A 52551-nucleotide genomic window follows, 5' to 3' on the forward strand; every position below is an offset into this window, starting at 1 on the left:
CCCTCAGGTCCGCGATCATTGAATCGAACTCCTGACCGTTTGGGAATCCCCTATGAGTCAGGACTCACGAGATTTGGTATTATCGCTTCTTGGGGCCTCTCATGCACGACGCCACCAGCCCACGCCCACAGCTCAGGCTCGCCATAGCGCCTGGTGTGGCCTCTTCGAACCTAGCTGCATTGCTTGCCCTGCAGCGCGCGGAGGAGCCCGAAGTTTTTATGGAATTTAATGAGGTTACGACGAGCGATCTCATTACAGGCCTCTACAAACGGCGCTTCGACGTCGGCCTTTCTCTGAAGCAGGTGAGCGATTCTTCGCTGAAGAGTCTTTCTCTTTGGTTTGAGGCGACAGCTCTTGCCACGCCGCTGGGATACCCACTGCTCCGGCAGCAGTCAATCAGAATAGACGAACTTAAGGAGCACTCCGTGTTTCGATGGAAGGCCGAATATTCTCCTTCGCTGGACCAGTACCTGTCCTCCATGTCATCAACGGAAAGGCCGAATGTCCAGCATGTCAGTTCTTTTGAGATGTTGTTGCTCTGGGTCGCAGCTGGATATGGCGTAGGGATTTCTTCGCGATCACGCATCGAAACCGCTAGCCAGTGCGGAATCTGCACGCGTCCAATAGCCGATGGCCCCTACGAGGTCATTACGCACCTGCAGCGACTCTCGGGACAGACGAATCTTGTAGCTGATCGATTTGAGCTTAGAGCCTTGCGAGTTGCCGAGGCGCGTAAAGCATGACAGCCACGTGCGGTGCCCGCCCTTGCCGGTGGATTTGCAGTGGATGCCGGTTCGGGCCAAGGCGCCGTCCAGACGCATCAATTCATCCTGGAAACTGACCTTGATCAATTCAACTCCCCACAACTTCCAATAGTATGTCCACATGATCGGCTTAAGGCGCCTTCTCGCAAGATGGAGCCGCTGGATTACCAGCGGCCTAGTCGTAACCTTGCTTTTCTCGCAGGTTGCGATGGCGATGTACGTCTGTCCCAAGCCAGACCCGAGGGCATCTGTGGAAACCACGCAAATGCGTGCCACGATCTCGATGCAGCAGGCTGACAAGTTGCCAATGTCGGATTGCACCGGCATGCCTGATTCCATGGACAGCGAAGCGCCACAGTTGTGCCACGCTCATTGCAGTGGCGATCGGGAGTCGGCGCTTTCATGGCAGGGGCTGGACATTCAGTTTCTCGCGGCGCACGTGATGTGGCTCGCCAACTCGCTGCCCGGGTTGGTTCTCGACCGGGTAGCCCTCAGGCGGCACGTTACCTACATTCCTCCCAATCCCCGCGCGGGCTTTCCGCCGATCTACCTCACGTTCCAAGTCCTGCGGAATTGATTTATGTGTCCGTGCTCGCCGCGCACCGATGCGGCAGACCACGTGATTTCGTGAACACCAATTCCGAGGACAACCATGTTTACTCCCTTTTTTGGCGCCCCCGAGGGATGCTCTGAACAATTCCTCGGCGACAATAGCGCAAGGTTCGACGGATGACGACGATGCAGCTGAGCTTCGGGGACGCGGAACACACGGGCAAGCGGAAGAAGACGCGACGCGAGATCTTCCTGGCGGAGATGGAGCAGGTTGTGCCGTGGAACGCATTGCTGGCGCTGATCGCACCGCACTACCCGAAGATGGGCCAGCGTGGCCGGCAGCCGTACGCGCTGGCGACGATGCTGCGCATCCACTTCCTGCAGCAGTGGTACGCGCTCAGTGACCCGGCCATGGAAGAGGCGCTGTACGACACGGCGGTGATGCGCCGCTTCGCCCGCCTCAGCGGGCTGGACAACATTCCGGACGAGACCACGATCTTCAGCTTCCGCCGGCTGCTGGAGACGCATGATCTGGCGCCGCAGCTCCTGGAGCGCGTGAACGCGCACCTGGCGCGCAAGGGCCAGAGCTTGAAGGCCGGCACGATCGTGGACGCCACGATCATCGCGGCGCCGAGTTCGACCAAGAACAGGGACGGCAAGCGCGATCCGGAGATGCACCAGACGAAGAAGGGCAACCAGTGGCACTTCGGGATGAAGGCGCACATTGGCGTGGACGAGGAGTCGGGCCTGGTGCACCACGTGGAGTGCACGGCGGCGAACGTCAACGACGTGACGCAGGTGCACAAGCTGCTGCACGGCAAGGAAGACACAATCTGCGGCGACAGCGGCTACACGGGCGCGGACAAGCGCGAGGAGCTGCAAGGCGTGGAGGCTGCGTTCTGGATCGCGGAGAAGCCGTCGAAGCTTCGTGCGATGAAGAACAAGCGTGATCGCAAATACGCCGAACGCTGGGAGCACTTCAAGGCCAGCCTGCGGGCGAAGGTGGAGCATCCGTTCCGAGTGGTGAAGCGGCAGTTCGGTTACACCAAGGTGCGCTATCGCGGGTTGGCGAAGAACACGGCGCAGGTGTTGACGCTGTTCGCGCTGTCGAATCTGTGGATGGCGCGGCGACGTCTGTTGCTGCCGACGGGGTAAATCCGTCTGTTGGACGGGGAAAGCCGTCGAAAAGCGTCAGAAACGGCGCAAAATCCATCATATCGAGGTCGACTTGGCGCCTTGACGCTGAAATCCAAGCATCAGAGCGCTTTGATCAGACCTTCCCGAGGGGCGCCCGTCAGCGTACGGCCGAGGCACAACGCCGGCCTCGATGCGATTGCATCGTCTGAAAGCTATCAGCATCGCGTTGGCAGGCAGTGCGCTTGTTTCGCCTGTGGCCTACGCCCTCGATTTTGCTGAGGCACGCCTTATCGCGGAGCAGCAGAGCCCGCGCATAAGCGCGCAGCAGTTGCAGGTCAACGTCGCCGAATCCGTGCAGAAGGCAGCAGGCTCGCTGCCCGACCCCAAGCTCTCGCTCGGCATCGAAAACTATCCCATCAGCGGCATGGATCGCTGGAGCATGACGCGCGAATCCATGACGATGCAGCGCCTGGCGCTCATGCAGGAAGTGCCCAACAGGGCCAAGCGCGACGCCCAGGTCGCCAGTGCGCAGGCGCGTGTGGATCGAGAGCGCGCGGCGCTGGTTTTGCAGCGATTGCAGATCCGCCAGGAACTCAGCCTGGCGTGGATCGCCGCGCAGGCGGTGGAGCAACGGGAGATACTGCTGACGGAACTGCTCGCGGAGAACCAGCGCCTGCAAGACAGTCTCCCCGCTCGCGTCGCCGGCGGCACGGCCCAGACTGGCGACCTGTTGGTCGCGCAACAGGAGGCGCTGACACTCACGGACCGCCGTGACGATCTACAGCGGGACCGGGCCAAGGCCAGGGCCGCATTGCGGCGCTGGGTGGGCTCCAGGGCCGACGAAGCACTGCAAGGCGATCCAGGCCCGCTCACTCACCCCGTCGCGCAACTGCGCACAGAACTGGCGAATCACGCGGAGCTTGAACTCTATCCGGCGATGCAAAGCATGGCCCGGGCCGAGTCCCGCGAAGCCCAATCAGAGACCCGCGGCGATTGGGCCTGGGAGATTGCCTATAGCCGGCGGGATCGCCGATGGGGCGACATGGTGTCATTCCAGGTGACATTCGATCTGCCATGGCAGAAGGATCGACGCCAAGTGCCCATGATCGAGGCAAAACGGCACGAGTTGGAGCGTCTGGACGCCGAACGCGAAGACGTGGCGCGGCGTCATTTGCAGGAGCTGGACGACAGCGCCGCCGAACTCCAAGCGTTGAACAGCCAGATCGACCGCCTGCAGACCGCAGGCTTGCAGCTGGTACGGAACCGAGCGGCGCTTGCGTTGAGCAACTACCGATCCGCCAAGGGGGACCTGAGCGCTGTGCTCAGTGCACGCGCCCAGGTACTGGAGACGCGCATGCGTCTGATCGACCTCGGAGCGCAGCGCGACAGCCTCGTCGCCCGACTGAACAGCCTGATCGCGGACTGAGTGGAGACCCTCGCCATGAACACCTCTTCGAGAAACATCCTTGCCGGCTTGACGCTGATTGCTGCCGGTATTGCCGTTGGATGGAGCGTCGCCCAATGGCGCGCCGGCCACCTCAGCGGCTCCCCCGCTGCCACCATTGCAAGTGCTCCGACCGAGCGCAAGGTGCTGTATTGGTACGACCCGATGGTGCCGGCCCAGAAGTTCGACAAGCCCGGCAAATCGCCCTACATGGACATGGCGTTGATGCCGAAGTACGCAGATGAAGACACTCAGGACAGCACGGGCCTGAGCGTGTCGGCGCAAGCGGTGCAAGCCCTGGGCCTGCGTACAACCGAAGTCGTGCAAGGCAAGATCGGCGCAGATGTGAACGTCGTGGGCACCGTGCTGCTCAACGACCGCGACGTCAGCATCGTGCAGGCGCGGACCGCTGGCTTCGTCGAGCGTGTCTACGCACGGGCTGCGGGCGACGTGATCGCAGCAGGGGCACCGCTGCCTGACCTATTGCTGCCGGAGTGGATCGCCGCACAGCGCGAGTTTCTCTCGGTTCGCGCGATGGGCGACGCACCGTTGACCGCAGCTGCCCGCCAACGGCTGCTGCTGCTCGGCATGCCGCAAGCCCTGATCGCCCAGGTGGAGCGCACAGGCGAGCCCAAGGGGCTGTACACGGTCACAACACCTCAAGGCGGCTTGGTGGCCGAACTGATGGTGCGTCAGGGCATGACGGTTTCCGCCGGGGAAAGCCTGGCCCGGGTGAATGGCTTGGCCACGGTGTGGATCGAAGCGGCTGTCCCCGAAGCACAAAGCGGGCCATTGCAGGTCGGCCAAACGGCGCAGGTCCGGCTGGCGGCGTTTCCCGGTGAAGTGCTCCAGGCGCGCATCGTGAGCATCCTGCCCGAAGCCAACCGCGACACCCGTACGGTGCGAGTGCGGCTTGAAATGGCCAATCCCGGCCAGCGCCTGAAGGCCGGCATGTCCGGCCAGATCGCGCTCAAAGGCAACGAACAGCCCGCGCTGCTTGTTCCCAGCGAGGCGGTCATCCGCACCGGCAAGCGCGCACTGGCCTATGTGGTCGATGGACCCGGCAAGTTCCATCCCGTGGAGGTCCAGGTGGGCGCGGAGGTAGGCGATCAACTGGTGGTCAACGGCGGGCTCGCGGCGGGACAGCAGGTGGTGGCCTCGGCGCAGTTCCTGATCGATTCGGAAGCCAGCCTGCGGGGCGTGCTGCCTGCAGGTGCCGCGGCGTCCGCGCCTGCATCGCCGCACAACGGGCACGGCACCTCGTCGCCACCGGCCGCGGCCACCAACGCTTTCGTGGTGCGCGGCGTGATCGAGGAGATGTCGCCCACCGAGCTGACGCTGGCGCACGAGGCCGTGCCAGCCCTCCAATGGCCGGCCATGACCATGGGCTTCAAGCTGAGCAGCCCGCAGCTCGCCGCGGGTCTTTCGGTTCGGCAGCAGGTGCGATTCACCTTCTCCAAGCAAGGTGAGGACTACGTGATCACCGCCATCGAAAAGGTGCAGCCATGATCGCCAAACTGATTCGATGGTCGGTGGCCAATCGCTTCCTGGTGCTGCTGGCCACCGCCATGCTCACGGCATGGGGCGTGTGGGGCGTTCGCAGCACGCCCGTGGATGCGCTGCCGGACTTGTCAGACGTGCAGGTCATCATTCGCACCAACTACCCAGGACAGGCGCCGCAGATCGTCGAGAACCAGGTCACCTACCCGTTGGCCACCACCATGCTGTCGGTGCCAGGGGCCAAGACCGTGCGCGGCTTCTCGTTCTTTGGCGACTCGTTCGTCTATGTCTTGTTCGAGGACGGAACCGACCTGTACTGGGCCCGCTCACGGGTACTGGAATACCTGAACCAGGTCCAGGGCCGATTGCCCGCCACGGCGAAGCCGGCCCTGGGTCCGGACGCCACAGGCGTCGGCTGGATCTTCCAGTACGCGCTCGTGGATCGCACGGGCAAGAACGATCTGGCGCAACTGCGTGCGTTGCAGGACTGGTTCCTGAAGTTCGAACTCAAGAGCCTGCCCAACGTGGCCGAAGTGGCATCGGTGGGGGGCATGGTCAAGCAGTACCAGGTCGTGCTCGACCCGATCAAGTTGGCGTCCTATGGCCTCAGTCAGGCTCAAGTCCGCGATGCCCTGATGGGGGCCAACCAGGAGACCGGCGGCTCCGTCCTGGAATTGTCAGGCGCGGAGTACATGGTCCGCGCGAGCGGATACCTCAAGACCCTGGACGAGTTCCGGGAGATCCCCTTGACGGCACGCGGCGGTGTGCCGGTGCGGCTGGGGGATGTGGCGACGCTCCAGATAGGCCCGGAGATGCGGCGTGGCATTGCCGAACTCGACGGAGAAGGCGAGGTCGCCGGCGGCGTGGTGGTGCTGCGCTCCGGCAAGAATGCCCAGGAGACGATCGCTGCCGTCAAGGCCAAGCTCGCGGAGCTGCAGGGCAGCCTGCCGCCGGGCGTCGAGATCGTCACCAGCTACGACCGCAGCGCGCTGATCGAGCGGGCCATTCGCAATCTCACGACCAAGCTGGGCGAAGAGTTTCTGGTGGTGGCGCTGGTCTGCGCACTGTTCCTTTGGCATCTTCGTTCTGCGCTGGTGGCCATCATCTCGCTACCTCTGGGCGTGATGACGGCGTTCCTGGTCATGCGCTACCAGGGCATCAACGCCAACATCATGTCGCTGGGGGGGATTGCCATCGCCGTGGGGGCGATGGTGGATGCAGCGGTGGTGATGATCGAGAACGCCCACAAGAAGCTGGAGGCTTGGCAGCACGCGCACCCGGATCAACGACTGCAGGGCAAGGAACGGTGGGACGTGATCACACAGGCCGCAGAGGAAGTCGGTCCTGCGCTCTTCTTCTCGCTGCTCATCATCACGCTCTCGTTCATCCCGGTCTTCACCCTAGAAGCGCAGGAAGGCCGGCTGTTCGGCCCGCTGGCGTTCACCAAGACCTACGCGATGGCCGCGGCCGCAGGGCTGTCAGTGACGCTGATTCCCGTACTCATGGGCTACTGGATTCGCGGGCGTATCCCGGATGAGCAGAAGAACCCCATCACCCGCATCCTGATTGCAGCCTACCGGCCAGCACTGGAGTGGGTACTGCGCCGGCCTAAGGCGACGCTGCTGATCGCCGTGCTGGCCTTGGCGACCACGGCCTGGCCCTTGGCGCGGCTCGGCGGTGAGTTTCTGCCGAGGTTGGACGAAGGGGACCTGCTCTACATGCCCTCGGCCCTGCCGGGACTCTCGGCGCAGCGCGCCACGGAGTTGCTGCAGCTGAGCAACCGCATGATCAAGACCGTACCTGAAGTGGACAAGGTGTTCGGCAAGGCAGGACGGGCCGAAACTGCGACCGATCCGGCGCCCCTTGAGATGTTCGAGACCACGGTGAAGCTCAAGCCCAGGGAACAATGGCGTCCAGGCATGACGCCCGAGAAGCTCGTGGAAGAGCTGGATCGTGCCGTGAAGATCCCGGGCCTGTCCAATATCTGGATTCCCCCTATCCGCAATCGCATCGACATGCTGGCTACCGGCATCAAGAGCCCGATCGGGGTGAAGGTGACCGGCAACGACCTGGGCGTGATCGATCGCATCGCTGCAGAGGTCGAGCAGGTCGCCAAGGGCATTCCCGGCGTGACGTCATCCCTCGCGGAGCGCTTGACGGGCGGGCGCTACGTGGATGTTCAGATCGACCGCGTAGCCGCCGGTCGCTACGGCCTGAACATCGCCGATGTCCAGGCCGTCATCGCCGGCGCGGTGGGTGGCGAAAACGTCTCGGAAACGGTCGAGGGGCTTGCCCGCTTTCCGATCAATCTGCGCTACGCGCGAGAATGGCGTGATTCACCACAACGGCTGGCAGAACTACCCATCTTCACGCCGATGGGTCAGCAGATCACGTTGGGGACCGTGGCACGCATCGCGATCACCGATGGGCCGCCCATGCTCAAGAGCGAGAACGCACGGCCCTCCGGTTGGGTCTATGTCGATGTGCGCGGCCGTGATCTAGCCTCGGTGGCCAACGAACTGCGCGATGCCATCGGGCAGCAGGTCAAGCTGGAGCCGGGTGTGAGCATCACCTACTCCGGGCAGTTCGAATACATGGAGCGGGCCAATGCACGCCTGAAGGTTGTGGTGCCTGCCACCCTGTTGATCATCTTCGTTCTGTTGTACCTGACCTTCGCGCGTGTGGACGAAGCGGGCTTGATCATGGCGACCTTGCCCTTCGCGCTCACGGGGGGCATCTGGTTCCTGTACCTGCTGAACTACAACCTGTCCATCGCCACCGGCGTGGGATTCATCGCGCTGGCAGGTGTGGCGGCGGAGTTCGGCGTGGTGATGCTCATCTATCTGAAGCAGGCCTTGGCGGAACGTTGCCCCGATGGACGCGACCCGACGCGAGAAGAACTGCTCGATGCGATCCGGGAGGGTGCCGTGCTGCGCGTGCGGCCCAAGGCGATGACCGTCGCCGTCATCCTGGCGGGCCTGGTACCCATTGTCTGGAGCAGCGGTACGGGCTCGGAGGTCATGAGCCGCATCGCAGCCCCGATGCTTGGAGGGATGGTGACCGCTCCGTTGCTGTCGCTCTTCGTGATTCCGGCTGCCTACATGCTGATGCGTAAGCCGCGCTAACGTTGCAACGCGGCAGGGTCTCATAACCAAGGCCCTGCCGTTTCCGGTGCGGCCTATCGGCACCCGAGCGAATAACCATTCGACACATGCGCTTTAGCCGGCGTAAGAACTGGCCGAAGGCGCGGAGGCACGACTAACCGCTTGGCAGTGACGAGCCATATCAGGGAACAAAACCTGACCCCGGCCGTTCAGACAGAATCGTCAGCATTTCTATGACAGCCCGAACCTTGGGCTGCAGGTAACGCGATTGCGGCCACACTGCATGGATAGGCATCTCACCACCTGCCCAGTCCGGCAGCAAGGGGATCAAGCGCCCCTGCCGTATATCTTCGGCCACCAGCCATGTCGGCATCTGCATGATGCCGCAGCCGGCCAGACCCGCCGCCAACATTGCTTCACCATCACTGAATTCATGGCGCGGATAGATTTCCTGCCGACGTACGCGCTGGTCCGATACGCGGAGCAACCAAGTGGGTCTCTGCCGTCCCCGAGGACCAGTGATGCAGTCCCGATGCCTTACCCCATTACTTCTCGGTAATTACTGCGGCGCGCTCACTAATACGACCACTACATTCTGGGACGACGTAGGGGCTGACTCAGTCCGGTTGTAGGCGCTCAGAAGGCTATGGCCTTCAGGATGGCCGCACGCCTCATCGCGCCGCGCCGTATGCGCTGCGGACTGCAAAGGCCCGCATCCTGTAGCTCACTTCCGACGGCCAAAGCATCCATCTTTGGCCGTCGGCCAGCGTCAGGCACTTTCGAGCATTGCCGCATCATTTAGCAACCGTTGAATGCGCTGGCGAATCTCCTCTGGAATACCTTGCGCAGACGAATCAGGTCCGGGCCTGTTTGGCTGCTGCTGGGTGCCCGCGATGACCCGCACGACCATGCCCAAATTTCCGGGTGTCACGATGTCGATGGCCGCGCGATCACCCAGATCCGGGTGTACGCGGGTCAGCATCCGGTACAAGTCCCACGAATCCGCGTGCGGACACTGGTTCATGAGCACCTGGGCCAGTTTGTGGATACTTCCGGCGCCGGCGCCGGCGCACGCGTCGGGGGCGGTGGCACCTGCGACAGCCGCTGGAAGGTGATTCCCGCGTCGTTTGGCGTCACGACAATGGGGGTGACCACCACGGGCGGAGCCGAAGCCGCAGAAGTGCCTGCAACGATGGCGTCGGGGTTGTCCTCCCCTGCGATGGCTGGCACGCCCTCGATATGGATGGTGAGGTGGGCGCTGGCCGCTTCGACCTGGTCGGCCGCAAGCTTGACCGCGTGTCGCTTCTGTTTGCGATCGGTATGGGGGTTGATGCCCTTTGCCAGAAGCGCCCGGGCTTCGTCGCGCAAGGTGCGCGCTTCGCGCAAACCGATCTCGGGGTAGTTCCCCAGGGAGATGCGCTTTTGCTTGCCGAGCCAGTAATAGCGCAAATGCCACGACTTGCCGCCGGTGGGGGCGACCACCAGGCCGAGGCCATCGGTGTCGGGGATGCTGTACGTTTTCTCGGCGGCCTTGGCTTGCCGCACGGTCAGATCAGAGAGTGTCATCATCAAGCTCCTAAGTCTTGGACTTAGGCCCGATGCTGCTTGTCATCCCGATCCAACCCCAGCAACAACCCGGAACCGGCACCACCCGCATTCTTTGGCCTTGTTTTTGGCCTCAAAAACGCTGGCTGTCAGTGGGAAGGGATTCGAACCCTCGACCCCAACCTTGGCAAGGTTGTGCTCTACCCCTGAGCTACTCCCGCCCGCTCCATCCGGCAGCACCGCGCCGTCTGTGGGCGCGATAATATTCATCGCGACGCCGAGCGCAAGCGGTTTTTTTCATGAATGCGACAACACCGTGTCAGCCCCGCGCACCGCCACCGGATGCAGCGACGGGCGTGCGTTCAGGGCATCCTTGTCGAATCCCGCGATGTGCTTGTAATCGCCGATGATCCCGGTCAGTTCCGCCGCCGGCAGCACCGCATCGATCGCCGTGAACCCCTCCGGCGCCCGCTCTTCCACCAGTTGCATCACCTTCTCAGGCCCATTGGCGCGGTTGGCCAGCACGATGCGCGCGGTCGCCGGCCGCCGTTCCGCCTCATAGGCCGCCAGCACGGCATCGATATCGCCACCGCCGGCAGCAGCCCCCGCCAACCGCCAGACCAGCATGCGGGCGTCCAGGATCGCCTGCGAGGCGCCGTTCGAGCCGATCGGATACATCGGATGGGCGGCATCGCCCATCAGCGTCACCCGGCCATGGGTCCAGCCATTCAGCGGGTCGCGGTCGACCATCGGGAATTCGAACACCCGCACCGCCTGACGGATGATCGACGGCACGTCCAGCCAGCCGAAATCCCAGCCCGCGAACGCCGGCAGAAAATCGTCCAGCATGCCGGGGCGGTTCCAGTCCTCGCGTTCAAGCTTGCGGTCAGGCAGGTTCAACTCGGCGATCCAGTTGATCAGCGACCGCCCTTCCGCCGCCAGCGCCGGATCGATCGGATAGCAGACGAATTTCTGATCCTGATGGCCGGCCATCACCATGGTGCGGCCATCCAGATAAGGTGCTGCCTCGCTCACCCCCCGCCACAGGATGCGGCCGTTCCATTTCGGCAGGCCTTCATCCGGGTGGAACTGGGCGCGCACCGCCGAATGGATGCCATCGGCGGCGATGATCAGATCGGCGGTGTCGTGGCCGCGCGCAGCCCCCGTGGCGCGCGACACCAGATCGACCCGCGCCATGCCCTGCGCGTCGGTCGACACCCTGGCGGCCGCATGGTCGCACAGCACCCGGTCGGCCCCCAGCCGGGCACGGGCGACATCGAACAGCAGCATCTGCAGATGGCCGCGATGGATGGAATATTGCGGCCAGTGATAGCCGGCATCCAGGCCGCGGGCCTCGCGCCAGATCTCCTGGCCCAGCTTGTTGGTATAGATCAGCGCCGAGGTGGCAACGCCGATCCGGGCCATCTCGTCGGTCAGCCCCAACTCGGTCAACTCGCGCACCGCATGCGGCAGCAGGTTGATGCCCACCCCCAGCGGCCGCACCTCGGGCACAGCCTCGTACACCATGGTCTCGATGCCGGCCGCATGCAGGCTCAGCGCCGCGGTCAGGCCGCCGATTCCGGCGCCGATGATGATCACCTTCATGGCTGTCTTCGCTCCTTCCTCCCTCGGCTGCGATCGGGCCGTGCCGTCGCAGCATTCTCTCTGGCATTCGGGAACGGTATATCCAAAGATTGTCCGATATCATTACAATCCGCATTGACGACAATCATCGCTGCGCACTAATCTGACCGACGAGGGATGCAGAATGGGAGCAGACATGGCCGGTAGACGCCAGACCGCGTCACGGATTCTGCCACGTCCGGCGGGCCGCGGCGATGCCTTCGAGCAATGGCCGGCGGATGTCGAGTTCGGCGTCCTGCGCGAGTTGATGGGCTATGCGCTCAGGCGGGCGCAGATCGCCATCTATGAAGACTTCTTCGCCACGGTCGAGGATCTGGACATTACACCGCCGGTGTTTTCGTCGATGGTGCTGATCCGGAACAATCCCGGGCTGCGCCAGAGCCGCCTGGGGCGCATCGTCGGCATTGCCCGGTCGGGAACCATGACCCTGGTCGACCGGCTGGAACGTGCCGGGCTGGTCCAGCGGTTGAGCGTGCCGGGCGATCGCCGGGTCAATGAACTGGCACTGACCGGTCATGGCAACACCGTGCTGGATGAGTTGATCCGCCGCATCCGCGCCCATGACGACCGGGTGTCGGCCCGCCTGACCGACGACGAGAAGGTCACGCTGCGGGCATTGCTCGCCAAATTTTGACGCCGGAATCTGGTCTGACGCCAGCCACTGGCGATCGCGGACCAAAGCGGGAGACACATCCCGCATGTCCAGGCCCGCATGTCCAGGGAGGAGACCCGCCCCATGTCGAGGGCAAAGCCCTCGGCGCGCCAAGCGCGCGGCGAGGGGCGTGGTGTGCGGTCCGGCACGCCACCCACCATCCACCACAAGGGCATCCTGCCACCCGATCCGCTGGCATGGGGCAGACCGGCTGTTGCGGGCCACATGCCGTGGCTTGGCCCTGCTGGGTGGGGCGGTGCTGATCGCCATCGCCACCATGTCGGTGATCAGCATCATCGGCCGCTGGTTTCTGAACACCACCATCGCCGGCATCACCCTTGGCCCGGTGCCGGGCGATTTCGAACTGGTCGAGATGGGCACGGCCATGGCCGTGTTCTGCTTTCTGCCCCAGGCGCAACTGGCCCGCGCCCATGTCACGGTCGATCTGTTCACCATGCGCGCAGGCCCGGTCGCGCGGCGGATACTGGGTGTCGCCGCCGATCTGATCTTCGCCGCCACCGCCGCGTTGCTGTGCTGGCGGCTGAGCGTGGGGCTGGATGAACGCCTCACCTATGGCGAGACCACGATGATCCTGGCCCTGCCGCAATGGTGGGTCTATGTACCGGGTGTGGCCTTCATGGCGCTCACCACCCTCGCCTGCCTCTCGACCCTGGCCCATACAATGCTGGGCGCCGTGCCACAGACAGAAGCCGAGGTGGCCGAGGCGGAGGTCGCCGCGGCCGGGATCGGCGCCACCGATCACGCAGCGCTGCGGGGGGCCGGGCGATGAGCGATCTGGCCATCGGCCTGGTCGGCATCGCCGGCCTGCTTGTCGCCATGGCGCTGAGGGTGCCGGTGGGGCTGGCCATGCTGGTTGCCGGCATCCTGGGCAGCATCGCCATCGCCGGGCCGATCGGGATCATGGCCGGGCTGTCGACCCTGCCGGTCGAGCAGTTTTCCAACCACGCCTTGTCGATCGTGCCGCTGTTCCTGCTGATGGGCGCCTTCGCCGGCCGCGCCGGTCTGTCGCGGCTATTGTTCGGCGCCGCCCGCGACTTATCGTCGCGGCGGGCTGGCCATGGCCACCATCGGTGCCTGTGCGGCCTTCGGCTCGATCTGCGGCTCGTCGCTCGCCACCGCCGCCACCATGACCCGGGTGGCCCTGCCGGAAATGCGCCGCCATGATTATCACGACAGTCTGGCAACCGGTGCGCTCGCCGCCGGCGGCACGCTGGACATTCTGATCCCGCCCTCGGTGGTGCTGGTGATCTATGCCGTGCTGACCGGCCAGAACATCGACCGGATGTTCATCGCGGCCCTGGTGCCGGGCGTGCTGGCGGCGCTGGGCTATATGCTGGCGATCCGGGCGCATGTGGCGCTCAACCCCGCGAGCGCACCACCGGCCGCGCGGGTGCCCTGGCGGCAGCGGATCAGCGGGCTGATCCGGATCTGGCCGGTGGTGCTGATCTTCACCACGGTGATCGGCGGCATCTATGCCGGGGTGTTCACGCCAACGGAAGGGGCGGTGGTCGGCGCCGCCGCAACCGGCCTGCTCGCCTGGGCACGCGGCGGGCTGACGGGTGGCGCGCTGCGCGAGGCGATCTTCGAGACCGCATCGGGCACGGCGATGATCTTCATGATCGTGCTGGGTGCCGCCGCCTTCAATGGTTTCCTGGCCCTGACCGGCCTGCCGATGCAGGCGGCCGACGCCATCGGCGGCCTGGACCTGCCCCCGGTGATGATCCTGGCCGCTATCCTGCTGCTCTATCTGGTGCTGGGCTGCATCATGGACAGCCTGTCGATGATCCTGCTGACCGTGCCGATCTTCTATCCGCTGATCATGACGCTGGATTTCGGCATGAGCCCCGCCGACACCGCGATCTGGTTCGGCATCCTGGCCCTGGTGGTGGAAGTGGGGATGATCACTCCACCGGTGGGCCTGAACGTGTTCGTCATCAACGCCATGTCGGGGGGCACGCCGATGCGTGACGCCTTCGCCGGCGTCATCCCGTTCCTGGTCTCCGACATCCTGCGCATCATCCTGCTGGTCGCCTTCCCCGCGATCACGCTGGGGCTGATGCGCGCCCTGTACTGACAGGCACCCCATGACCGAAACCCGCTTTCCGCCCACGCCGCCGACGCTGACGCCCGTGGCACTGATCGAGGCCGTGATCGACCGGCCGCACGAGTTGGGCAGTTTTTCCGATGGCCTGCGCCGGGTGATCCCGATCATCGGCGGCACGGTGACCGGCGCCCGGCTGCACGGCCGGGTGCTGCCGGGTGGCGCCGACTGGCAGACCGTGCGCCCCGACGGCCTGGCCGAGATCGAGGCCCGCTACACCCTGGCGATCACCCATGTCGACGGCGTGGCGCTCGACATCGAGGCCCTGATCGATATCCGCAACCCCGGCATGCGCCACGGGCCCCCCGAGGTTCTGGCCCGGGTTGCCGCCGGCGAGGATGTCGACCCGGCACTTTATTATTTCCGCACCACGCCGCAGATGCGCAGCGGCGCCGAACCGCTCGCCTGGGTCAATCGGACGATGTTCATCGCCCGTGGCCGCCGTCTGGCGTCCAGGGTCGAGATCGAGGTCTTCGCGGTCGGCTGACCGTGCCATCACCGCCGGAGCGCGTTCCAGTGAACGAGGCCGCGCCCGACATGCACAAGAGGGAGGGATCCACCCATGACCAGCACGATCACCGCCTGGCGCCGCGGCGCGCGGGCGCTGAAAGCCGCCGTGGCCGGCATCGGCCTTGCCGCCATCACGGCCGGTTCCGCCGCCGCGGCCGATGTGACGCTGCGCCTGCACCACTTCTTTCCGCCGACATCGCCGGTCCATGTCCATTATTTCAGCGACTGGAAGAAGCGGGTCGAGGAACAGTCGCAGGGCCGGATCGAGGTGAAGATCTATCCGGCGATGCAATTGGGCGGCACGCCGCCGGCGCTGTTCGATCAGGCACGATCGGGTCAGGCCGACATCATCTGGACGGTGATGGGATATACCCCCGACCGCTTCCCTGAGGCCGAGGTCTTCGACCTGCCCTTCCTGCCGCGCTCGGCTGAAATCACCAGCCAGGCCGCGCATGACTTCGCGATGCGCCATCTGACCGAGCGTTTCGCCGGCGTGAAGGTGATCGCGGCCCATGTTCACAGCCCGGGCCTGATCCACACCCGCGACCGGGCGGTGCGCACGCCTGAGGATATGCAGGGCCTGAAACTGCGCGGGCCCTCACGCATGATCAACAGCTTCATTCAGGCGCTGGGTGCCGAGCCTGTGGGCATGCCGGTGCCGCAGACCCCTGAGGCGCTGTCACGCGGCGTGATCGACGGCACCGTGCTGCCGCTGGAAGCCATCGGCGCCCTGCGGCTTCAGGAACTGCTGCACAAGCATTCCTTCTTCGCCGGCGACAACGCGCTCTACACCACCATGATGCTGGTGGCGATGAACGAGGCCCGCTACACATCCCTGCCCGACGACCTGAAGGCGGTGATCGACGCCAATTCCGGCATCAAGGAAGCACGTGCCATCGGCCGGGTGATGGATCAGGCCGACGCGCCGGTTCTGGAGGCGGTCAGCGCCTCCGCCAGCAACGAGGTCATCCGCCTGACGCCTGAGGAAACCGCCCGCTTCAGGGCAGTCGGCGACGAGGTCGCCAGGGCCTGGGTCGCGCGCATGGCCGAACGCGGCATCGATGGCGAGGCGCTGCTCGCCGAGGCCCGCGATCTGGTGGCCAAATACGCGGCACAGCCCTGAGGCTCTCCGTCACCTCGTCACCGCCCCGCCGGCCGGCGCATCTCCGCGCCGGCCGGCCTGGTTTTACGGCCGGCAACCTTGCCCGCCGCCGGCGCAACCGGCATCATCTGCCGTCGCCCCTGCCAACTGCCCGGACCGCACCCACGCCATGCCCGCCAGCCGCGCCGATCTCATAGCCCACCTCGACCACCTGTCGATCGCCCATCAGACCTTCGACCATCCGCCGGTGTTCACGGTGGAGGAAGCCGATGCCGCGACCGGCCATGTGCCCGGCCTGCACGTCAAGAACCTGTTCCTGAAGGACAAGCGCGGTGACCTGTATCTCGCCACCGTCGCCGCCGATCGGCGGGTGGATCTGAAGCGGTTGCAGGCGCTGCTGGGTGCCGGGCGGCTATCCTTCGGCAAGCCCGACCTGCTGATGGAGGTTCTGGGCGTGACGCCGGGGTCGGTCACACCCTTCGCGCTGATCAACGACACCGAAGGCCGGGTGAGCTTCGCGCTCGACCGCGCCATTCTGGCCAGCCCCACCATGAACGCCCATCCGCTGTTCAACGATGCCTCCACCGTCATCGCCAGCGCCGATCTGCCGCGTTTCGCCGAAAGCACCGGCCATGCGGTTGCCATCGTCGATCTCGACACGGCGCCGGCGGCATAGCGCCCGCGCCGCGCCGGCCTGTCATTGATCTGGGCTGTCGACGGCCGGGGGGCTTGCTCGGGCCGCGCGTCGTGCCATCTTTCATGCTACAACCGGCAGGCCGTGGCCGGCGCCGAACCGGTCACGGGCAAAGTTTCGCCATGCCAGCCACGGGCCGCGATCTGTCCTCGACCCCCGATCGGCCCCGTATTGCAAAAGAACGGAACCTCAGCCATGCAGACGATCATCGGCGGCGCCAGCGCCGGCGCTCCGGCGGACGTGATCAAGGATACCGACACCGCGCACTTCATGGCCGACGTCATCGAAGCCTCGCGTGATCAGCCGGTCATCGTGGATTTCTGGGCCCCCTGGTGCGGCCCATGCAAGCAGCTGACCCCGATCATCGAAAAGGTGGTGCTCGCGGCCAAGGGCAAGGTCCGGCTCGTCAAGATGAACATCGACGAGAACCCGGAACTGGCCCAGCAGATGCGCATCCAGTCGATCCCGGCGGTCTATGCCTTCGTCGGCGGCCGGCCGGTCGACGGATTCATGGGTGCGCTGCCTGAAAGCCAGATCCGCCAGTTCGTCGACAACCTGCTGCGCGCCGGCGGCGACGACGAAACCCGGATGATCGACGAGGCGCTGGTCCAGGCGGCCGAGCAGTTGAAGACCGGCGATGTGCGCATGGCCGGCGGACTTTACACTCAGGTGCTGCAGGCCGATCCCAGCCGCACCGAGGCGCTGGGCGGGCTCGCCCAGGTCTATGTCCGGATGGGCGATCTGGAAAAGGCCCGCGAGGTTCTGGCCCATGCGCCCGACGAGGTGCAGAACGACCCGCATCTGGTTCAGGCCCGCACCGCCATCGATCTGGCCGAGAAGGCCGCCGGCGCCGGCGAGACCGCCGAGCTTGAGGCGAAGCTCGACGCCGATCCCGACGATCATGCCACCCGCCTGGAACTGGCCATGGCGCTGTATGCCGATGGCGACGCGAAGGCGGCGATCGATCAGCTGCTCATCATCGTGCGCCGCGACCGCGACTGGAACGAAGGCGCCGCCCGCACTCAGCTGTTCGAGATCTTCGAGGCCCTGGGCCCCAAGGATCCTGTCGCCCAGAGCGGCCGGCGCAAGCTGACCTCGATCCTGTTCGCCTGATCCGCCCCAGCCTCCCGCAGGCTCCGGCGGCGAGGTCCGCGTGGCGTTCGGCGCGCCGCGGACCCGTCCCGGGCCGGCCCCTGAAGGGGCCGGCCGCCTGCATCACCCGCCCACGCCGAGCCGGGACAGAGTGACGTGCCTCCCATGACCCGCGCCCATGCCGATACCCTGCCGCCGGTGCTGCCGATCTTCCCGCTGGGCGGGGTGATCCTGCTGCCGGGCGGACGGTTGCCGCTCAACATCTTCGAGCCGCGCTATCTGGCAATGATCGATGACGCACTGGGTGGCCACCGGCTGATCGGCATGGTGCAGCCGCAGCGCGCCGGCATCGGCACCAATCTGGGCACCGCCGCCGCCGCACAGGGCGCGCCCGACATCTATGGTGTCGGCTGCGCCGGGCGGATCAGCAGCTTCCAGGAAAGCGGCGATGGCCGCTATCTGATCACCCTGACCGGCGTCGCCCGTTTCCGGGTGGTCGAGGAATTGTCGGCCACCACCCCCTATCGTCAGGTCCGGACCGATTTCCAGAGCTTCGCCGCCGATCGCCGCGAGCAGCCGGCGGCCAGCATCGACCGTCGACGCCTGACCGCGCGCCTGAAGCTCTATTTCGACCAGCAGGGACTGTCGGCCGACTGGGACGCGATCGAAGCCGCCTCCGATCAGGCGCTGATCACGTCGCTGGCGATGATCTGCCCGTTCTCGGAAGCCGAGAAGCAGGCACTTCTGGAGGCCGCCGGCCTGACCGAGCGCGCCGACTTGATCCTCGACATGATCGAGATGGCGTTGCATACCGGCGACGAGGACGAAGACGCGCCCCGGCATTGAGATCCCCCCGTATCGAGGAGCCTTTCCATGAGCGAGAACACCACGCCGCAGCCGGCCGCGATCGACCCGCGCCTGCTGGAAATTCTGGTCTGCCCGATGACGCGGGAGCCGCTGCGCTATGATGCCGCGCATCAGGAGCTGATCAGCGATGCCGCCAAGCTCGCCTACCCGATCCGCGACGGCATTCCGATCATGCTGATCGACGAAGCCCGCACCCTCGACGATGTCCCCGGAGCCTGATGCCATGACCGGGTCCCACACCCACGACCACGGCCACCATCACCACCCGCATCCGGCAACGTCCGCAGGATCGGCAACGCCCGCAGGACCGGGGGCCACGCCCTGGCCGGTCGAGATCCGGCTGAAGCGGTCGGAACGGGTGCTGGAGGTGACCTATGAGGGCGGCGACACCATCCGCCTGGGCGCCGAATATCTGCGCGTGGAAAGCCCCTCGGCCGAGGTTCAGGGCCATGGGCCGGGCCAGAAGCGCATTCCCGGCGGCAAGCGCCGGGTCGGCATCACCGACGTTCAGCCGGTGGGCAATTACGCGGTGCGGCTGGTGTTCGATGACGGCCATTCCACCGGCATCTATGGCTGGGGCTTTCTGGCCCAGCTGGCGCGCGAGCATGACCAGCGCTGGCAGGCCTATCTGGACGGCCTCACCGCCGCCGGGCTCAGCCGCGACTGAACCGCTGAACCGCTGCCCGGCCGCTGCGGTTCAGCGCGCGCGGTTGCGGCGCCGGGGAATGCGGGTGCCGGTGCCCGTGCCTGTGCCAGGGCCGCGAAAGGTGCGGCCGCGCCGGACGGGCACCGCGATATCGGCGGGGCCCGCCGGGCGTGATGGTGCCGGTCGTGACGGCGCCGGCCGTGCCGTTGTCGCGGGTCGTGCCGTCGCCGCCGGGCGCGATGTTGTCGCCGGGCGTGCTGCCGGAGCCGACTGCGAAGGGCTCCGCTGCGGCAGCGCCCGGGTCGTGGCGTGTGGGGTCATTGCGGGGGGCATCCTTCGTGCGGCGACCGCTGGTCGTGGGCCGCCGGGTGAGCCGTTCCAGTCGACGGCGCTTCATCACTAGCAGGAACCACCGGCCGCCGCCATCCCGGATACCGGGGACGGTCATGGCTGCCCGAGATCGCAATCAGAAGCGCGCCCCCGCTCAAGCCCGCCGCCGCCAGGAATGTGGCGGTGAAGGCATCGGCAATCCCGGCCGGCGTGCTGCCGGAGATCCCTTGTGGACCCAGGATGGCGATGAACAGGCCGGACATGACGGATGCCCCGGTCATGAAGCCCAGATTGCGCGACAACCCCAGCAACCCCGACAGCATGCCGCGCCGCGCGTCCGCAGCACCCAGCATGACGGCGGTGTTGTTGGCCGCCAGAAACAGCTGGAAGCCGGGCGTCAACAGCACCAGGGCCAGACCATATCCCACAACTCCCAGCAGCCGGGGAAGGCAGGCCAGGCAGATGAGGCCGATGGTGGTCTGGATCAGGCCCAGCATCAACGTGGCGGGCACGCCGATGCGGTCGGTCAGGCGCCCCGCCGGCACCCCTGAGACGGCGGCGGTCAGTGGCCCGATCGCCATAACGAGGCCGGTGGCGACCTCGCCCAGACCCAGGCCGAACGACAGATAGAATGGCCCGACCACCAGTGTCGCCATCATGACCGTGGCGATCAGCAGGTTCATCGTCAGCGATATGGCGGTTCTGCGGTCGCGCAGTTGAGCCAGGGGCACCAGGGGCGACACGGCGCGCGCCTCGATGCGCATGAAAACCGCCAGCGCCACACAGGCCAGTGCCAGCAGCGATCCCCGCGGCAGGGCAAGACCGGTCGTGCCCCCCATGGTTGCCAGCGCATACAGCATCAGCGTGACGGCAAGCACCGCCGCGCCGGGCCAGTCCAGCCGCCGGGGTGAGGCTGCGCTGCCGGTGGCGGCCGCCGGGACCGCCCGAAGGGTAAGCGCCAGCACACAGGCCCCCGATATCGCCAGCATCACAAAGGCCATCCGCCAGCCGGAGCCGGCGATGAGCATGCCCCCCAGCGATGGCCCCAGCGCGGTGCCGATGGCCGACATCGTTCCGAACAGGCCCATCGCCGATCCGATCCGATCCTTCGCAACCACCTCCCGCGCGATCGACAGCGGCATGGCCATGAGGACGGCACCGCCGATGCCCTGAAGCCCGCGGCCGGCAATCAGCACGCTCAGGGTCGGGGCCACGGCACACAGGATCGAGGCGCCGCAGAACACGACAAGGCCGATCACCAGACTGCGTCGGTGGCCGATCATGTCGCCAAGCTTTCCCGCCAGCACGATGGTTCACGATGGTTATCGTGATGGAGAGAAGATAGGCGAGCACCACCCACTGCACGGCGGCGGCCGATGTGGCGAATGCCCGCACCAGGGTCGGCAATGCCACCGCGGCGATACTGCTGCCAAGGGCCGCCAGCAACATGGCGCCGGCGAGCGCGATCATCACCGGTCTGCGCGCCGGGGGTTTGAGGGGAGCGGTCATGCGGCATCTCCTGGTCGGACCATCGATGCCAGTCACTGTGCAACTTCAAGTCAACTTGAGGTCAAGGGCATATCTTCGCAGGGGCGGCCGCGTGTGCCGGGCACGGATGGCCTCAGAGCGACCGGGATCAGACCGAGCGGGTCAGGCCGCCGTCGATCCGCAGGTTCTGACCCGTCATATAGCCGCCATCCTCCGATGCCAGCCAGCCGATCAGCGACGACACCTCGGCGGCGCGGCCATAGCGGCCCAGCGGGATGCGGTCGCGGCGGTCCTGCTTTTCCGGCAGGCTGTCGATGAAGCCGGGCAGAATGTTGTTCATGCGGATGTTGTCGGGGGCATAGCGGTCGGCGAACAGCTTGGTGAACGCGGCAAGCCCCGCCCGGAACACGCCGGAGGTTGGAAACAGCGGGTCGGGCTCGAAGGCGGCGAAGGTCGAGATGTTGATGATCGATCCACCGCCCTGAGCCTGCATCAGCGGCGTCACCAGCCGGGTCGGGCGCACCACGTTCAGCAGATACACCTCCATGCCCAGATGCCAGTCCTCGTCCGCGATCTCAAGCACCGCGCCCTTCGGGCCGTGACCGGCGGAATTGACCAGCACGTCCACCCGGCCCCAGCGGTCGACCGCACCCGCCACCAGCCGTTCCAGATCCGCGACCGCGCGGTTGGATCCGGTCACGCCGAAGCCGCCAAGCGTGGCGGCCAGCGCCTCCCCCTTGCCCGACGACGACAGAATGCCGATGCGGAACCCGTCCGCCGCCAGCCTGCGGGCGGCATCGGCCCCCATGCCGCTGCCGCCGGCGGTGATCAGGGCCACCTTCTCCACAGTCATGATCGCATCCTCATCTACGCATCATTGCGAATGGCCGGCATGCCGCCGCTCAGGGCATCCGCCCCTGCACCAGCGCCGGCAGCCGGCCCAGCTCTCCCATTGCGTGGCGCATCGCCAGCCGCTTCACCGGCCCCAGCCGGTTCACCGCCGCCAGCCCCAGATCACGCGCCAGCCGCAGCGGCGGCAGATCGTTGGAAAACAGCCGGTTCAGGCCGTCGGTCGCCACCACCAGCGCCATGGTGTCGGTGCGCCGCCAGCGTTCGTACCGTGCCAGAACCTCGGGGCTGCCGATATCGCCGCCCAGGCGGCGGGCATCGACCAGAACCTCGACCAGGGCCGCCACATCGCGGATGCCCAGATTGAAGCCCTGGCCGGCGATCGGGTGAATGGCATGGGCGGCATCGCCGATGAGCGCCAGCCGGTGATCGATGAACCGCCGTGCCAGCGTCAGCGCCAGGGGATAGGAGAACCGCGGCCCCACCAGCCGCAAACCGCCCAGGAAGCCGCCGAAGCGGGCAGCCAGCTCCTCGACGAACCGGTCATCGTCCAGCGCCATGATCTGTTCGGCCTCGGCCGTGCGTTCCGTCCACACGATCGACGACCGGTCGCCCGCCAGCGGCAGGATGGCGAATGGTCCGGGGGTGAGGAAGCGTTCATGGGCGATGCCCTGATGCGGCAGGTCATGCGCCACGGTGCACACCAGCCCCGCCTGATCATAGGCCCATTCAGTGACCGGAATGCCGGCATCGTCGCGCAGCCGCGACCGGCGGCCGTCGGCCGCGATCACCAGCGGCGCGCGCAGACGGCGCCCGTCCGCCAGCGTCACCGTCGCCCGCGCGCCCTGACGGTCGACGGAGGCCACCCGCGCCGGCGCGATCACCGTCAGCCGCGACCCCAGTTCCGCCGCCCGCACCGCAAGTGCCTGGCGCATATGCCGGTTCTCGACCATCCAGCCCAGCGGGTCGGCGCCGATCTGGCGATGGTCGAAATGCAGATGCAGCAGGCTGGGACCGTCTGTCACCCGGATCTGTTCGATGGCGCCGGCCTCTGGGCAATGGGACCACACCCCGATCGCCGTCAGAACCTGCATCGACCCATGGGCAATGGCGCTCGACCGGCCGTCGAAGCCGGCATCGCGCTGCACCACCGGGTCGTCGCGGTCGATCACGCAGACATCCAGCCCAGCCGCCGCCGCCGCCACGGCCAGGGTCATACCGGCCAGACCACCCCCGACGATGATCAACTCCGCCGCCGTTTCCATGGCCGCTCCGGTCCCGCTCATGCTGTGCGTCTCCCTGTCCTGGCATCCGGCGTCGCATCCGGCCTTCGCATCCGCGGCAGCGCCCGATGCCGGCGCCTGCCGGGGTGAAGATCGAACCTCACCGCCAAAAAGTCCAGCCGTGGCGGCGGTTGGCCACCGGCCGGATCGATGCCATGACCATGATTTGTCCAGAAGCGGCATTTCTGCACAAATTTTAGCCAGGGACTTCGCTGCAACGCAGGGTTATCTGCCTGGGATATGGTCATACCGGGCCTACCCTCGGGCTTGATCGGCGGAAACCCGCCAATGACACGATTTTGGCACGGGTCTTGAAGATGAGTGCCTCGGACCGCCGGCGCACCCGCGCCGGCCGTGGCAGACATCAAGGCTGCGGGGAAAGGAACAGGGCGCAATGAAGCTGATCTCTGCGATCATCAAGCCCTTCAAGCTGCAAGCCGTTCGCGAAGCCCTGACCGACCTGGGCATCCAGGGCCTGACCGTGACCGAGGTAAAGGGTTACGGGCGTCAGAAGGGCCAGACCGAGATCTATCGGGGCGCTGAGTACGAAGTGAATTTCGTGCCCAAGCTGAAGATCGAGGTCGCGCTGAACGACGATCTTCTCGATGCGGCGATCGAGGCGATTCAGACCAATGCCCAGACCGGCAAGATCGGCGACGGCAAGATCTTCGTGTTCGATCTGGAGCGCGTGGTGCGCATCCGCACGGGCGAAACCGACAAGGATGCTCTCTGAGCTAGATAGGAGAACCACCAGAGATGGCGCTGACGGTCACCAATCTCCGGCGTGCCGCATTCGCTGCGGTCGCGCTGGCACTTGTCGCCGCACCTGCTCGTGCTGAAGTGGACCCTGAGGTCCAGTACATTCTGAACACCTTCTCGTTCATCGTGAACGGCGCGCTGGTCATGTGGATGGCCGCCGGCTTCGCGATGCTGGAATCCGGTCTCGCCCGCACCAAGAACGTGGCGACGATCCTGCTGAAGAACATCTCGCTGTTCGCGATCGCCGGCATCACCTTCTATCTCGTCGGCTATAACCTGATGTACATGAACGTCGATGGCGGCTGGATCGGCAGCCTGGCGATCTGGTCGCAGAGCGACGCGGTCGGCGATGCCATCGTCTATGAAGCCGGCACCTATTCCTCGGCCTCCGACTGGTTCTTCCAGATGGTGTTCGTGGCCACGGCCGCCTCGATCGTGTCCGGCACGGTCGCCGAGCGCAGCAAGCTGTGGGCGTTTCTGCTCTTCGTCGTGCTGCTCACCACCATCAGCTATCCGATCACCGGCTCGTGGGTCTGGGGCGGCGGCTGGCTGACCGAGATGGGCTTCCTCGACTTCGCCGGCTCCACGCTCGTCCATTCGGTCGGCGGCTGGGCGGCTCTGGTCGGTGCCATCATCATCGGCCCGCGCATCGGCAAGTACTCCAAGGACGGCCGCGTCAACCCGATGCCCGGCTCCAATCTGGCGCTGGCCACCGTCGGCACCTTCATCCTGTGGCTGGGCTGGTTCGGCTTCAACGGCGGCTCGGTCCTGGCCCTCGGCACCGGCGCCGATGCCACCACGATGTCGAACGTGGTCGCCAACACCAGCATGGCGGCGGCCGGCGGCGTGGTCGCGTCGATGATCCTGTCGCAGCTGCTCTACAAGAAGGTCGATCTCACCCTGGCGCTGAACGGCGCGCTGGCCGGCCTGGTGTCGATCACCGCCGGTCCCGACACTCCGTCCATCGGTGGCGCCATCCTGATCGGCGCGGTCGGCGGCGTACTCGCCAGCCTGACGGTGCCGCTGCTCGACAAGCTGAAGATCGACGACGTCGTCGGTGCCATCCCGGTGCATCTGGTCGCCGGCATCTGGGGCACGCTGGCCGTGCCGATCACCAATGCCGATGCCAGCTTCGTCACCCAGTTCATCGGCATCGTCGCCATCGGCGCCTTCACCGCGATCTTCTCGGCCGTCGCCTGGCTGCTGATCAAGTTCACCATCGGCATCCGGGTCTCGGAAGAGGTCGAACATGGTGGCCTCGACAAGGCGGAACTCGGCCTGGAAGCCTACCCTGAGTTCGGGCGCGGCTCGCAGACCATGTAACATCAACCCCGCGACCGGTCCTGGCGACCGCTGACGGGATGACGCCCCGGCCTTCAATCGAAGGCCGGGGCGTCTGCTCTTGCGGCGTGGCACTTATGCGCCGTAAGGTGCCCCTCGCACGGTGAAATCAACCACCGCCTTGACAAGCCCCCGGTCAGCAACGGTCGCCCGCTCCATGCTCAATCCCCGGCTCGCAAGCCTCACCGACTATCCGTTCCGCCGGCTGGATGCGCTGCTTTCCGGGCTGACCCCGCCTGCCGGCCGTCCGCCGCTGATGATGTCGCTGGGCGAACCCCAGGCCGGTGCGCCGGATCTGATCAACCGGATCGTCGCCGCAGACCATGACGGGTTCGGCCGCTATCCGGCCGTGGCCGGCACAGTGGCGCTGCGCCGGTCGATGGCCGGCTGGGCCAGTCGGCGCTTCGGTCTGCCCGACGGCTTTCTCGACCCCGAAACCGGCATCCTGGCCGCCGCCGGCACGCGGGAGGCGCTGTTCGCCGCCATTCAGGCCGTGACGCCTGAGCGCAAGGACGGGGCACAGCCGGTAGTGCTGATGCCCAACCCGTTCTATCAGGTCTATGCCGGTGGTGCTGTGATGGCCGGGGCCGAACCGGTCTTCGTGCCCGCCACCGCGCAAAATGGCTTTCAGCCCGATCTGGCCGCGGTCGATACCGGGCTGTGGCGCCGGGCGAGTGCCGCCATCATCTGCTCGCCCGCCAATCCGCAGGGCACGGTGATGACGGAAGACCGCATGGCGGCGCTGATCGATCTGGCCCGCGCTCATGACGCGGTGCTGATCGCCGATGAATGCTATTCCGAAATCTGGACCGACACGCCGCCGGTGGGGTTGCTGGAGGTTGCGGCCCGCCGCGGGCTTGGCCTCGACAATCTGCTGGTGGTCAATTCGCTGTCCAAGCGATCGGGCGCGCCGGGTCTGCGCGCCGGCTTCATCGCCGGCGACCCGCGGCTGATCGCCGGGCTGCTCAGGATGCGGACCTATTCCACCGGCTTCCTGGCGCCACCGCTGATGGCCGCCGCCACAGCACTCTGGGACGACGAGGATCATGTCGCGGCCGGGCGCGCGCGCTATCGCCAGTGCATGGCTGCCGCCGGCCGCATCCTGGGGCCGGCCTTCGGCTGGCAGGTGCCGGCGGGCGGGTTCTTCGCCTGGGCCGATGTCGGCGATGGCGAGGCCGCCGCCCGCAGATTGTGGGCCGAGGCCGGCATCAAAGTGCTGCCCGGCGGCTATATCGCCCGCGACGGCAACCCTGCCCACGGCTTCCCCGCCGACAATCCCGGCGCCCGCTATATCCGCATCGCTCTGGTCCACACACCCGATGTCGTGGAGGATGGGTTGGCCCGTATCGCCCGCACCCTGGCTGGATGATCACCCGGCCGCCACCTGCCCCGCCCCCGTTCGCACGCATCACGCATCCCCCAGAAACGCCCGGAACCCCATGGCCGCACGCTTGACCGGAAACGCCCGGACCAACCGCTTCCTGCCCGCCGGCGCCGCGGGTGTGTTCGCACGTCTGGGCGGCGTGGCCGGCGGCCTGTGCGTCGCCGCGGCGGCGCTGTGCCTGATTCTGGCGCTCGCAAGCTATGACCCGACCGACCCGTCGCTGAACAACACCTCGGAATTCCCGCTGGTCAACAACCTGCTGGGGCTGTCGGGGGCCTATTTCGCCGACATGTCGCTGCAGGCCCTGGGGCTGGGGGCGCTGATGCTGCCGCTGGTGATGCTGGGCTGGTCGTGGCGGCTGATGCGCGGCCGCGGTCTGCCGATGCTGTGGCTGAACCTCACCATTCTGCCGGTGGCCCTGGTCACCACCGCCGGCCTTGCCGCCGCCTTCGGCCGGCCCGAGGGCTGGCCGCTGGAAAGCGGGCTGGGCGGTGTCGTCGGCATGCTGCTTTATGCGCGCCTGACCGCCATTATCGGCGTTGGCCCCTATCTGGTCGTCACCCTTGGCCTGACCCTTCTGGGCGGGTTTGCCGCATCGGGCATGGCGCTGGGCGACTGGCAGCGCATTGGCGGCGGCATCGCCGCCGGCGCCGGGCTGATTGCCCGTGGTGGTGGCGCGCTTGCCCGGTTGGGCCGGCGCGGCGATGACGACGGCGACCCGCGCGCGGCCGCCCGCGACCGCCGCCGCGCCGCCCGCCTCGCCCGCCAGGGCCAGCCCGAGGGCCGTCGCCAGTCGGAGCCGCGCTTCGACGACGATGCCCCGCCGCCTGTGGCGCGCCGCCGCGAGGCTGTCGCCGCCGAGGCGTCGAGCCCCGATGGCCCCGGCCGCGAGGGAGGCCCGCGCATCGGCGCGCCGCGCCGCAATATCGAGGCCGCCGCCGCCGAGGCCCGCCGCCGCAACCCGCTGGACCTGGATGATGGCGGCAATTATCGGCTGCCGGCGCTGGATCTGCTGGCGCTGGCGCCGCGCGGCAGCGGCCAGGGCCAGGATCCGGGCCTGCTGGCCGAACAGGCGCGCGGGCTTGAGAAGGTGCTGGAGGATTACGGCGTCAAAGGCCGGATCGTCGAGGTCCGCCCCGGCCCGGTGGTGACGCTGTTCGAACTGGAACCCGCGCCGGGGATCAAATCCTCACGCGTGATCAGCCTGGCCGACGACATCGCCCGCTCGATGAGCGCCATATCCGCGCGCGTGGCGGTGATCCCCGGCCGCAACGCCATCGGCATTGAGCTGCCCAATCCCCGGCGGGAGACGGTGTATCTGCGCGAACTGCTCGCCAGCGAAAGCTATGAGAACACCGCATCGCGGCTGGCGCTGGCGCTGGGCAAGGACATCGGCGGCGTGCCGGTGGTGGCCGATCTGGCGCGGATGCCGCATCTGCTGGTCGCCGGCACCACCGGATCGGGCAAGTCGGTCGCGATCAACACCATGATCCTGTCGCTGCTCTACCGACTGTCGCCCGATCAGTGCAAATTCATCATGATCGACCCCAAGATGCTGGAGTTGTCGGTCTATGAGGGCATTCCCCATCTGCTGGCACCGGTGGTGACCGAACCGGGCAAAGCGGTGGTGGCGCTGAAATGGGCGGTGCGCGAGATGGAGGGCCGCTATCGCGCCATGTCCAATCTGGGCGTGCGCAATATCGGCGGCTACAACAAGCGTGTCGCCGAGGCGCGCGATGCCGGCGAGGTGCTGACCCGCACGGTCCAGACCGGCTTCGACGCCGAGACCGGCAAACCGGTCTTCGAGGAACAGGGCCTCGAAACCGAGCCCATGCCCTATATCGTGGTCGTGGTCGACGAGATGGCCGATCTGATGCTGGTCGCGGGCAAGGATATCGAGGCCGCGATCCAGCGTCTGGCGCAGATGGCGCGCGCGGCCGGCATCCACCTGATCATGGCCACCCAGCGGCCGTCGGTCGACGTCATCACCGGCACGATCAAGGCCAATTTCCCCACCCGGATCTCGTTCCAGGTGACCAGCAAGATCGACAGCCGCACCATTCTGGGCGAACAGGGCGCCGAACAGCTGCTGGGCCAGGGCGACATGCTGCACATGGAAGGCGGCGGCCGCATCACCCGCGTGCACGGCCCCTTCGTGTCGGACGAAGAGGTCGAGAAGGTGGTGCGGGCCCTTAAAGAACAGGGCATGCCATCCTACATCGAAGCCGTGACCGACGATCCCGAGCTCGCCCAGTCGACCACCGCCGAGTTGATCGGCAGCGGATCCGGGGGCGGCGGTGGCGAGGATGACCTGTACGACCAGGCGCTCGCCGTCGTGCTCAGGGAACGCCGGGCCTCGACCAGCTTCATTCAGCGCCACCTCCAGATCGGCTATAACCGGGCGGCGCGGCTGATCGAGCGCATGGAGAATGAAGGTGTCGTCAGCCGGGCCGACCGCACCGGTCGCCGGGAGGTTCTGCTCGGCGAGCAGGGCGCCGACTGAGCGCGCAATCGAGGAGTATCCCCCTGATGTCCGTCCGCAGGCACGCTCACCGCAGCAGCCCCAGGGCCACCAGCCCCATGGCCGCGCGGGTCGCATCACGACTGGCAGTGCTTGTCATCGCGGCGGCCGCCGCGGCCATCCAGCCGGCAGCCGCCCAGCAGAAGCCGGCAGCGGCGGCAGCAGCCAAGGCGCCGCCACCGCCCGCCGCCGCCAGCGAAGCGCGCCGCGACATCGAACAGGCGGAACGCTATCTGAACAGCTTCCGCCGGCTTCAGTCGCATTTCGTGCAGGTCGCCCCCGACGGTGCCACCTCGGAAGGCACCTTCTATCTGTCGCGGCCCGGCCGGCTGCGGGTCGAATATGACCCGCCGGTCGATCAGCTGATCGTCGCCAACGGCTCGCAACTGGTCCATTACGACCGCAAGCTCGACCAGCCCTCCTATATCCCGCTCAGCCAGACCCCGGCCGGACTGCTGACCCGCGAGACCTTCGATTTCGACGATCCGCTGCTGGAATTCGGCGGCTACACCCGCGAGGCCGGCGCGTTCTCGATCACCGTGCGCGATGCCGAAAATCCCGATCTGGGATCGCTCAGCCTGATCTTCACCGACAATCCGGTGGCGCTGCGCCAATGGGTGGTGACCGATCCGCAGCGCGGCGTCACCCGCGTCACCCTCAGCAATGTCCGGCTCGATCCCACGCTCAGCCGTGACCTGTTCGTGTTCAACCGGTTCGACCGCTCGACCAAGTGACGATGACGTCCGGGCAGGCGGCCGCCACGGCCGGACCGGACATCACCAGCCGGGCGGTGTGGGCGATCGCCGGGCCGATGATCCTGTCGAACCTGTCGATCGCGGCCCTGGGCGCGGTCGACACCGGCGTTGCCGGACATCTGGGCAGTGCGACACCGCTGGCTGCCGCCGCCATCGGCAGCCAACTCGTCGCCTATCTGGCCTGGGGCGCCGGCTTCCTCAGGATGAGCACCACCGGCCTCGCCGCCGCCGCCAGCGGTCGCGGCGATCTGGCCGAAGAGGCGGCGGTGCTGTGGCGCGGGCTTGCCGCCGGGCTGATCGCCGCCATCGTGCTGTCGGCGCTGGCGGCTGGATTCCTGGGGCCGCTGGTCCGGGTCTTCGGGCCGCCGCCGGCGGTGGCGGCGCTGGCGGGCGATTATATCCTGATCCGTCTGGCCGGGCTGCCGGCGGCATTGGCGGTGCTGGTGCTGGTCGGCTGGTTCGTGGGCCGGGGCGATGCCCGGCTGCCGCTGGCCATGATCCTGGCCACCAACATCGTCAATGCCGGGCTGGATGTGGTGCTGGCGCTGTGGCTGGGCATGGGGCTTGCCGGTGTGGCGCTGGCCAGCGCCATCGCCGAATGGACCGGCTGCCTGATCGGGCTGGCCGCAGCCTTCCGCCATCTGGCGCGCCGCCACCGGCTGCGGCCCGATATGGCACGGCTGACCGACTGGCCGGCGCTGGCGCGCTTCGCGCGGGTCAATGGCGATATCTTCGTCCGCACGCTGCTGCTGATCGGCAGCTTCGCGCTGTTCATGAGTCTGGCCGGGCGGCTCGGCACCAACACGCTTGCCGCCACGGCCTTGCTGCTCACCTTCCTCACCATCGCCTCCTATGGCCTGGATGGCATGGCCTATGCGGCCGAAAGCCTGGCCGGCCGGGCGCTTGGGGCCGGCGACATGGCAGGCTTCGACCGGGCGGTGCGGGTCACCGGCCTGTGGACGCTGGGCCTGGGGCTGGTGGCGGCGCTGGCCTTCGCGGTCGGCGGGCCGTGGCTGATCCGGGCGCTGACCGATCTGGCGCCGGTGCGTGCGCTGGCCTTGTCGCTTCTGCCCTATGCGGTGGCGCTGCCGCTCGTCGCCTGGGCCTGTGTCTGGCTCGACGGCGTGTTCATCGGCGCCACCTGGTCGGGTGCCATGCGCGATGCCATGCTGCTGGCCTTCGCAATCCATCTTGGACCGGCGCTGCTTCTACCCGATATCATGGGGGCGGACGGGTTGTGGATCGCCTTCCTCGGCCTGTTCGCGGCGCGCGGTCTGGCCATGGCCGGCTGGTACACCATCCGCCGCCGGCGCCTGGGGGCCGCCCTGTCAATCACAGCCCCTGCGTCCGCCACCGCCACCGCCCGGTGATCACCGGCCTTCGCGCCCTCAACAGGTCAGCACCCGTGTCGCACCCGTCATCCATGCCCGCCCCCACTGTCGTCCGCACCGGCCGGCGCCCGGTGATCGCGGTCACCGCCTGCATCAAGCCGGTGGAAGGCAGCCCCTTCCATGCCGCCGGCATGAAATACGTCGAAGCCGCGGCCGAAGGGGCCGGCGGCATGCCGCTGATCGTGCCGGCGCTGGGCGACGGCATCGATATCGACCAGCTCCTTGGCATAGTCGACGGCATCCTGGTCACCGGCAGCACATCGAATGTCGATCCGGCGCTGTATGGCGGCCCGGCACCGCGGCCCGGCAACAAGGGCGATGCGGCGCGCGATGCCACCACCCTGCCGCTGATCCGCGCGGCGATCGACCGCGATCTGCCGCTGCTCGCCATCTGTCGGGGCCATCAGGAACTGAACGTGGCCCTGGGCGGCACGCTGCATCAGCATGTCCACGAGGTGCCGGGAATGATGGATCATCGCGACGACGGCACCCGGCCCTGGGAGGAACGCTTCGGTCATGCCCATCCGGTCACGGTGGTGACCGGCGGCATGCTTCAGCGCAGTCTGGGCGGCCGGACCACGATGATGGTCAATTCCCTGCACCATCAGGCGATCGACCGGCTGGCACCATCGCTGGTGGTTGAGGCCACTGCCGCCGATGGCGTGGTCGAGGCGGCAAGCCTTCCCGGGCGCCGCTTCGTACTGGGCGTGCAGTGGCATCCCGAGGCGCTCTGGCGCATCGATGGCGACCATGCCGCCATCCTTCAGGCCTTCGGCGAGGCCGCGGCCGCGCGCGCGGTGTCGCACAGCACGGCTGCCTGACCACACCCCCTCCCCATCTGCCCGCAAGGTATCATGCCCCGCATCCCTGACGATTTCGACGACGACGACGAGACCGGCTTCGACCCCGATCACCCCCTGGCCGACCATCCGGCCCTGGCGGCAGTTGCCCGCTTCGCGCGCATGCTGGAGGCGATCCCGTGGTTTCAGCGGGTCGGCGACAAGGTCGATGCCGACGATCGTGCCGCGGCCGAAGACTATCTGTCGGCGCTGGGCTTTCCCGGCACCGCTGTGGTGCCGGTCGGCAACTGGATCGAGGCGGCCGATGTCGCCGAAGCCCATGACATGCAGAGCCCGGCCTGGGAAGAGGAGGAACATCTCCGCGCCGTCGCCCATGAAACCGCGCTGGAGCTGACCGACGAGGAGGCGCTGGAGGTGGCGCTGGCCCATGTCGCCCATCAGGCGGCGTCGCTGGTCGGCCCGGCCGCCGTGCTGTCGATGCGGGTCGGCGGGCTGGACGATGAGGCGCTGGCCCGCGCCGCCGCCGGCCATGCGGTGCAGGCCTGCCATCTGGCCGCCCTGGTGCTGGCCGCCGGCTTCGACGAGGATCACCCCTTCGCGCTCAAATTCCGCCTTTATGAACGCGGCCGCTGGCCGGTCTCGATCACCGGCGACAGCTTCAACCTGTTCTGATCCACGCCACCGCTCATGGGATGCCAGCCGGCCGGCCGGCCGGCGTCTCATGACGCGCGCATGATGGTTATGTCTCATGACGCGCGCATGACGGTTATAATGCACGACACAGATGCCGCGACACTGGCAACCGCCTCGCTTCTGCGGTCAAATGATCGGGGCGGGCCAGAAGACCGCGTCAAGCTGAGCCAGAAGCCCGACCTCATGAAAGGTCCGGCCGCATGGACAGCCTTATCAATTTTCTGAACGACATCCTGTGGGGCTATCTGCTGATCTATGGGCTGCTGGCGGTGGGGGTGTTTTTCACCATCCGCCTCGGCTTCGTCCAGATCCGGCATTTCCCCGAAATGTTCCGCGCCGTGCTCGGCTCGGCCGAAGGCGACAAAGCCGGTATCTCGCCCTTTCAGGCATTGTGCACCAGCCTCGCCTCTCGCGTGGGGACCGGCAATCTGGCCGGGGTTGCGGTGGCGCTCTATCTGGGTGGTCCCGGCGCGATCTTCTGGATGTGGATGGTGGCGCTGGTCGGCATGGCCACGGCCTATGCCGAAAGCACGCTTGCCCAGCTCTACAAGACCCGCAATGCCCATGGCCAGTATCGCGGCGGCCCGGCCTTCTATATGGCCAAGGGCCTGCGTGCGCCCTGGGCCGGCCATATCTTCTCGATCTGCCTGATCCTGTCCTTCGGGCTGGTGTTCAACGCGGTTCAGGCCAACTCGATCGCCGAGGCCACCGAAACCGCCTTCGGCATCGACAAGATCTGGGTCGGCATCGCGGTCGCGGCGCTGGCCGGCGTGGTGATTTTCGGCGGCATCCGCCAGATCGCGCGCTGCGCCGAAATCGTCGTGCCGTTCATGGCCGTGGTCTATCTGGGCGTGGCGCTCTATGTCATCGCGGTCAACATCGCCGACCTGCCCGCCGCCATCGGCCTGATCCTGCGCAGCGCCTTCGGCCTTGAACCCGCTGTGGGTGGTGTCGCCGGCGGCGTCGCCGCCGCCATGCTCAACGGCGTCAAGCGCGGGCTGTTCTCGAACGAGGCCGGCATGGGCTCGGCCCCCAACATCGCCGCCGTCGCCACCCCCGATCCGCATCACCCCTCGGCGCAGGGATTCGTTCAGGCGCTGGGCGTGTTCATCGACACCCTGCTGATCTGCACCGCAACCGCGGTGATGATCCTGCTGTCCGACCGGCTGGTGCCGGGATCGGGTGTCACCGGCACCCAGCTCACCCAGGAAGCGCTGATCGTGCATATCGGCCCGTTCGGGGCCTATTTCATCGCGATCGCGATCTTCTTCTTCGCCTTCACCAGCATCGTCGGCAACTATGCCTATGCCGAAAACGCCCTGGTGTTCCTGAAGGCCGACAGCACCACCGGCATCAGCATTCTGCGCTGCGGCACGCTGGCCATGGTCGTCTGGGGCGCCTATGAAAGTGTCGGCACGGTGTTCAACGCCGCCGATACCTCGATGGGGCTGATGGCGGTGATCAATCTGGTGGCCATCTGCCTGTTGTCGGGCACGGTCGCCAAGCTGACCCGCGACTATGTCACCCAGCGCCGCACCGCGCCGCCGGTGTTCCACGCCGCCGACTATCCGGAACTCGCCGGCGAGATCGACGAGAAGATCTGGACCCGCTGATCCGATCCGGCACCCCTGATACGGACATGGCCGGCCCCATCGATGGGGCCGGCCATGTCATGTCACGCTGTGTGTGAGGCAGGGTATCAGTCGCGGGCGTGGGCACGCATGAACGAGGCGATGCGCGGCTTCACCTGTTCACGCCAGCGGCGGCCGTTGAAGATGCCGTAATGGCCGACACCGGCCTGCTCGTAATGGCCATGCATGGCCTCAGGCAGATTGTTGCACAGCAGATGGGTGGCCCGGGTCTGGCCGATGCCGGAGATGTCGTCCAGCTCGCCCTCAACCGTCATCACCGCGGTGCGGGTGATCGCGGCGGGGTCCGCCAGCCGGCCATGAACCATCATCTCCCGCTTGGGCAGCAGATGGCGCTGGAACACCCGGTCGATGGTCTCAAGATAGTATTCCGCCGGCAGATCCATGACCGAGAGATATTCGTCATAGAAGCTGCGATGGGCATCGGCGCTGTCGCCATCGCCCTCGACCAGATGCTCATACAGCTTCACATGGGCGCCGATATGGCGCTCAAGGTTCATGGTCATGAACCCGGTCAGCTGCAGAAAGCCCGGATAGACCCGGCGGCCGATGCCCGGATAGATCCCCGGCACCGAATGGATGACATTGTCCTCGAACCACTTCAGCGGCCGGGTCATCGCCAGTTGGTTGACCTGGGTCGGGCTTTCGCGGGTATCGATCGGCCCGCCCATCAGCGTCATGGTCGCCGGCGCACAGGGGTCCTCGTCGGCATTCATCAGCGCCACGGCGGCCAGCACCGGCACCGATGGCTGACACACCGCCATCACATGGGTGCCTTCGCCCAGGTGATGCAGGAAGGCGATGACATACTCGACATAGTCGTCCAGATGGAACGGGCCTTCGAACAGCGGCACGTTCCGGGCGTCGGTCCAGTCGGTGATGTAGACGTCGTGATCGGGCAGCAGCGCCTCGACCGTGCCGCGCAGCAGGGTGGCGTAATGCCCCGACAAAGGCGCCACCAGCAGCAGCTTCGGATCGTTCAGCCCGGGTGCCTCGCGCTTGAAGTGCAGCAGCTTGCAGAAGGTCAGATCGCTGACGATCTCTTCCACCACCGGCACGGTCCGGCCGTCGATCACGGTATGGTTCAGCCCGAAGGCCGGCTTCTCGTAACGGTCCGTCACCCGTTCCAGCACCTCGGCGGCCGCGGCGATCATGCGGCCATAGGGTGAATAGGACATCGGGTTGAACGGGGAACTGTGAATGCGCTGCGCCGCCCGCGCCATCAAACGGATCGGTGTCACGGTCGCTGCATGCAGTTCATGTAACTGATAGAGCATGACCCCTCGCACGCTGCCCGGCGATCATCATCGATCGTGCCGGTTGCGGCGGCGCCCGCACCTCCCTCGTGGACGGACGCCGTCTGTCACTGTTGAACCTGTCGTCAGTCGGTCCGGTCCATTCTCGGGACCGGGCCCGTCGCCAGGTGTCCACCGGCGCTCGCTGGCGGATTTCCGCCAGTTTCCGGGCTTTTCAGACCCGCAACGCCGCCCGGGCGGCGCCCGCCGCCAGAGACGTCGCTGGAACGCCACTGTTAAACATCTGTTTCAATTAGGCATTATCCGCCGAAAAAGTAAACGAGTTCCGAAGACGTTGCCGAAAATCCACGACATCGTCCCCGAACGGTCACCGTGGGCGTGCGATCCGGCCCGAAACGGGCGGATTTCGGCGGTTCCGTGTCGAATGTCGGTCCGGCGTCAGGGCCGGTATCACAGACCGGCGCGAATGGCCTCGACCATGGTTTCCGGCGTGTCGCCACGGCTGAAATGGGTCAGATAGCGGCCTTCGCGGTCCATCAGATAGATGAAGGCGCTGTGGTCGACCAGATAATCGCTGGCGCTGGCGTCGTCGCGGACCGCCTGATAATATACCCGATAGGCCTTGGCGGCGGCGGCGATCTGCTCAGGGGTTCCCGTCAGGCCGTTGATGCGGCTGTCGAACAGGGTCAGATGGCGCGCCATCTGGTCGACAGTGTCGCGCTCCGGATCGACGGTGATGAAGACTGGCGCCACCTTGTCGGCGTCGTCGCCCAGCATCTCCAGCGTCGCCGAGATCTTCTGAAGGTCGGTGGGGCACACATCCGGGCAATAGGTATAACCGAAATAGACCAGCATCAGCCGGCCGGCATAGGTCTGGTCGGTCACCGCCCGGCCCGACTGATCGGTCAGGGTGAAGGGGCCGCCGATCAGCGCTTCGCCCGATGCCACGCCGCGCGCGCGATCGGCCGACATCTCGGTCCAGCGCAATGCCAGCACGCCGCCGATCGCGATCACCGCGGCAATGGCGATGATCGTCAGCACCGACGGACGGCGAGGGGCCTTTTTCGACATCGGCTGCATCCAGACAAGGCCAGCAACCGCCCCGCCTCCCTTCAAGGGATCACCCTGTCGGGCGCCAGGGCGGCGGGGGGATGCGGCGGGTGGCACGGGATGCCATCGGGCCGGACACGGCGGCATGGGCATGGTGAGGGAGACCATGGCCCCATGCGGCCCGGCGGCGGCCGGGGTCATCGGGCCGCGCAGGGCTGCCGCCCGGACCCTGGTGAAGCCCGCGCAGGAAAAGCGCTCTGTCTTCCCATACCGCCCGGCGCGCGCCGATGCAACCGGCCGTATCTGCGACCGATCGTCGCCACCCCCCGGCGATCCGCCACATGCCCATGATTCCGGTGCCGACCATCCGGATCCGCGATTGACCGCGCGCCGGAGCCAGCCGCACACTCGCCACCAGAGCCCGTGCCCGCCGCTCGACCCACGCCCGCCACTCGACCCACGCCCGCCACTCGAACAGCCACTCCTGCGAATGACCATCCAGCCATGACCTTGCCGCAACCATGACCATATCCGCCCTTGCCGCCGATCCGGTGCTGCTTGCCGCCATCCTGGGGCCGATCCATGCGCCCGATCCAGGGCTGCTGCTGCTGATCGTGGCGGTGCTCGACGGGTTTCTGGGCGATCCGCCGGGCCTGTGGGCACGGTTGCCGCATCCGGTCGCCCTGATCGGCCGGACGATCGCGGCGCTGGACCAGCGGCTGAACCGGCCCGAACGCAGCGCCGCCGACCGGGTCCGGCGCGGCGGCCTGACGGTTCTGGTGGTGGTGGGCGGCACGGCGGCAATCGCCTTCGGGCTGCATCTGGTGCTGGCGGTCATCCCCTTCGGCTGGGTGGTCGAGGCCCTGATCGCCACCACCCTGATCGCCCAGAAAAGCCTGTACGAGCATGTCCGCGACGTCGCCGAGGCGCTGGCACAGGACGGGCTGGCCGCCGGCCGCCGCATGGTCGCCCGCATCGTCGGCCGCGACCCCGACAGCCTGGACGAGGCAGGCGTATCGCGGGCGGGGATCGAAAGTCTGGCCGAGAATTTCTCCGACGGGGTCGTCGCACCGCTGTTCTGGTTCGCGGTGGCAGGGCTGCCGGGCCTCGCTGCCTATAAGGCGATCAACACGCTCGACAGCATGATCGGCCATCTCACCCCGCGCCATGCCGATTTCGGCCGGGTGGCTGCACGGCTCGATGATGTCGTGAACTGGCCGGCCGCCAGGCTGGCCGGGCTGCTGATCGTTGCCGCCGCCATCATCCCGAGCCCGGGCCATGCAGCGGCCGGCGATGCCGGCCGGGCCTGGCGGGTGATGCGCCGCGATGCCCGCCGCCACCGCTCGCCCAATGCCGGCTGGCCGGAGGCGGCGATGGCAGGCGCGCTGGGCATCCGGCTGGCCGGCCCGCGCCGCTATGGCAACCGGGTGGTGGACGATGCCTGGATGGGCGGGCCGGCGCTGGATGGCAGCGGCGGGGGCCGAATGGATGCGGGCCCGGCCGATATCGACCGGGCCCTCACCCTCTATGTCCGTGCCTGCCTGATCGGTGCACCGGTTCTGGCGCTGCTGGCGACCCTGCTGGACTGATCGGCGCGGCGCTGCCCGACCGGACGGATCAACCGCCCGACAGACGGCTCTTCAGCGTCTCGGCCTTACCGTTCGAGGCATTGCCGCGCAGGATATTGTCGGCGGTCATCGACTGGCCGTAATAGGCGCGGTTCCAATCTTCTTCCGGCACCACCACCGTGCCGTCCAGCGAGGCGCCGCCGAACAGGCCCTTGGCGTTCGAGAACGCGACGATATCGGCATCCATATTGGTGGTGCTGCTGCCCGAGACACCGGCGCCGACAGAGGCGACCGCGATCGAGACGTCGCCGCCCAGCGTCACCTTGTCGGACAGCAGTTTCTCAAGCCCGCGCTCGGTGCGGACCACGAAAATCGTCTCCGACACCTGCACGCCGGCCTGAAGGCCGATGCCGCCCTTGGCGATGTCATAGAACGCCGGGCCGGTCCAGCCATTGCTGCTGCGGGCCAGCAACACGCCGACGCCACCCTCGCCGCCGATGATGAAGCCGGCCTTGACCAGGCTGGGGGCGATCATCACCGCGCGGGCATTGGCCAGCTGGGCATCGAAATCCTTGCCCTGGGGCGAATTGCGGATGGCGGTGACGGTGGCCGCCGCCTCATTGACGATCTGCTGCTGATCGCTCGCCTGCTGGGCCTGGGCCGGGGCCACGATCGCCAGCGGCGACATCGCCGCCATCGCAGCGACCGTAAAGACCAGGGAATGACGGCTGTTACGGGTGCGCATGCCGAACATGAATGAAAACTCCTGCGGTGGGTGCCCCGCATGTCGCGGGTCAAGCTCTTGTGTCGCGGTGCCGGGTCATGAAGATCTGAACGCCACGTGCTGCGGCGTCTCAGTTCTGTACATGGGGTGCCGGCCTCAGCCGTTGAGGGGCACCGCACCCGGCCCTGTCAGTCCTCACCGTTATGCCACGGCCCCCGTGACATGGATGCGATCAAGACGCGACCTCTTCGGCACCCAAAGCGGCGCCCTTCATCACAAGCGGCAGGCCGGCGGCCACGAACACCACCCGATCGGCCGCCGCCGCCACCTGCTGGTTCATGCGCCCGGCAACGTCGCGGAACCGGCGGGCGAGCGCGTTATCGGGCACGATTCCCAAACCCACCTCATTCGACACCATCACCACCGGCCGGCCGGCGTCACGGGCGGCCTCGACCAGACGTGCGGTTTCCTTGTCCGGATCGCGGTTCAGATGCATCAGCGTCGCCGCCCAGATGGTCAGGCAGTCGATCAGAACCGCCCCGCCAGCAGCCATGCCCGCCGCCGCAGTGATCGCGGCCGCCGGATCGTCCGGCGCCTCGATCGTGGTCCAGTCCGGGCCGCGATCGGCGACATGACGGGCGATCCGCTCGCGCATCTCGTCGTCGAAGGCCTGCGCCGTCGCCACATAGACCAGCGGCCCGCCCGCGGCCGCGGCCCGGGTCAGGCGTTCGGCCAGCGCGCTCTTGCCCGATCGCGCACCGCCCAGCACCAGGGTCAGGCGCGCCGTCATACGCCCGCCTGTCATACGCCCGTCTCCCCGTCGTCGCCCGCCGCGACCGCCAGTGGCCGGTTCACACACACCACCCGCCACAGCACCGCGCCATCGGCCATCACGATCCGGTCGATCCGGGTCAGCGACAGCGGGTCGATCACGAAGGCGATGCTTTGTTCAGGGGTCAGCCCCAATGCCTGCGACAGGGCGGCGCGGATCACGCCGGCATGGGCCACCACCACAATGCCGGGGGCCGCCGCCGGGGCATCGTGCGACCGTGCATCCACCGCCGCCGCCACCCGTGCCATCACCTCGGTGTAGCGTTCCCCGCCCGGCGGGCAGGCGCGGGCAGGCTGGCGCCAGAAGGCGGCATAGGCCTCGGGCTCGGCGGTTTCGATCTCGCCATGAACCCGGCCTTCCCAGGCGCCGAAATTCTGTTCGGTGAAGGCAGGCTCGATCAGCGCCGGGCGGTCGGGCAGCAGGGCCGCGGCCGTGTCGCGGGCGCGGGCCAGCGGGCTTGCGATCACCATGGCCTGCGGGGGCAGCAGCCGGCGCATGCCAGCCAGGGCCACAGGCGACGGCATATCCACCGCCGCCTCGCTGGCGCCATGAATGCGGCCATGGGCGGCTACGGCCAGGGCTGCGTGGCGTATCCAATACCAGCAGGTCACACCCACCACAGCACACCTCCGAAGGCCAGAACCAGACCGGCGATCTCGGCGGTCTGTTGAATGGCGCCATAAACATCGCCGGTGGCGCCGCCGATCTGGCGACGGGCGATCATCGCCATCGCCAGCCCGGCCAGCACGGTGCCCGCAATCAGACCAGCCAGCGCCGGCCAGCCGACCGGCCCCAACCCCAGCCGGACCAGTGCCATTGAGATCAGCAGCGTGGCGCCGGCACCGGTCAGCGCCGGCGCCAGCGGGCTGCGCCCGGCGGCATCGGCCAGGCCCGGCCGGCTGCGCCGGGCCATCGGCATCGCGGTCATGGCAATCGCGACCGCCACCCGCGACAACCCACCCGCGGCGGTGATCAGCGCCGCCGCCCCCCATCCCAGCGGCGCCAGTGCCGCCAGCACCGCCGCCCGGAGGCCGAATGACAGGATCAGCGCCGATGCGCCGAAGGTGCCGACCCTGCTGTCCTTCATGATCAGAAGCTTGCCCTCGCGGTCATGGCCGCCGCCAAAGCCGTCGGCGACATCGGCCAGCCCGTCTTCATGGATCAGCCCGCCGGCCAGCGCGGCCACGATCAGCGCCGCGAAGGCGGCGATCCAGCGATTGGCGATCAGCTCGGCCACCCCCGCCAGAGTCAGCCCGGTGATCGCCCCCATCACCAGCCCCGCCGGCCCCAGCCAGCCCACGAAGCGGGCGGCTGGTTGCAGGCCGTGCGGCGCCGGCACCGGCAGCCGCGACACCAGCCCCAGCGCCAGCCACAGCCCGTCCAGCGGCCGCGGTGGCGGCTCAGGCGGTGGCGCGGGTGCGGGCAACGGGTCGGAGGGTGACATGGCGGATCTTCCACAGGGGCGCCGCCTGTTCGGCAGCACCGGGCCCAATATCCTCGCAACGATAGCCGCGGCGGCGGCGGCGGGCCAGTTTTGCGGCCGGTGCCCTGGCATCATGATCGGCCGGGCTTGACCCGCGCGCCTGTCCGCCGCATCGTTCGGCGCACGCCTTTCTGTCCCGACCGTTCCGCCGGCGCTGCCCCGGGCACGCCCGCCATTGCAAGGATGATCCCGCCGTGGCCGCCGATCGTACCGCCCCCCAAGCCCCCGTTATTCCCTTCGCCGATCTGGCGGGTGTGGCCGATCTCGTCCGCGCCTTCCCCGGCCCCGATGACGAGGCGGCGGAACGGGCACGGGCACGGGACGCCGAGTTGACCAAGCCCGCCGGCGCGCTGGGCCGGCTTGAGGAACTGGCGGTGTGGGTGGCAGCGTGGCAGGCGGCCCATCCGCCCCGCGCCGCGCGGCCGCTGGCCTGCGTCTTTGCCGGCAATCACGGCATCGCCGCGCGCGGTGTCTCGGCCTATCCGGCGTCGGTCACCGAGCAGATGGTGGCGAATTTCGTCGAGGGCGGGGCGGCGGTGAACCAGCTCTGCCGCAATGTCGGCGCCGGGCTCAGCGTCTATGAGATGGGGCTTGAAACCCCCACCGCCGATTTCACCACCGCCCCGGCGCTGACCGATACCGAGGTGCTGCGCGCCATCGCCTTCGGCATGCGCGCGGTCGAACCCGGCATCGACATTCTGTGCCTGGGCGAAATGGGCATCGGCAACACCACCGCCGCGGCAGCCATGGCCGCCGCCCTGTTCGGCGGCACCGGCACCGACTGGGCGGGGCCCGGCACCGGCGTCGATGCCGATGGCCTCGCCACCAAGGCCGCGGTGATCGATCAGGCCCTGGCCTTTCACGGCGCGGCGCTTGCCGATCCGCTTGAGGTGCTGCGCCGGCTGGGTGGCCACGAGCTTGCCGCCATCGCCGGTGCCGTGATGGCGGCGCGCATGCTGCGGGTGCCGGTGCTGCTCGACGGCTTCGCCTGCACCGCAGCCGCCGCCGTGCTGTGGAAGGTCGACCCTGCCGCCCTCGATCACTGCAAGGTTGCCCATATGTCGCGGGAGCCGGGCCATCGCCGGCTGGTCGGCGCCATCGGCCAGCGGCCGCTGCTCGACCTGGACATGGCGCTGGGCGAGGCCTCGGGCGCGGTGTTGGCATCCGGGCTGGTCCAGGCGGCGGTCTCCGCCCATAACGGCATGGCGACCTTCGCCGAGGCCGGCGTGTCGACACGTGAGGCGTAAGGCGTGTTGCGTGACGAGCCATGTCGGCGCGTTAGAAACGCGCTTCGCGGTGCAGCACGTTAACCACTTTTCAATCATTGTTGCGATAAGCTTCAGGGTAATCTGAAAGAACCGGTCTGCGGCGGTGGTTGCCGCATGACCTGGTTTCAACGTGCTGCAGACGTCGGAGGGGCGCGTGGAATACGCGGAGCGGACTGAACGGTCGGAAACCCACGCTCAGGCCGCACTCAGACTACTCGAACAGCACAAAATTGCCCCAAATCCGATCAATTTCACTGTCGCCTATGTCCATGATTCGGGTCGCGATCCGGAATTGAGCCGCATGCTGAACGCGGTTCTGGCCGAGGGTGGCAGCCTGACGCCCGATATGGTGCGTGAAGCGTTCGAGCGTCATTTCGGACTGGCGCGCGAGGCACAGGTGGTCCGCGAGGGCGGCGCCCGGCTGGCGGCCGAGGCCGAGCGCGCGCTGGGTGCGGCTGAAAGCGCGCAGTCTGCGCTTGGTATCGCCGCCGACGAGGCCGCCAGGCTGGCCGAACGGCTGGACCGTGGTGAAGGCACCGATCCGCGCCGGCTGGCCGATGCCGCCCGCGCGCTGGCCATGCTTGCCCGCAAGACCGCCCAGCGCACCGATGCCGCCGCCCGCAGCCTGGATGCGGCTACCGACCAGATCGGCGGCGTGCGCCGCGACCTCGACCGGGTGCGGCGCGAACTGGCGACCGACGGGCTGACCGGCCTTGCCAACCGCCGGCATTTCGAACGCCGGCTGGCCGAAGAGGCGGCACTTGCCCGTGACACCGGCGATCCGTTGACCGTGATGCTGGTCGATGTCGAAGGCTTCGACGCCATCGCCGCCAGCCATGGCATCGGCATCGGCGATCAGGTGCTGCGGCTGGTGGGCAAGACCCTGGCCGATGGCGTGCGCGGCCGCGATGTCGCCGCCCGCTTCGGCCCCGAACGCTTCGCGGTCGCCCTGCCCCACACCACCGAGGCCGAGGCGGCGGCAATTGCCGACCAGATCCGCAACATCGTCGCCGGCCGCCGGATCGTGCGCCGCGACAATCGCGAGCCGATCGGCCGCATCGCCCTGAATGTCGGCCGCGCCACCCTGCAGCCGGGCGAGGAGATCGGCCACCTGATCGGCCGTGTCGAAACCATGCTCGAAAGCACCGCCCGCCGCGCGCGCCCCGGGCGCTGATCGTCCGCGCCTGCACCCGTCGAGGCCGGTTCGGCCCGTCCGCCGATATGTTCTTTATCTGTTCCCGAAAAACCGGCATGCTGGAGCCATCCAGGACAGCCCCCAGGCCGGGAGACGCGTTCATGCCAGACGAGAGCTTCATAACAGACAAGGGCCATGCCTTCCGGCTGCTGCATCAGCAGCCCGGCGCCTTCATCATTCCCAACCCCTGGGATGTCGGCACCGCGCGGATGCTGGCGGCGCTGGGCTTCCCGGCACTGGCCACCACCAGCGCCGGCATGGCGTTCCAGGCCGGTGTGGCCGAGGGGCGGACATCCCCCGACGCGGTTCTGCGCCATTGCCGCATGCTGGTCGATGCGACCCCGCTGCCGGTTTCGGCCGATCTTGAGAAAGGCTTCGGCGACAGCCCCGAAAGTGCCGCCGACACGATCCGGGCCGCGGCCGAAACCGGGCTCGCGGGGTGTTCGCTGGAAGACCATACCGGCGATCCCGACCGGCCGATCTATGACGCGGTGCTGGCGGTTGAACGGATCGCCGCCGCCGCCGAGGCCAGCCGGGCGCTCGATCATGATTTCGTGCTGACCGCGCGCTGCGAGAACTTCATGTGGGGCCGCCCGGATCTGGACGACACCATCCGGCGACTGCAGGCCTATGAGCAGGCCGGCGCCGATGTGCTCTATGCGCCGGGCCTGCGCGACCTCGACACCATCCGTCTGGTCTGTCAGGCGGTATCGGTGCCGGTCAATGTCGTCATGGGTCTGCCCGGCGCCACCTTCAGTGTCGAGCAGCTTGCCGCCGTCGGCGTCAAACGGATCAGCACCGGCTCGGCCCTGGCACGGCTGGCCTATGGTGCGGTCGCAGCTGCGGCGCGCGAGATGCGATCCACCGGCACATTCCGTTTTTCGGAACAGGCCATGGGTTTCGCCGAGCTGGAAGGCTTCTTCACCGGCCGGACCACCGCCTGACCAGCCGCGCGCGCCACCGGGTCAGTCGCCGATCCGCAGCACCCGTGTCGTATAGCGCGACAGCCGCTCGGCCTCAGGGACCGTGCCGATGCCGGGCGCATCCAGCGGCGCCACCATCCCCGGCGCCACCAGTTCGACCTCGGTCGCGGTGATGTCGGGGCGGAAATAGCGCGCGCTTTCCGCCACGTCGGAGGCATAGGTCATGCCCGGCAGGGTGGCGAGGGCGATATTGGTCCAGCGGCCGACGCCGGTCTCGAATTTGGCGCCGGTGAAGCAGCCGATGCCGGCCGCCATCAACCGGTCGTGCATCGCCCGCGCAGCGGTCAGCCCGCCGACCCGGCCGACCTTCAGGTTCACCGCCCGCGCGGCGCGGCGGTCGAGCAACTCGTCCACATCCTCCATGGTATGGATGCTCTCATCCAGGCAGATCGTGGTGTCCAGCCGCGCCTGAAGGCTGGCATAGGCTTTCCAGTTATGGGCCGCCAGCGGCTGTTCCAGCAGCATCAGCCCGAAGCGGTCGAAGGTCGACAGATGGTCCAGTGCCTCGGGGCCATAGGCGCCATTGGCATCGGCCAGCACCGGCATTTCGGGCAGGTCCGCCTTCAACGCCGCCAGGGGCACCGTGTCCCAGCCGGGCTTGATCTTCACCTTCACCCGGTGATAGCCGGCCTCCATCGCACGGCGTGCGGCGGCGACCAACTCGCCGGCGTCGCCGGTCACGCCAATCGTGGCGCTGGCCTTCACCGGCCGCAGGCTGCCGCCGATCGCCACCGCCAGCGGCAGCCGGTCGCGCCGCGCGATCAGGTCGTGCAGGGCCACTTCCAGCGCCGCGATGGTCTCGACATGGCCGCTGATATCGCGGAACCGGTCGAGCATGTCGGCCGGGCCGTCGACGTCGGTGCCGACCAGCATCGGCGCCAGATGGCGTTCGATGATCGTCCAGGCGGTCTCGATCGTCTCGTAATGATAGAAGGGCGCTTCCATCGCGGTGCACTCGCCCCAGCCCGACAGCCCCTCGGCGCGGATTTCCACCAGCAGCTTGGTCCAGCGCTCCATACGCTGCCAGCGATTGGCGAACGGCGCCGCCATCGGCGGCGAGACGAAGCGCAGGACGATGCCGTCGATCCGCATGGTGAACCACTCCTCAATCATTGATTGAGGGATGATAGCGGCTCACAACTTTCAATCCAATGTTGAATATCATCGATCCCACCCGCCCCGAGAGGGGATATGCCTAACGGGGCGGGTGGTCGTTGGAGTTCAGCGGGTCATGGCGCCATAGACACCATGGCGGATGATCGCCCGATAGGGTTCGCGCTGGGTGACGCTCTGCATCATGTACACCACCAGCAGCTTTTCGCGGGGATCGATCCAGAAATAGGTGCCGGCATAGCCGCCCCAATACAGATCGCCCGTGCTGCCCGGCCACGCGCCGTCATCGCCGCGCCGCACCGCGAAGCCCAGGCCGAAGCCATAGCCCAGATGGGCCAGCCCGCCGGTGTTGATGTCGGGGGTCAGGTGATCGGCGGTCATCAACTGCACGCTGTTGGGGCTCAGCACCCGTTTGCCATCCAGACTGCCGCCGTTCAGGATCATGCGCAGAAACCGCAGATAATCGGCGGTGGTGCCATACATGCCGCCGCCGCCCGACAGGAAGGCGTCGGGATGGGCGGGGTCCAGCAGCTCCGGCACCTTGTTGCCGAACGCGGCTTCAGGGTCGGCGCCGGCCACGCGGCCGCGCAGTTGTTCCGGAACGTGGAACATGGTCTCGGTCATGCCCAGCGGCTCCAGCACCCGCTCGCGGACGATCTGGTCCAGCGGCTGGCCGGCAGCCACCTCCATCACCCGGCCCAGCAGATCGGTCGACCGGCTGTATTCCCACAACGTCCCCGGTTCCGCCACCAGCGGCAGCCCGGCCAGCTTGGCCGCCAGCCCCTCATTGGTGTGGTCCCACAAATGGGTGCCGGCGGCCAGATACCGGCTCTTGATCGCCGATTTTCCGAACACGCCATAAGTCAGGCCGCTGGTGTGGCGCATCAGGTCGCGCACGGTCATCACCCGTTGGGCGGCAGTGGTTTCCACCGCGGGCTTGCCATCGGCGCCCGCGACCTCCCGGCCGACCTGCATCTGCGCGAAGTCGGGCAGATACAACGACACCGGCGCCGCCAGCGCCAGCTTGCCATCTTCCATCAGGCTCAACGCCGCCGCCGACACGATCGGCTTGGTCATCGAATACAGCCGGAAGATGGCGTCATCGGTCATTGCCGCGCCGGCGGCACGATCGCGCCAGCCCACCGCCCGCTGCTGCACCAGAATACCATCGCGCTCAACCGCCAGCACGGCGCCCGGAATGCGCCCGGCCTCGGCATCGGCGGCCAGCCGGTCGGCCAGGGCGTTCAGCCGCGCCGCATCGAACCCGGCCGCGGCCGCATCGCCGGTCTCGGCCGCGACGGCGGCCATGGTCAGGTGCATGGAATTGGGGGCAAGCCCCGCGATCAGGCCGGCTGTCAGCACGGCGAAGGCTGCGCGGCGCAACCTCTGGCCGGCGGGCCGGCGGATGTCTGTGGTCATGATCGGCATATCCGTCCCTGTGCCGCCCGGTCGGATGCCGGGCGATCGATGGTCTTTGGGCTGGGCGCCGATACCATGGCCAGCACGGGCCGAAGTTCGCGCGCCCCCATCGAATAGGACGTCAGTTGCTGCCCACGGTCAACGCGCGGGCGTGGCCGATCCGCGCTGCGGAACGCGCCGGTGGAAATCTCCGGATATGCATCGGCTGAACCGGCGCATCGACAGGATCGGCGTATCGACAGGATCGGCGTCAGGCACCGGGCCGCGTTGCGGCGATCAGCGCCGCCACGTCGCGGCACAGCGGATCGGGCAGCCGGTCGGGATCGGCCCACACCGCATCTGCGGCATCATCGCCAGCGCGCAGCACGCCCGACACGGCTTTCAGCATCACGGCGACCAGCACGAAATGATGCTCCGGCACGTCGCCGGCCCCCTCGGCCACCTCCAGCACCGCCACCGGCTGCGGGACCGGGCTCGCGGCCTGATCGGCCAGCAGACCGGTCTCCTCGGCCAGTTCGCGCGCCGCCGCCGCGACCAGACCTTCCCCCCAATGCACCCGGCCACCGGGAAAGCCCCAATGCCCGGCCTGCGGCGGATTGGCGCGCAGCACCAGCGCCACGCGGCCCCGCCGCCAGGCGATGGCAATCACGCCAACGCCCGGCATCCGTGGCTGCGCGGCAGGCGTGAGGAGGTCTTGCGGCGTGGTCCCGGTCACGTGCGGCGGTCAATCCGGCTGGAGCGCGCTGCGTCGCGGGTCTCAGGGCGCCAGGCGGGCCAGCAAGTCCTGAGTATAGCGTTCCAGCAGCGGTTCGGCGCTGCCGCCCAGTGCATTCAGCCGATGGGTGCAGTCGCAGATCAGCAGGCCCATCACATAGCTGAACGTCTGACAGATTTCCATACGCCGGGCCTCGGCGTCCAGCCCGCCATAAGCCGCGATGGCATCGCCGATCACGTCCAGCACCTGTGCCAGCCGCCGGTTCAGCTTGCGATCCAGTTCCGGCGTCAGGCCGGCGGGCTTCAGGCCGTGATACAGATACAGGCCCAGCGTCAGGTCATCGGGCCGGCTGCGGTAATACGCGAAATAGCTGCGGATAGCCGTGGCGACCCGGGCGCGCGGGTCGCCGGCGCGGCCGACCGCGTCCTCGATATGCAGGCGCAGCGAATTCAGGCTGTCGGACAGCACCGCCGCGTACAGCTCTTCCTTGTTGCGGAAATAGGGATAGATGGCGCCGGTCGTGCAGCCGGCGGCGGCGGCGATGCCACGCATCGACGTGCCTTCAAGGCCCGCCTCGGCGAACACGGTACGGGCGGCGTCGACGATGATCTGCCGCTTCAGGGCCCGGACGGCGGCATCGCGGGCCATGCGGGGGCGGACGGCAGGCGCCGGTCCGCGGACGGGCAGTTGTTGGGTGGGCGGTGTATGGCTGAGCATCATCTTCAGGATCCCCCCTGTGCCGGCCACCGCTCAAAAGGGTGTCCGGCAACCGGATCGCGATGTACCAGGCCCGGTTCATCCGGGCTCCGGTCGCGTCCATGGTGTCTTATGGTATGGTTACGGTTGGTATGGTTACGGTGCGGCAGGCCGCTCCGCCCGGTATGATCAGGCGGCGATGGCGGTCTGCGGCGGCGTCGGCAGCAGTGCCGGCCCCGGCTTCAGGGACATGTCGGTCATCAGCAGGCGCTCCTCGGCAGGCGGACCCTGTCGGGCGGGTGATGCCCCAGGGTTTCTGGTTATGAGGAAAAGCCTACCCGATACGCAATCTCCTGTTCCCCCGCGCGTTGACAGACGCATCTTTCAAGATCATGATAAGATTGCCGGGTTGTAACCTCTGATTCATTCAACCCGCCCCGCGCCCGCACCGGCCAGCCGGCCGCCCCGCCCTGACCGCATGGCCTGTCGCGCGATCTTCTGGCGCAGCCGGCCGCGCTGCGGTTATCCTTGAATGACCCGTCAAGGGCCAGCAGACAAGGGATGCCATGCTCTCTGAAGCGAAGTTCCAGACCGTCGCTCACTGGGCACAGGATCTGAGCGAGGCCGATCGCGATCTCGCCCGCCGGAACATGTCTGAAAAGCTGCTGCCCAAGGGTGCCTATCTGCTGCACGAGAACGACCATGTCGATGCGTGGTTCGGGGTGATCGATGGTCTGCTCAAGATCTGCGTCGTGGCCGAGAACGGCGAGGCGATCACGCTGACCGGCATTTCCAGCAGCGGCTGGGTGGGCGAAGGCTCGGTGATCAAGAACGAGCCCCGGCGCTATGACGTCGTGGCCCTGCGCGACACCCGCATCGCGCTGCTGAACGGCCGCACATTCCGCTGGCTGATGGACAACAGCCCACCCTTCAACAAATTTCTCGTCCGTCAATTGAACGAGCGCCTGGGCCAGTTCATCGCCTTTCTGGGCTATGGCCGGCTGCTCGACCCCACAGAACGTCTTGCGCGATCTGTCGCCTGGCTGTTCAATCCGATACTCAGTCCGAACAACCAGCTCCAGCTCGGCATCTCGCAGGAGGAAATCGGGCTGATCTCGGGCATGTCCCGCCAGACGGCGAGCAAGGCGCTGCGCCAGTTGCAGGCCGAAGGGCTGCTGCGCCTTCAGCACGGCCGGATCGAGATCCTCGATCTGGACGGGCTCGGCCATTATGGCAGCACGCTCTGACCGCCCTGGTCGCACGGCCCCCTGGCCGCACGACCCGCTGACCGTCCTGGCCCATCGGCAATCCGGCAGCCAAGACCGGACCCGCCGGCGCATCGTTTTGAGGAAACGTCCTGATGACCACCACATCCGCGGCCGGCAAGGTCGCCCTCGTCACGAACGTGACCAAATATGCCGGCAGCCCGGCGGCGGCGGCACTCGCGGCCGATGGCTGGCAGGTGCTGGCGCATGACGCGTCCTTCACCGACAAGGCGGCCCGCGACGGCTGGATGGCCGACAATGCCGGCATGACCGCGCTTGAGGCCCAGGCGCCCGATGCGGTGATCGCCGAGGCGGTGGAACGGGGCGGGCGGATCGACGGCATCGTGTCGAACGACGCTTATCCGGCAGTCCGCCGCCGGATCGAGGAAACCGAGACCGATGCCTTCCGCGAGATGATGGAGGCGCTGGCGATCTATCCCTTCGCGCTGGCCTCGGCGGCGGCGGCGCGGATGAAGCCTCAAGGCTCGGGCTCGATGGTGTTCGTCACCTCGGCATCGCCGCGCCGGCCCTATCCGGGTTTCGCCATGTATGCCACCGCGCGCTCCGCCTCGACAGGGCTTGCCAAGGCACTGGCCAATGAACTCGCCCCCCACGGCATCCGGGTGAACGCGGTCGCGCCGAATTTCCTCTACAGCGAAACCTATTACCCGCGCGCCAAGTGGATCGACGACCCGGCCGGCGCCGCCAAGGTCCGCGAGATGGTCCCGATCGGCCGGCTCGGCCAGCCTGAGGAGATCGGCGCGCTGATCGCCTTCCTGCTCTCCGACAAGGCCGGCTTCGTGGTCGGCGAAACCGTGGGCTTCACCGGCGGCTGGCCGTAACCGCCGCCGGCAATATACGCCTGCACCCGTCCTTGCCTGCTCCCATCCCGTCCTGCCCGCCAGATGGCGGGCAGGACGGGATGTGCGATCAGCGATACACCGCCACATCGTCATACGTCACCAGGCCCGACACAGAGCCGGCGCTGTCATTGCGCAGGGCGATATCGCCGCCGGCGGTGACATACAGTGCCAGCGTCGTCGCCGGCGCCAGGTCGTGCAGAGTGACAGTCGTCGCGGCCTGCGCCTTCATGGCCCGCACCACATGCGACAGGGTGCCGCCGGCGCTGCGGGCGGCGATGGTGCCGGTCCAGCCGGCCGGGATCTGATCGGCGGTCCACAGCGTGGTGCTGGTGTCGGCGGTCAGAATGACGCTGCGCCGTGCCGGCAGCCAGCCGCTGGCGGTGCCTGCCGCCAGGATGGCATCGGGCGCCCGGGCGACGATGCCGCGCTGATCGCCAACCCGGGTCATGCTGATCTGGTTCAGCATGGCCGCGCGCATGGCAGGGGCCAGCAACCGGTTGACCGGCAGGCTGAATGTGCCGGCCGCGAGGTGGTTGCGTTCCACCGGGCTGTGCACGGCGCTGACCGTGCCCACCGGCACGCCATCCAGCGTCACCGTATCGGACACGGCGAACCCGTTCACCGATGGCCGCAGCATCAGAAGCCCGCTGCTGCTGTCGACAGTGGACCACAGCACCGTGCCGATGCCGCCCGATGCGCTGGCAACCGTGTCGCCCTCGATCGGCCAGCCCGCGCCCGGCGCCCGATCGATCAGCAGTGGCACGGCAGCCTCCATCACGTCATTGACGCTGCTGCCGCGCGTGGTTTCCACCAGGATGCGGTTGTTCTGGCGCGGGATTGTCGCCAGATCGCGGCCGGTGTCGCCCAGGGCCAGGGCACCCAGCGCCCCGCCAGTGGCCGGCCCCATATCGATCAGTCGAACCGCAGTACCGGTGAACGACACCCGCACGGTCGAATCGGATGCCATGCACGACACCACCGAGCCGATGATCCGGTTGTCCGGGTTCACGATCACCGCGTCAATATCCGCCGAGCCGCCCAGAAGCTCGATCGCGCCCGACATCGTGCCGGTCAGCGGCACCGGCGGTGTGCCATGATAGACATATTCGCGGGTCGTCAGGCCGGCGTCATAGGCGACCAGCCCGGTCATGCGCACACCCCGCTGCCGTCTGCCACCGCCGGATCGATGCTCTGCAGCACCCGAACCAACCGCGACACCCGCCGGGCGACCATGCCATTGACCAGCACATTGCGGATCGCCGCCTGATCGATGTCGCTGCGGCCGCCGCTTTCGCAGGAAATGGCGATGAACGCGTCCTCAATCCGCGCATCCGACACGATGACATCCTCGACGCCGAACTGGAAGGTCAGTGCCTTGCCACCCCAGGGCAATCGGGTGAAACTGTGCGTGACAGAGCGGAAGGGGATGTCCCGGTCATTGTTGAAAAAGGGAGAGCGGCGTTGCTCGCCTTGAGCCGTTAGGCTCGGGGTGTCGAATCCTCA

At 67.4% G+C, this 52551-nt stretch carries 46 protein-coding genes, 1 tRNA gene and 3 pseudogenes; 31 read left to right on the forward strand and 19 right to left on the reverse strand.

Annotated elements, in window-relative coordinates; all coding sequences use genetic code 11:
• Positions 1–101 precede the first annotated feature (101 nt).
• The 6 genes from IEW15_RS15900 to IEW15_RS15925 all read left to right on the forward strand — a co-directional run bounded on the left by IEW15_RS15900 (position 102) and on the right by IEW15_RS15925 (position 8522).
• The gene (locus IEW15_RS15900; RefSeq protein ID WP_013391828.1) at positions 102–743 is read left to right on the forward strand and encodes a LysR substrate-binding domain-containing protein; all 642 of its coding nucleotides are present in this window, start codon (positions 102–104) and stop codon (positions 741–743) included.
• A gap of 286 nt (positions 744–1029) precedes the next feature.
• Positions 1030–1341, forward strand: coding sequence for a hypothetical protein (locus IEW15_RS15905; RefSeq protein WP_006226245.1), 312 nt, complete (start codon positions 1030–1032; stop codon positions 1339–1341).
• A 161-nt stretch (positions 1342–1502) separates the two neighbouring features.
• Positions 1503–2471 carry an IS5 family transposase gene (locus IEW15_RS15910; protein ID WP_016445093.1) on the forward strand — a complete coding sequence of 323 codons (969 nt, stop codon included), beginning with the start codon at positions 1503–1505 and terminating at the stop codon, positions 2469–2471.
• 172 nt (positions 2472–2643) lie between these two features.
• The gene (locus IEW15_RS15915) at positions 2644–3879 is read left to right on the forward strand and encodes a TolC family protein (protein WP_013391831.1); all 1236 of its coding nucleotides are present in this window, start codon (positions 2644–2646) and stop codon (positions 3877–3879) included.
• 15 nt (positions 3880–3894) lie between these two features.
• Positions 3895–5406 carry an efflux RND transporter periplasmic adaptor subunit gene (locus tag IEW15_RS15920; protein WP_013391832.1) on the forward strand — a complete coding sequence of 504 codons (1512 nt, stop codon included), beginning with the start codon at positions 3895–3897 and terminating at the stop codon, positions 5404–5406.
• Positions 5403–8522: an efflux RND transporter permease subunit gene (locus IEW15_RS15925; RefSeq protein WP_016445091.1), complete on the forward strand. Its 3120-nt coding sequence runs from the start codon at positions 5403–5405 to the stop codon at positions 8520–8522. Before IEW15_RS15920 ends, IEW15_RS15925 begins: the two co-directional genes overlap by 4 nt.
• A gap of 160 nt (positions 8523–8682) precedes the next feature.
• Here IEW15_RS15925 and IEW15_RS15930 read toward each other — a convergent pair.
• The 4 genes and pseudogenes from IEW15_RS15930 to IEW15_RS15945 all read right to left on the reverse strand — a co-directional run.
• Positions 8683–9027: pseudogene (locus IEW15_RS15930) on the reverse strand (LysR substrate-binding domain-containing protein); the annotation flags it as partial.
• 243 nt (positions 9028–9270) lie between these two features.
• A pseudogene (locus tag IEW15_RS15935) lies at positions 9271–10067 on the reverse strand (Arm DNA-binding domain-containing protein).
• A gap of 126 nt (positions 10068–10193) precedes the next feature.
• Positions 10194–10271 (reverse strand) — tRNA-Gly (locus IEW15_RS15940).
• A 72-nt stretch (positions 10272–10343) separates the two neighbouring features.
• The gene (locus IEW15_RS15945; protein WP_188579697.1) at positions 10344–11651 is read right to left on the reverse strand and encodes a flavin-dependent oxidoreductase; all 1308 of its coding nucleotides are present in this window, start codon (positions 11649–11651) and stop codon (positions 10344–10346) included.
• A gap of 175 nt (positions 11652–11826) precedes the next feature.
• On the opposite strand from IEW15_RS15945, the gene IEW15_RS15950 reads away from it, so the two are divergent.
• From IEW15_RS15950 to IEW15_RS15995, 10 genes and pseudogenes are all read left to right on the forward strand, one after another.
• The gene (locus tag IEW15_RS15950; RefSeq protein WP_188579700.1) at positions 11827–12324 is read left to right on the forward strand and encodes a MarR family winged helix-turn-helix transcriptional regulator; all 498 of its coding nucleotides are present in this window, start codon (positions 11827–11829) and stop codon (positions 12322–12324) included.
• Positions 12325–12577: 253 nt separating this feature from the next.
• Entirely contained in the window at positions 12578–13132 is a 555-nt protein-coding gene (locus IEW15_RS15955) for a TRAP transporter small permease (RefSeq protein WP_188579702.1), read from the forward strand.
• Positions 13129–14437: pseudogene (locus IEW15_RS15960) on the forward strand (TRAP transporter large permease). Before IEW15_RS15955 ends, IEW15_RS15960 begins: the two are co-directional and overlap by 4 nt.
• 10 nt (positions 14438–14447) lie before the next feature.
• Positions 14448–14951, forward strand: coding sequence for a DUF3237 domain-containing protein (locus IEW15_RS15965; protein ID WP_188579704.1), 504 nt, complete (start codon positions 14448–14450; stop codon positions 14949–14951).
• A 75-nt stretch (positions 14952–15026) separates the two neighbouring features.
• Entirely contained in the window at positions 15027–16097 is a 1071-nt protein-coding gene (locus IEW15_RS15970) for a TRAP transporter substrate-binding protein (protein WP_188579705.1), read from the forward strand.
• Between the two features lie 148 nt (positions 16098–16245).
• On the forward strand, positions 16246–16752 hold the full coding sequence (locus IEW15_RS15975) for a prolyl-tRNA synthetase associated domain-containing protein (protein WP_188579707.1): 507 nt from the start codon (positions 16246–16248) through the stop codon (positions 16750–16752).
• A gap of 213 nt (positions 16753–16965) precedes the next feature.
• Positions 16966–17883 (forward strand): thioredoxin, encoded by a 918-nt coding sequence (gene trxA, locus IEW15_RS15980; RefSeq protein WP_188579709.1) that lies wholly within the window; start codon positions 16966–16968, stop codon positions 17881–17883.
• Positions 17884–18027: 144 nt separating this feature from the next.
• On the forward strand, positions 18028–18708 hold the full coding sequence (locus IEW15_RS15985; protein ID WP_188579745.1) for an LON peptidase substrate-binding domain-containing protein: 681 nt from the start codon (positions 18028–18030) through the stop codon (positions 18706–18708).
• Between the two features lie 27 nt (positions 18709–18735).
• Positions 18736–18948, forward strand: coding sequence for a Trm112 family protein (locus IEW15_RS15990; protein WP_188579711.1), 213 nt, complete (start codon positions 18736–18738; stop codon positions 18946–18948).
• 4 nt (positions 18949–18952) lie between these two features.
• Entirely contained in the window at positions 18953–19396 is a 444-nt protein-coding gene (locus IEW15_RS15995) for a gamma-butyrobetaine hydroxylase-like domain-containing protein (RefSeq protein WP_188579714.1), read from the forward strand.
• A 296-nt stretch (positions 19397–19692) separates the two neighbouring features.
• Here IEW15_RS15995 and IEW15_RS16000 read toward each other — a convergent pair whose 3' ends face one another.
• From IEW15_RS16000 to IEW15_RS16010, 3 genes are all read right to left on the reverse strand, one after another.
• Positions 19693–20988, reverse strand: a complete 1296-nt coding sequence (locus IEW15_RS16000) for an MFS transporter (RefSeq protein WP_229708163.1) — start codon at positions 20986–20988, stop codon at positions 19693–19695.
• 353 nt (positions 20989–21341) lie between these two features.
• The gene (locus tag IEW15_RS16005; protein ID WP_188579716.1) at positions 21342–22046 is read right to left on the reverse strand and encodes an SDR family oxidoreductase; all 705 of its coding nucleotides are present in this window, start codon (positions 22044–22046) and stop codon (positions 21342–21344) included.
• A gap of 49 nt (positions 22047–22095) precedes the next feature.
• Positions 22096–23328: a UbiH/UbiF/VisC/COQ6 family ubiquinone biosynthesis hydroxylase gene (locus tag IEW15_RS16010; RefSeq protein ID WP_229708164.1), complete on the reverse strand. Its 1233-nt coding sequence runs from the start codon at positions 23326–23328 to the stop codon at positions 22096–22098.
• A 391-nt stretch (positions 23329–23719) separates the two neighbouring features.
• Here IEW15_RS16010 and IEW15_RS16015 point away from each other — a divergent pair, with 391 nt between their 5' ends.
• The 9 genes from IEW15_RS16015 (at position 23720) to IEW15_RS16055 (ending at position 34582) form a co-directional block, all read left to right on the forward strand.
• A complete protein-coding gene (locus IEW15_RS16015; protein WP_188579718.1) occupies positions 23720–24058 on the forward strand; it encodes a P-II family nitrogen regulator in 339 nt (112 codons plus the stop codon).
• A 23-nt stretch (positions 24059–24081) separates the two neighbouring features.
• Positions 24082–25407 carry an ammonium transporter gene (gene amt, locus IEW15_RS16020; RefSeq protein ID WP_188579720.1) on the forward strand — a complete coding sequence of 442 codons (1326 nt, stop codon included), beginning with the start codon at positions 24082–24084 and terminating at the stop codon, positions 25405–25407.
• Between the two features lie 175 nt (positions 25408–25582).
• Positions 25583–26794, forward strand: a complete 1212-nt coding sequence (locus IEW15_RS16025; protein ID WP_188579722.1) for an aminotransferase class I/II-fold pyridoxal phosphate-dependent enzyme — start codon at positions 25583–25585, stop codon at positions 26792–26794.
• Positions 26795–26864: 70 nt separating this feature from the next.
• Positions 26865–29312, forward strand: coding sequence for a DNA translocase FtsK (locus IEW15_RS16030; RefSeq protein ID WP_188579724.1), 2448 nt, complete (start codon positions 26865–26867; stop codon positions 29310–29312).
• Positions 29313–29338: 26 nt separating this feature from the next.
• Positions 29339–30064: a LolA family protein gene (locus tag IEW15_RS16035; RefSeq protein WP_188579725.1), complete on the forward strand. Its 726-nt coding sequence runs from the start codon at positions 29339–29341 to the stop codon at positions 30062–30064.
• 2 nt (positions 30065–30066) lie between these two features.
• The gene (locus tag IEW15_RS16040) at positions 30067–31455 is read left to right on the forward strand and encodes an MATE family efflux transporter (RefSeq protein WP_188579726.1); all 1389 of its coding nucleotides are present in this window, start codon (positions 30067–30069) and stop codon (positions 31453–31455) included.
• A 53-nt stretch (positions 31456–31508) separates the two neighbouring features.
• Entirely contained in the window at positions 31509–32297 is a 789-nt protein-coding gene (locus IEW15_RS16045; RefSeq protein WP_188579727.1) for a gamma-glutamyl-gamma-aminobutyrate hydrolase family protein, read from the forward strand.
• Positions 32298–32330: 33 nt separating this feature from the next.
• A complete protein-coding gene (locus IEW15_RS16050) occupies positions 32331–32948 on the forward strand; it encodes a hypothetical protein (protein ID WP_188579728.1) in 618 nt (205 codons plus the stop codon).
• A 221-nt stretch (positions 32949–33169) separates the two neighbouring features.
• The gene (locus IEW15_RS16055) at positions 33170–34582 is read left to right on the forward strand and encodes an alanine/glycine:cation symporter family protein (RefSeq protein ID WP_188579729.1); all 1413 of its coding nucleotides are present in this window, start codon (positions 33170–33172) and stop codon (positions 34580–34582) included.
• 86 nt (positions 34583–34668) lie between these two features.
• Here the strand turns inward: IEW15_RS16055 and IEW15_RS16060 are convergent, their stop codons facing one another.
• Both IEW15_RS16060 and IEW15_RS16065 read right to left on the reverse strand, forming a co-directional pair.
• A complete protein-coding gene (locus tag IEW15_RS16060; RefSeq protein ID WP_188579730.1) occupies positions 34669–35895 on the reverse strand; it encodes a polyhydroxyalkanoate depolymerase in 1227 nt (408 codons plus the stop codon).
• 429 nt (positions 35896–36324) lie between these two features.
• On the reverse strand, positions 36325–36945 hold the full coding sequence (locus IEW15_RS16065) for an SCO family protein (RefSeq protein WP_188579731.1): 621 nt from the start codon (positions 36943–36945) through the stop codon (positions 36325–36327).
• 500 nt (positions 36946–37445) lie between these two features.
• Between IEW15_RS16065 and cbiB the strand changes: the two genes are divergently transcribed.
• Entirely contained in the window at positions 37446–38513 is a 1068-nt protein-coding gene (gene cbiB, locus IEW15_RS16070) for an adenosylcobinamide-phosphate synthase CbiB (protein WP_188579732.1), read from the forward strand.
• 28 nt (positions 38514–38541) lie between these two features.
• Here cbiB and IEW15_RS16075 read toward each other — a convergent pair whose 3' ends face one another.
• From IEW15_RS16075 to IEW15_RS16090, 4 genes are all read right to left on the reverse strand, one after another.
• Positions 38542–39246, reverse strand: coding sequence for a lipid-binding SYLF domain-containing protein (locus tag IEW15_RS16075; protein WP_229708165.1), 705 nt, complete (start codon positions 39244–39246; stop codon positions 38542–38544).
• Positions 39247–39448: 202 nt separating this feature from the next.
• Positions 39449–40006 (reverse strand): bifunctional adenosylcobinamide kinase/adenosylcobinamide-phosphate guanylyltransferase, encoded by a 558-nt coding sequence (gene cobU / locus IEW15_RS16080; protein ID WP_188579733.1) that lies wholly within the window; start codon positions 40004–40006, stop codon positions 39449–39451.
• A gap of 11 nt (positions 40007–40017) precedes the next feature.
• Entirely contained in the window at positions 40018–40665 is a 648-nt protein-coding gene (locus tag IEW15_RS16085; RefSeq protein ID WP_229708166.1) for a histidine phosphatase family protein, read from the reverse strand.
• Positions 40656–41492 (reverse strand): adenosylcobinamide-GDP ribazoletransferase, encoded by an 837-nt coding sequence (locus IEW15_RS16090; RefSeq protein WP_188579734.1) that lies wholly within the window; start codon positions 41490–41492, stop codon positions 40656–40658. The genes IEW15_RS16085 and IEW15_RS16090 overlap by 10 nt, the downstream gene beginning before the upstream one ends.
• Positions 41493–41725: 233 nt before the next feature.
• Between IEW15_RS16090 and cobT the strand changes: the two genes are divergently transcribed.
• From cobT to IEW15_RS16105, 3 genes are all read left to right on the forward strand, one after another.
• A complete protein-coding gene (gene cobT, locus IEW15_RS16095; RefSeq protein WP_188579735.1) occupies positions 41726–42778 on the forward strand; it encodes a nicotinate-nucleotide--dimethylbenzimidazole phosphoribosyltransferase in 1053 nt (350 codons plus the stop codon).
• 151 nt (positions 42779–42929) lie between these two features.
• Positions 42930–43973 carry a GGDEF domain-containing protein gene (locus IEW15_RS16100; RefSeq protein ID WP_188579736.1) on the forward strand — a complete coding sequence of 348 codons (1044 nt, stop codon included), beginning with the start codon at positions 42930–42932 and terminating at the stop codon, positions 43971–43973.
• A 122-nt stretch (positions 43974–44095) separates the two neighbouring features.
• On the forward strand, positions 44096–44938 hold the full coding sequence (locus IEW15_RS16105) for an isocitrate lyase/PEP mutase family protein (RefSeq protein WP_188579737.1): 843 nt from the start codon (positions 44096–44098) through the stop codon (positions 44936–44938).
• A gap of 21 nt (positions 44939–44959) precedes the next feature.
• Here IEW15_RS16105 and menC read toward each other — a convergent pair whose 3' ends face one another.
• The 4 genes from menC to IEW15_RS16125 form a co-directional block, all read right to left on the reverse strand.
• Positions 44960–46069, reverse strand: coding sequence for an o-succinylbenzoate synthase (menC, locus tag IEW15_RS16110; protein ID WP_188579738.1), 1110 nt, complete (start codon positions 46067–46069; stop codon positions 44960–44962).
• Positions 46070–46198: 129 nt separating this feature from the next.
• Positions 46199–47509 carry a serine hydrolase domain-containing protein gene (locus IEW15_RS16115; protein WP_229708167.1) on the reverse strand — a complete coding sequence of 437 codons (1311 nt, stop codon included), beginning with the start codon at positions 47507–47509 and terminating at the stop codon, positions 46199–46201.
• Between the two features lie 250 nt (positions 47510–47759).
• Positions 47760–48224: an NUDIX domain-containing protein gene (locus IEW15_RS16120; protein ID WP_306432636.1), complete on the reverse strand. Its 465-nt coding sequence runs from the start codon at positions 48222–48224 to the stop codon at positions 47760–47762.
• Positions 48225–48266: 42 nt separating this feature from the next.
• The gene (locus IEW15_RS16125; protein ID WP_188579739.1) at positions 48267–48944 is read right to left on the reverse strand and encodes a TetR/AcrR family transcriptional regulator; all 678 of its coding nucleotides are present in this window, start codon (positions 48942–48944) and stop codon (positions 48267–48269) included.
• A gap of 542 nt (positions 48945–49486) precedes the next feature.
• On the opposite strand from IEW15_RS16125, the gene IEW15_RS16130 reads away from it, so the two are divergent.
• Both IEW15_RS16130 and IEW15_RS16135 read left to right on the forward strand, forming a co-directional pair.
• Positions 49487–50167 carry a Crp/Fnr family transcriptional regulator gene (locus IEW15_RS16130; RefSeq protein ID WP_188579740.1) on the forward strand — a complete coding sequence of 227 codons (681 nt, stop codon included), beginning with the start codon at positions 49487–49489 and terminating at the stop codon, positions 50165–50167.
• Positions 50168–50280: 113 nt separating this feature from the next.
• Positions 50281–51027 (forward strand): SDR family oxidoreductase, encoded by a 747-nt coding sequence (locus tag IEW15_RS16135; RefSeq protein ID WP_188579741.1) that lies wholly within the window; start codon positions 50281–50283, stop codon positions 51025–51027.
• 88 nt (positions 51028–51115) lie between these two features.
• Here IEW15_RS16135 and IEW15_RS16140 read toward each other — a convergent pair whose 3' ends face one another.
• Together IEW15_RS16140 and IEW15_RS16145 are read right to left on the reverse strand one after the other, a co-directional pair.
• Positions 51116–52198 (reverse strand): hypothetical protein, encoded by a 1083-nt coding sequence (locus IEW15_RS16140; RefSeq protein ID WP_188579742.1) that lies wholly within the window; start codon positions 52196–52198, stop codon positions 51116–51118.
• Entirely contained in the window at positions 52195–52440 is a 246-nt protein-coding gene (locus IEW15_RS16145; RefSeq protein WP_188579743.1) for a hypothetical protein, read from the reverse strand. The genes IEW15_RS16140 and IEW15_RS16145 overlap by 4 nt, the downstream gene beginning before the upstream one ends.
• Between the last annotated feature and the right edge of the window lie 111 nt (positions 52441–52551).

Origin of the sequence: Tistrella bauzanensis (genome assembly GCF_014636235.1) — a bacterium.
In the GTDB taxonomy this organism is placed as follows: domain Bacteria; phylum Pseudomonadota; class Alphaproteobacteria; order Tistrellales; family Tistrellaceae; genus Tistrella; species Tistrella bauzanensis.

What these genes read in the sequence shown, in the direction of transcription:
- IEW15_RS15925 (WP_016445091.1), top strand. Translation starts at nt 5,403, where the DNA reads ATGATCGCCAAACTGATTCGATGGTCGGTGGCCAATCGCTTCCTGGTG.
- IEW15_RS16030 (WP_188579724.1), top strand. Translation starts at nt 26,865, where the DNA reads ATGGCCGCACGCTTGACCGGAAACGCCCGGACCAACCGCTTCCTGCCC.
- IEW15_RS16040 (WP_188579726.1), top strand. Translation starts at nt 30,067, where the DNA reads ATGACGTCCGGGCAGGCGGCCGCCACGGCCGGACCGGACATCACCAGC.
- IEW15_RS15995 (WP_188579714.1), top strand. Translation starts at nt 18,953, where the DNA reads ATGACCGGGTCCCACACCCACGACCACGGCCACCATCACCACCCGCAT.
- IEW15_RS16065 (WP_188579731.1), bottom strand. Translation starts at nt 36,945, where the DNA reads ATGTCGAAAAAGGCCCCTCGCCGTCCGTCGGTGCTGACGATCATCGCC.
- IEW15_RS15950 (WP_188579700.1), top strand. Translation starts at nt 11,827, where the DNA reads ATGGCCGGTAGACGCCAGACCGCGTCACGGATTCTGCCACGTCCGGCG.
- menC (WP_188579738.1), bottom strand. Translation starts at nt 46,069, where the DNA reads ATGCGGATCGACGGCATCGTCCTGCGCTTCGTCTCGCCGCCGATGGCG.
- amt (WP_188579720.1), top strand. Translation starts at nt 24,082, where the DNA reads ATGGCGCTGACGGTCACCAATCTCCGGCGTGCCGCATTCGCTGCGGTC.
- IEW15_RS16000 (WP_229708163.1), bottom strand. Translation starts at nt 20,988, where the DNA reads ATGATCGGCCACCGACGCAGTCTGGTGATCGGCCTTGTCGTGTTCTGC.
- IEW15_RS16045 (WP_188579727.1), top strand. Translation starts at nt 31,509, where the DNA reads ATGCCCGCCCCCACTGTCGTCCGCACCGGCCGGCGCCCGGTGATCGCG.
- cobU (WP_188579733.1), bottom strand. Translation starts at nt 40,006, where the DNA reads ATGACGGCGCGCCTGACCCTGGTGCTGGGCGGTGCGCGATCGGGCAAG.
- IEW15_RS15915 (WP_013391831.1), top strand. Translation starts at nt 2,644, where the DNA reads ATGCGATTGCATCGTCTGAAAGCTATCAGCATCGCGTTGGCAGGCAGT.
- IEW15_RS16115 (WP_229708167.1), bottom strand. Translation starts at nt 47,509, where the DNA reads ATGACCACAGACATCCGCCGGCCCGCCGGCCAGAGGTTGCGCCGCGCA.
- IEW15_RS16140 (WP_188579742.1), bottom strand. Translation starts at nt 52,198, where the DNA reads ATGACCGGGCTGGTCGCCTATGACGCCGGCCTGACGACCCGCGAATAT.
- cbiB (WP_188579732.1), top strand. Translation starts at nt 37,446, where the DNA reads ATGACCATATCCGCCCTTGCCGCCGATCCGGTGCTGCTTGCCGCCATC.
- trxA (WP_188579709.1), top strand. Translation starts at nt 16,966, where the DNA reads ATGCAGACGATCATCGGCGGCGCCAGCGCCGGCGCTCCGGCGGACGTG.
- IEW15_RS16035 (WP_188579725.1), top strand. Translation starts at nt 29,339, where the DNA reads ATGTCCGTCCGCAGGCACGCTCACCGCAGCAGCCCCAGGGCCACCAGC.
- IEW15_RS15900 (WP_013391828.1), top strand. Translation starts at nt 102, where the DNA reads ATGCACGACGCCACCAGCCCACGCCCACAGCTCAGGCTCGCCATAGCG.
- IEW15_RS15905 (WP_006226245.1), top strand. Translation starts at nt 1,030, where the DNA reads ATGCGTGCCACGATCTCGATGCAGCAGGCTGACAAGTTGCCAATGTCG.
- IEW15_RS16010 (WP_229708164.1), bottom strand. Translation starts at nt 23,328, where the DNA reads ATGAGCGGGACCGGAGCGGCCATGGAAACGGCGGCGGAGTTGATCATC.
- IEW15_RS15970 (WP_188579705.1), top strand. Translation starts at nt 15,027, where the DNA reads ATGACCAGCACGATCACCGCCTGGCGCCGCGGCGCGCGGGCGCTGAAA.
- IEW15_RS15975 (WP_188579707.1), top strand. Translation starts at nt 16,246, where the DNA reads ATGCCCGCCAGCCGCGCCGATCTCATAGCCCACCTCGACCACCTGTCG.
- IEW15_RS15910 (WP_016445093.1), top strand. Translation starts at nt 1,503, where the DNA reads ATGCAGCTGAGCTTCGGGGACGCGGAACACACGGGCAAGCGGAAGAAG.
- IEW15_RS15990 (WP_188579711.1), top strand. Translation starts at nt 18,736, where the DNA reads ATGAGCGAGAACACCACGCCGCAGCCGGCCGCGATCGACCCGCGCCTG.
- IEW15_RS16090 (WP_188579734.1), bottom strand. Translation starts at nt 41,492, where the DNA reads ATGTCACCCTCCGACCCGTTGCCCGCACCCGCGCCACCGCCTGAGCCG.
- IEW15_RS16130 (WP_188579740.1), top strand. Translation starts at nt 49,487, where the DNA reads ATGCTCTCTGAAGCGAAGTTCCAGACCGTCGCTCACTGGGCACAGGAT.
- IEW15_RS16005 (WP_188579716.1), bottom strand. Translation starts at nt 22,046, where the DNA reads ATGACTGTGGAGAAGGTGGCCCTGATCACCGCCGGCGGCAGCGGCATG.
- IEW15_RS15985 (WP_188579745.1), top strand. Translation starts at nt 18,028, where the DNA reads ATGACCCGCGCCCATGCCGATACCCTGCCGCCGGTGCTGCCGATCTTC.
- IEW15_RS16025 (WP_188579722.1), top strand. Translation starts at nt 25,583, where the DNA reads ATGCTCAATCCCCGGCTCGCAAGCCTCACCGACTATCCGTTCCGCCGG.
- IEW15_RS16015 (WP_188579718.1), top strand. Translation starts at nt 23,720, where the DNA reads ATGAAGCTGATCTCTGCGATCATCAAGCCCTTCAAGCTGCAAGCCGTT.
- IEW15_RS15945 (WP_188579697.1), bottom strand. Translation starts at nt 11,651, where the DNA reads ATGAAGGTGATCATCATCGGCGCCGGAATCGGCGGCCTGACCGCGGCG.
- IEW15_RS16105 (WP_188579737.1), top strand. Translation starts at nt 44,096, where the DNA reads ATGCCAGACGAGAGCTTCATAACAGACAAGGGCCATGCCTTCCGGCTG.
- IEW15_RS16060 (WP_188579730.1), bottom strand. Translation starts at nt 35,895, where the DNA reads ATGCTCTATCAGTTACATGAACTGCATGCAGCGACCGTGACACCGATC.
- IEW15_RS15965 (WP_188579704.1), top strand. Translation starts at nt 14,448, where the DNA reads ATGACCGAAACCCGCTTTCCGCCCACGCCGCCGACGCTGACGCCCGTG.
- IEW15_RS16135 (WP_188579741.1), top strand. Translation starts at nt 50,281, where the DNA reads ATGACCACCACATCCGCGGCCGGCAAGGTCGCCCTCGTCACGAACGTG.
- IEW15_RS16125 (WP_188579739.1), bottom strand. Translation starts at nt 48,944, where the DNA reads ATGATGCTCAGCCATACACCGCCCACCCAACAACTGCCCGTCCGCGGA.
- IEW15_RS16055 (WP_188579729.1), top strand. Translation starts at nt 33,170, where the DNA reads ATGGACAGCCTTATCAATTTTCTGAACGACATCCTGTGGGGCTATCTG.
- IEW15_RS16050 (WP_188579728.1), top strand. Translation starts at nt 32,331, where the DNA reads ATGCCCCGCATCCCTGACGATTTCGACGACGACGACGAGACCGGCTTC.
- IEW15_RS16075 (WP_229708165.1), bottom strand. Translation starts at nt 39,246, where the DNA reads ATGTTCGGCATGCGCACCCGTAACAGCCGTCATTCCCTGGTCTTTACG.
- IEW15_RS15920 (WP_013391832.1), top strand. Translation starts at nt 3,895, where the DNA reads ATGAACACCTCTTCGAGAAACATCCTTGCCGGCTTGACGCTGATTGCT.